Source organism: Amaricoccus sp. (genome assembly GCF_017993425.1).
Classification (GTDB): domain Bacteria; phylum Pseudomonadota; class Alphaproteobacteria; order Rhodobacterales; family Rhodobacteraceae; genus Amaricoccus.
In genome coordinates this window covers 1-47,343 of sequence record NZ_JAGOMQ010000032.1, presented here as the reverse complement: position 1 = coordinate 47,343, position 47,343 = coordinate 1, and the positions used below count along the sequence as shown (strand labels likewise).

Below are 47,343 nucleotides of genomic sequence, written 5' to 3'. Positions count from 1 at the left end.
CGCCTTGGTCGGGGTCCGGGTCGGGACGGGGGGGCCCGCGTCGTGGCCCGGGGCCGGGGGGCGCCCTTGTGAGCGGGGCGCGGGCGTTGTGGCTGGCGGGGCCGGGGCAGGCGGAGTTGCGGGAGGAGCCCGAGCCGGTCGGGGAGGCGGTGGTCGCGGCGCTGTTCGGGGGGATCAGCCGGGGCACGGAGGCGCTGGTGGCGCGGGGCGGCGTGCCGGAGGGGGTGCGCGAGCGGATGCGGGCGCCGTTCCAGGCGGGGGCGTTTCCCTTTCCGGTGAAGTATGGCTACGCGGTCGTCGGGCGGGTGGTGGCGGGGCCGGAGGGGCTGCGGGGGCGGACGGTCTTCGTGCTGCATCCGCATCAGGACCGCTTCGCCGTGCCGGCTGCGGCCTGCGTGCCGTTGCCCGGGGCGACGCCGGCGGGGCGGGCGGTGCTGGCGGCGAACCTGGAGACGGCGCTCAATGTGGTCTGGGATGCGGGCGTCGGGCCGTGCGACCGGGTGGTGGTGATCGGGGCCGGGGTGGTCGGCGCGCTCGCCGGATGGCTCTGCGCGCGGATGCCGGGGGTGGAGGCGACGCTCGTCGACGTGAACCCGGCGCGGGCGGGGCTGGCGGCGCGGCTCGGCTGCGGCTTCGCGCCGGCGGAGGCGGCGCCGGCGGAGTGCGACGTGGTGATCCACGCGAGCGGGACGGAGGCGGGGCTCGCGGTGGCGCTGGCCGCGGCGGGGGAGGAGGCGACGGTGGTCGAGGCGAGCTGGCACGGCGACCGCAGCCCGGCGGTTCCGCTCGGGGCGGCGTTCCACGCCCGGCGGCTGCGGCTGGTCTCGAGCCAGGTCGGGCGGGTCCCGCCGGGGCGGGCGCCGCGCTGGACGACGCGGCGGCGGCTGGAGGCGGCGCTGGCGCTGGCGGCGGACCCGGCGCTCGACGCGCTGATCTCGGGCGAGACGGCGTTCACGGACCTGCCAGCGGCCTATGCGGGCATCCTTGACGACCCGGCGACCCTCTGCCATCGCGTCCGCTACCTTTGAGAAGGGGAGGCGATGTACGCCGTCGAGGTCCGCGATCACGTGATGATCGCCCACAGCCTGCCCGATCCGGTTTTCGGGCCGGCCCAGGGGCTGCACGGCGCGACCTACGTCGTCGACGCCGCCTTCTTCGCCGAGGCGCTCGACGCGCACGGGATCGTCTGCGACATCGGGCTCGCGACGCAGGCGTTGGCCGAGGCGCTGGCGCCGCTGCGCTATCGCAACCTCGACGAGCTGCCGGTCTTCGCCGGGCGGCTGACCACGACCGAGGCGCTCTGCGGCCATGTCTGGGACGCGCTCGCGGCGGCTGCGCGGAGCGGCGGCCTCGGCGAGGGCGGGCGGCGGCTCGCGCGGTTGCGGGTGACGCTGCACGAGAGTCACGTGGCGCGCGCCTGGAGGGAGGACGCGCTTTGACGCTGATCTCGGAGGGGCGCGCCCGGGCCGCCGCGGCGGCGACGCGGCCGGTGGCGCATTTCGCCATCCCCGGCGACCTGGCGACGCCGACGGGGGGCTACGGCTACGACCGGCGGCTGATCGCCGGCCTCGGCGAGATCGGCTGGGACGTGCGGCATGTCGAGCTGCCGGGCGGGTTTCCGTTTCCCGGCGCGGCCGCCCGGGCGGAGGCGGAGCGACGCCTCGCGGAGGCGCCAGCCGGCGCGACGCTGCTGGTCGACGGGCTGGCGCTGGGGGCGCTGCCCGAGGCGGCCGCCGCGGCTGCGGCGCGGCTGCGGCTGGTGGCGCTGGTGCATCATCCGCTCGGCGACGAGGCCGGGCTGACAGCGGCGGAGCGCGCGGGGCTCGTCGCCTCGGAGCGGGCGGCGCTCGCCAGCGCGGAGACGGTCGTCTGCACCAGCCCGGCCACCGCGGCGCGGCTGGCGGCGGGCTTCGGGATCGGGCTCGAGCGCATCGTCGTGGCGCCGCCGGGCGTCGATCCGGCGCCGCGCAGCCGCGGCGACGGGGCGCCGCCGCTGATCCTGTCGGTCGGCTCGCTGATCCCGCGCAAGCGCCACGACGTGCTGATCGCGGCGCTCGCCCGCATCGCCGACCGGCCCTGGCGGGCGCGCATCGTCGGGTCGGCCGCGCTCGACCCTGCCTGCGCCGCGGCGCTGGCCGCGCAGGCGGCCGCGTCGGGGCTCGGCGAGCGGATCGAGCTCGTCGGCGCGGTCGCGGACACGCGGGCGATGATGGCCGAGGCCGACATCTTCGCGCTCGCCTCGGAATACGAGGGCTATGGCATGGCCTTTGCCGAGGCGATGAGCCAGGGCCTGCCGGTCGTGGCCTGCAACGCCGCCGCGATCGCCGCGCTGGTGCCGGCGACCGCAGGCGGGCTGGCGCCGCCGGGCGACGTGGAGGCCTTCTCCGGGGTGCTCGCGGGCCTTCTCGACGATCCGGCACGTCGCAGCGCGGCCGCGGAGGCGGCGTTCCGCGCCGGGCTCGGCCTGCCGCGCTGGGCCGACACCGCGGCGATCGTCTCGGGCGCGCTCGCCGCCGGGCCGCGCTGAGGCTTGGGCTTCGACGCCGCCTGGCTCGATCTGCGCGCGCCGGCCGACGCGGCGGCGCGCGACCCGGGCCTGCTGGCGGCGGCCGCGGCGTGGCTCGGGGACGGGCTGGCGCTCGACCTCGGCTGCGGGACCGGGGCGCTCGCCCGCGCCTTTCCGGCAGGGCGGCGCTGGCGGCTCGTCGACAACGACCCCGCGCTCCTGTCGCTCGCCGCGGCGCGCACGCCCGGGGCCGAGGCGGTCCGGGCCGATCTCGCCGGGCTTGCCGGGCTGCCGCTCGGGGGCGTTCGGCTGGCGACCGCCTCGGCGCTCCTCGACCTCGCCTCCGCCGCGTGGATCGACGGGCTGGCGGCGCGGCTGGCGGCAAGCGGGATCGGGCTCTACGCGGCGCTGACCTTCGACGGACGGCTCGATTTCGCGCCGCCGCTGGCCGGCGATGCCGAGGTGCGCGCGGCCTTTCTCGCACATCAGGGCCGGGACAAGGGACTCGGCGGGCCGGCGCTCGGGCCGGGGGCGGCGGACCGGCTGGCTGCCGCGTTCCGGGCGCGCGGCTATGTGGTGCGCGAGGCGGACAGCCCGTGGCGGCTCGGACCCGGGCCGCTGGCGGCGGCGCTGGTCGCGGGGGTGGCCGCGGCGGCGGGCGAGGCGGGCTGCGCCGGCGCGGCCGGGTGGGGTCGGGCGCGGGCGGCGAGCGGCGTGGGCTCGGCGCTGGTCGGCCACCGCGACATGCTGGCGCTGCCGGCGCCGAGCGCGCAGTCGAAGACGACGTCGGTCTCGAGCCCGTAGACGCGGGTCTCCGGGCGGAGCGCGTCGGAGAGCCGGGCGATCGGCGCGGTGCGCAGGCCGGAGGGGCCGGCCCCGATGATGAGCGGCGCGATGGCGACGTGGAGCCGGTCGAGGAGCCCGGCCTCGAGGAAGCCGGCGATGGTCACGCCGCCGCCCTCGACGAGGAAGCGGCCGAGCCCGCGCGCCGCCAGCGCCTCGCGGATCGCCGCGGGGGCGATCCAGCCGTCGCGGGCCGGCAGCGCGATCACCTCGACGCCGCGCCGCCGGCGGCGCGAGACCGCCTGGACGACCAGCACGCGCGCGCCGTCCTCGGCGAGCGCGGCGGCCTCGTCGGGCAGCCGGCCGCGGGGATCGACGACGACGCGCGCCGGGCTCGGCCCCTCGACGAGGCGGACGGTGAGCCGGGGGTCGTCGGCGAGGGCGGTGCGGACCCCGACCACCACCGCGTCGGCGAGAGCCCGGCAGCGGTGCAGGTGCCGCAGCCCCTGCGGGCCGGAGACCGCGCGGGCGTCGCCGGAGACCGTGGCGACGCGGCCGTCGAGCGACTGCCCGACCTGGGCGAAGCACCAGGGCGCGCCGCTGCGGGGCGTGGCGAGGGGGAGGTAGAGGTCCCAGGCCGCGCGCTCGGCCGGGCTCCAGCCGGGATCGGGGGCGGCCGCGCCGCCGGCGCGCAGGGCGAGGAGCGCGGTCCAGACCGCGTCGCTCGTCTCGGCTTGCTGGGCGAACGACCGCGGGTTCGCCGGCTCGGGCTCTGTCATCGGCCAGACACTAGCGCCGGGGGAGATTCGGTAAAGGCGCCGAGCAGGCGGTCGCGCAGGTCGGCCATCGCCATCGGCGGGGCGGCGGGGTCGGGGATCATCCCCGGGGCCCAGCCCCAGGCGGCGAGGCGCTCCACCAGGTCAGGCGGCCCGATGACGTGGACGGGCACGTCGCGGCCGGCGCCGGGGCCGGTGAGGAGGGGCGTCGGCTGGTGGTCGCCGAGGATGATGAGGACCGGCGCGGGCGGGGGGCGGCGCAGGGCGAAGCCGCCCACGGCGCCGAGGCTGTAGGCGATGGTTCGCCCGTATTGCGCGCGCAAGGTCGCCGGGTCGCGCCAGACCGCCTCGGGCGAGGGGCCCTCGCTTGCCTGCGCCGCGAAGATCGCGCCGTCGCCGAGGGCGTCCCAGGGGACGAGGCGGGGGACCGGCGTCCAGGGCGCGTGCGAGGAGACGAGCGCCACCTCGGCGAAGACCGGCGGCCGGCCCGGACGGTCGAGCTCGGCGCGCTCGAGCGCGGCGAGGGTGAACTGGTCGGGCATGGCCATCCAGCCGAAGGCGGCGCCGCCGTAGCCGAGGTCCGCCGAGGCGAGCACGCGGTCGTAGCCGAACCACGCGCCCTCGGGCCAGGCCAGCGTGATCGCCGGCATGACGCCGAGGGTGCGCCAGCCCGCGGCGGCGGCGAGGTGGAGGAGGGTTCGGCGCGGGCTCGCGGTCAGCGCGCGGTAGCGGGCCTCGCTGTCGACCGCGAGGCCGGAGAGCGCGGTGGCGTGGGCGAGCCAGCTCTGGCCGCCGACGATCGGGCTCGCGACGTAGCCGGAGCGGGCGGCGAGGCCGCGGGCGGGCAGGGCGGCCGCGATGTCGCGGAGGGTTGGGACCACGGTCGCGGCGATCTCGGGGGCGTCGAGGGCGATGCGGCCGTAGGATTCGACGAAGATCAGGAAGACGTCGTGGCCGGCGAGCGCCGCGAGCGTGGCGTCGGGGGGCGCGGCGGCGGCGGGATCCTGTGCCGCGGCGGCGCGGAACTCGGCGAGGTCGCGGCGGGCGCGGAGCGCGTCGGCGAGATGCTCGCGGGCGAGGCGGGTGGTGAAGGCGGCGCCGGGCGGGTCGAGCGGGATCGCCTTCGGCGCGGCGTCGGCGGCGACCAGCGCGAGCGCGGCGACGGCGGCGAGCGTCGCGGGCAGGCGGAGCCGGGGCGGCGGGCGGAGCGCCGCGAGCGGGCCGGTGGCGCGCCAGAGGAGGGCGGCGAGGAGCAGGATGCCCGCGACAAGGCCGGCGGCCAGCGTGATCGCCGCGGGCGCGCCGAGGCTTCCGTGGGCGAGCCGGAAGCCGGCGGCGAGCAGGGGGAGGTCGAAGGCCGGGTTGGAGGCGCGGCCGAAGGCGAGGTGGGCGGCGAGGTCGGCGAGCTTGACGACGACCATCGCCGTAAGGGCCGCTGCGGTCAGGGCGCGGAGCGCGGTCGCGGCGCGTCCGCTGGCCAGCGCGAGGGCCATGATGAGGAGGGGCAGCTCGAGCGGGAAGACCGCGAGCGCGCCCCAGGTGGCGGCGCCCGGATGGTTGGGCAGGGCGAGCGCGAGGTAGAGCGCGCCGGCCCCGGCGAGGAGCGCGGCGGGGCGGGGGCGGTCAGGCGCGGGCATAGACGTCGCCGGAGCGGCCGTCGCGGGCGGCGGCCATGAGCGCGGAGCGGAAGGCGGCTGCGTCGAGCCAGGCGGGGAGCGCGAACGCAAGGCGCTCGCCGACGACGAGGTTGTAGCGGCGCGGCGCCAGCGCCTCGAGGCGCTCGATGCAGGCGTAAGCGAGGTCGAGGGCGGCGGGCAGGTATTCGAAGGAGAGCCAGTCGACCGGTCGGGAGAGGCCGGCGAGGACCTCCGCCTCGTAGCCCTCGACGTCGATCTTGACGAGGCGGGGGAGCCCGTGCGTGGCGATCAGCGCGTCGAGGGTGACGACGGGGGCGGTCTCCTCGGCGTCCCAGGCGACGTGGGCGAAGCCGGCGGCGGCGCCCATGCGCTCGGCGAAGCCGGGGGCGATCGAGGCGAGGGTGGGGTGGAGGCGCGAGACGCGCAGCGTCGCCTCGCCGGGGGCGGGTCCGGCGGCGGCGCGCAGGAGCGTGACGGAAGGCGGCAGGTCGCGGGCGAGGAAGGCGTGGAACGCCGCCTGCGGCTCCAGCGCCACGACGCGGGCGCCGGCGCGGACCAGCGCGTGGCTGCGGTTGCCGGCATGGGCGCCGACGTCGAAGGCGAGGTCTCCGGGGCGGACCATCGTGGCGTAGAACCGCGCCAGCGCGCCGATGCGCCAGGGCCGGCCGCGATAGATCGCGAGCGACCGCGCCATGCCGGCGAACGCGCGCAGCCGGCTCATCGGGGCCGCCGCAGGAGGAAGCGGGCGTCGAGGGCGAGCGACCGGGCGGGGTCGCAGGGGACCGGGGCGGCACGGGGTCGCGCCAGCGCGTGCGACGGGGCCACGCCGGCGAGCCTGCGCAGCGGGCTCATCGGGGCGCGCCGCAGGAGAAAGCGGGCGTCGAGGGCGAGCGACCGGGCGGGGTCGCAGGGGACCGCGGCGGCACGGAGTCGCGCCAGCGCCTGCGATGGGGCCACGCCGGCGAACGCACGCAGCCGGCTCATCGGGCGCGCCGCAGGAGGAAGCGGACGTCGACGGCGAAGGACCAGGCGAGGGCGGCGAGGGCCAGCGCGGCGAGCGCCGCCGAGGCGGGAGGCGCGAGGGGCGGGGCGAGGAGGAGGGACAGGACTGCGATCTGGAGCACGCAGACCGCCTTGCGGCGGGCGGAGGGAGGAAGCGGCGCGGCGAGGCGGGGCAGCGCGAGGCCGGCGAGGACGAAGGCGTAGCGCATGGCGCCGAGGGCGAGAATCCACGGCCCCGCCTTGCCGAGGGCGAGCGCCAGCGTGGAGAGGACGAGGATGGTCAGCGCGTCGGTCTCCATGTCGAAGCGCGCCCCGAAGGCCGTGTCGAGGCCCTGCCGCCGCGCCGCCCAGCCGTCCACGCCGTCGAGCGCGAGGAGCGCCCCGGCCGCGGCGGCGGCAAGCCAGCCGGTCGGCCAGGCGAGCGCCCCGGGGGCCGTGACGAAGCCGGCGAGCACCGCGGCGCCGGCGAGGCGGACGAGCGTCACCGTGTTGCCGAGGCCGAACCGGGCGAGGGCGTGCCGGCCGACCGCGGCGACGACGATCGTCCCGGCGACGGCGTAGACGGCGAGCGCGACGGCGACGCCGGCCGGGGGCAGCAGCCTGCCCGCGACGACGGCGGTCGCCACCCCGAGCGCCGCCACCCCGGGCAGGGCCGAGGCGCGCGTCGCCGGGGCGAGGATCATCGTCACGCGCGGCTTTCCCTTCGGCGGGAAACCGCTACCCTTCTCCCCCGCATCGGGGGTCCGGGAACGAGGCCATGGGTTACGGCGTTGTCGCGCGCATCTTCCACTGGGGGACGGTCCTGATGGTGCTCGTGATGATCCCGGTCGGCCTGATCATGACGCAAGACGTGCCGCGATACATCCAGGACCCGCTGTTCATCCTTCACAAGGGACTCGGCGTGGCGGTGTTGACCGTGGTGCTGCTGCGGATCGCCTGGCGTGTGGCGAACCCGCCCCCGCCGCTACCCGTCTCGCTGCCGCGGGCGCAGCGTCTCGTCGCCGAGGCGACCCATGTCGCGCTCTACGCGCTCCTCCTCGCCATGGCGGTGAGCGGCTATGTCCGGGTCACTTCGGGGGGCTTCCCGCTGGAGGCGCTCGACGCCCTCGGCGTGCCGCCGCTCCTCGGCAAGGACAAGGCGCTGAGCGAGGCTGCGTCGCAGTTTCACCAGTTCGCCGCGTTTGCGCTGATAGCCTTGATCGCGCTCCATGTTGCGGCTGCGTCCTATCACGGGCTCGTGCGTCGCGACGGAATCGTCTCCCGAATGTGGCCTCCGTTTTCCGCCTGATATCAGCCGACTGCGTCGGCTGAATGTCGCTTATCCTGCTTTCGCACCTGCGAGATGATCTTTAATTCGCGCATGCGGCGCCCTACAATGTCAACGGGCTCGGCCTTCGGTGGGCGCGGGCTGACCCAGCTGGTTCAAAGATGAATCTCCGCACCCCGTCGTCCCTCCTCGCGTCTGCCCTCACGCCGGCGCTCGCGCCGCTTTCCATGCCGGTCCGGCCGATCGACACGGCCTCCGGAGAGAGCGCCCTGCCGCGCCCGCCAGGGGTCCTGGCGAAGCGCCTCTTCGTCGCCGCGATCGCGGTCGGGATCGTCGGGATCCTCGCCTGGGCGATGGCGAGCGGGCTCGCCCGGGACGGGATCCAGCCCGGCGACGCGCTGGTCTTCGGGCTCTACCTCCCCAACGTGGCGCTGAACGGCGCGGCGGCGGCCACCGCCTTCGCCGGCCTCTTCTGGGCGCGCCGCCGCCGGCGGGCCGACCCGCCGGCCGACTGGCGGCCCGAGAAGCGCACCGCCATCCTGATTCCCTCGCGCAACGAGGACGTCCCGGCGCTCGGCGCCCGCCTCCGCGCGCTGATGCGCGACCTCGCCGACCGCGGCCTCGGCGCGCATGTCGACCTGTTCCTGCTCTCCGATTCGGACGATCCCCGCGCCATCGCGGCCGAGGAGCGGATGGCGATCGAGCTCGCCTGCGGCGACCGGCCCCGGCTCTACTACCGCCGCCGCCTCGGCAACGAGGGGCGCAAGGTCGGCAACCTGTCGAACTGGCTGCGCCAGTGGGGCGGGCACTACGCCTACATGCTGACCCTCGACGCCGACAGCGTGATGTCGGCCCGGCGCATCGCCGCGATGATCCGGCGCATGGAGACGCGGCCGCGCCTCGGCCTGATCCAGAGCGGCATCCGTCTCTCGGGGGGCGAGTCGCGCTTCGCCCGCCTCCAGCAGCGCGCCGGCCGGCTCTACGGCGCGCCGTTCATCGCCGGGCTCGCCGGCTGGTCCGGGTCCGAGGGCAACTACTACGGGCACAACGCGCTGATTCGCGTCGCCGCCTTCTCCGGCGCGGCCGGCCTGCCCAAGCTGCCGGGTCAGGCTCCGTTCGGCGGCGACATCCTCAGCCACGACTTCGTCGAGGCGGCGTGGATGCGGCGCGCCGGCTGGGCGATCGAGATCAACCCCGATTCGGTCGGCAGCGCCGAGGGCGGCCCGGAGACGGTGATCGCCTACCACAAGCGCGACCGCCGCTGGTGCCAGGGCAACATGCAGCATCTCCAGCTGCTGCGCGCCCGTGGCCTGCACCCGGTCAGCCGCCTGCACCTGCTGCTCGGCATCGCCGGCTACCTCGCGGCGCCGCTCTGGCTCGCGCTGGTCGTCGTCGCCATCCTCGCCCATCAGGTCGACGGGATGCTGTGGCCGACCATCGGCGCGATGGCGCTGATCCTCGTGCAGAAGGCCGCCGGGGTCGTCGACCGTCTGCTGCGCCGGCCGGGCGCCTGGGCGCGCCGGATCGTCCTCGGCGCCGCGGTGCGCGAGCTCGCGCTCTCGACGCTGCTCGCGCCGCTGATCATGCTGCGGCAGACGGTGTCCGTCGCCTCGATCGTCTCCGGGCAGGATTGCGGCTGGAAGCCGCCGGCGGGCGCGAAGAAGGCGGGCGACATGCCCTGGCTCGAGCCGGCCGCCGGCGCGGCGCTGATCGCCGCGGTGATCCCGGGCCTCGCCACGCCGTGGCACGTGCTGCTGATCGCGCCGATCGCGCTGCCGCTCCTCGCGGCGCCGCTGATCACCGCCTGGCTCGACGCCCGCCCCGGCACGCGCTTCGCGCTGCCGCTGCCGGCGATCTCCCTGCCGGGCGGCTACGCGCTCCAGCGGTAGAGCCAGGTCTCCGAGGCCGGGCGACCGGCGCTCTCCAGGCGCAGGCGGAACTCCGTCTGCGCCGCGCCGTTCGGGGCGAAGCGAAAGCTGACGCGGGCGAGGTTGCCGCCCGGCAGCGGCCCGACGCTCAGCTCCGTCGCCACGCCGGCCGTCGCCTCCAGCTTCGGCGTGACCGTCGCGACGTCGATCTGACCGAGGTCGAAGTCCACGACGAAGACCCGGTCGAGGTGGGGCGCCATGATCGACCGCCCGGTGCGCGTCGCCGCGACCCGCGCCAGCGGCAGGGCGTCGTCGGGGAGGGGCGCCCAGACCAGCCTGTAGGCGTAGGCGCGCTCCTGCCCGGCGCGCAGCGGCTCCTGCGGCCGCCAGAACGCCACGATGTTGTCGTTCGTCTCGTCGGTGGTCGGGATCTCGATCAGCGTCACCAGTCCGGCGCCCCAGCCGCCAGCGGGCTCGATCCACGCCGAGGGGCGCTCCTCGTAGCGGGTCTCGGCGTCCTGGTAGTGCTCGAAGTCGCGGAAGCGCTGGACGAGGCCGAAGGCCTGCGGGTCGACATCGGCGAAGGCGGAGATCTCGAGCTTCTGCGGATTGCGCAGCGGGCGCCACAGCCGCTCGCCGGCGCCGGTGATCATCCAGAGCCCGCAGCTGTCGTGGAGGGCGTCGCGGAAGTCGTCGATGCCGCGCCGGCTCTCAGGGCCGAAGAAGTACATCGAGGTCAGCGGTGCGATCCCGGCGGCGTTGATGTCGACGCGGGGGAACAGGCGTGCGTCGATCTCCATGACGGTCTCGGCGCCCGGGGTGATCGCGAAGGCGTAGGCGCCGGCGACCGAGGGGCCGTCGAGCAGGGCGTAGAGCTTCAGCGTGGTCGCGCCGGGGGCCGGCTCCTCGATCCAGAAGCTGCGGAAGAGCGGGAACTCCTCGGGGACCGGTCCGGCGGTGCCGATGGCGAGGCCGCGGGCGGAGAGGCCGTAGAGCGTGTCGCGCGCCACGGCGCGGAAGTAGCTCGCGCCCTGGAAGACCGCGAACTCGTCCCAGACGTCGGGGCGGTTGATCGGGTGGCGCAGGCGGAAGCCGGAGAAGCCGAGGTCCTGCGCGAGGCCGGCGGGGGCGCGGCCGTCGGGCCAGGGGAAGTAGGCGGGGTCGAAGGAGAAGAGGTCGGCCGAGAAGGCGAGGGGCCGGGCGGCGCCGGCGGAGACCACGCTGATCTCGACGCGGTCGTCGTAGTGGAAGCCGGGCGGCAGCAGGTCCATCTGGAAGCCGCCGCCGGCGAAGACGCGGGCCTCGTCGCGGAAGCGGATGCCGCGGTAGGCGTCGTAGGGGAGGTCGGCGAAGGGCGCCGTCAGGGCCATGCCCGGCTCCGCGAAGGGCGCGGCGGCGGCGGCGCGGGCGCGCGCGATCACCGTGTCGAAGGAGAAGGGCGTCTCCTGGGCGAGGGCCGGCGTGACGAGGCGGGGCAGGGCGCCGCCGAAGAGGCCGGCGAGCAGCGAACCGAGGAGGCTGCGGCGGTGCATGGGGTCTCCGCTCGGGATGCCGGGCGAGCCGGGCGGCTCGCGGTCGCGCCTCAGCTATTGCCTTCGCCGGTCGGGCTCAAGGGTCGGGGCGCTCCTCGACGAACACGACGCTGCGCGCCGGCGCGGATGCCGGCGGCCAGGCGTAGCCTGGGCGCGGCGGCAGGCGGAGGTCGACGTCGGCGTCGCCGCGGTTGAGGATGGCGGCGATCCGCCCGGCTTCGGGGCGGGCGAGCGCCATGGCGAGGACGGGGGCGTCGGGGTGCTCCCAGTGGGCGGTGGTCTTTTCCTCGCCCTCGGGCGTCAGCCAGACGACGTCGGGGACGCCGTCGGGCCCGGGCGCGCCGGTGAGGAGGCGCGGGTCGGAGAGGGCCGGCGTGGCGCGGCGCAGGGCGGCGAGGGCGGCGACGTGGGCCTCGAGCGCGCGGTCGCGGTCGTTCCAGTCGAGCCAGGTCATCGGGTTGTCCTGGGCGTAGGCGTTGTTGTTGCCGCGCTGGCTGCGGCCGAACTCGTCGCCGGCGGTGATCTGGATCGTGCCCCGCGAGGCGAAGAGCGTGCCGAGGAGGGCGCGGACGTCGCGGGCGCGGGCGGCGCAGATCGCGGGGTCTTCGGTTGGGCCCTCGTGGCCGTTGTTCCAGGAATGGTTGTCGTCGTGGCCGTCGCGGTTCTCCTCGCCGTTGGCGAGGTTGTGCTTGTGGCGCCAGGCGACGAGGTCGGCGAGCGTGAAGCCGTCATGGGCGGCGACGAAGTTGACGCTGCGGGTCGCGGGCGGGGCGAAGCTGTCGCTCGATCCGGCGACGGCGGTGGCGAGCTCGCCCAGCATGTGGCGGTCGCCGCGCCAGAACCGCCGCACACGGTCGCGGTAGCGGTCGTTCCATTCGAGGAAGCGTTCGGGGAAGCGCCCGAGCTGGTAGCCGCCCAGCCCGACGTCCCAGGGCTCGGCGATCAGCACGCGGTCGGCGAGGAGCGGGTCGGCCAGCATCTCCGTCAGCAGCGGCGCCTGCGGGTCGAACCCGGTCGCCGTGCGCCCGAGGACCGGGGCGAGGTCGAAGCGGAAGCCGTCCACGCCCGCCTGCCCGACGAAGTGCCGGAGCGCGTCGAGGACCAGCCGCCGCACCACCGGATGCTGGCAGGCGAGCGTGTTGCCGCAGCCGGTGTCGTTGACCAGCCGCCCGTCCGGCGCGTGCCAGTAATAGGCCCGCGCGTCGAGCCCCCGCATCGAGAGCGTCGGCCCCAGCACGTCGCTCTCGCCGGTGTGGTTGTAGACCACGTCGAGGATCGTCCCGATCCCGGCCGCGCGCAGCGCCGCCACCGTGTCGCGCAGCTCCGTGATCCCGCCCGGGCAGAGCCGCGGGTCGAGCGCCAGCATGGCGACCGGGTTGTAGCCCCAGCCGTTGCTCAGCCCCAGCGGCGGCAAATGACGCTCGTCGATCCACGCGGTGACGGGCATCAGCTCCACCGCATCGACGCCGAGCCGCGTCAGGTGGTCGAGGACGGCCGGATGCGCCAGCGCCGCCACCGTGCCGCGCAGCGCCGGGGGCACGTCGGGGTGCAGCATGGTGAACGGCCGCACCGGCAGCTCGTAGACGAACCCGCCGGGCCGGAACACCGGCGGCGGCGGCGCGACCGGCGGGGGCAGGGGGGTGACGACCGCCTTGGGCATCAGCGGCGCGGTGTCGGGCGCGTCGCGACGGCCACGCGCGAGGGCGGGGTGGTAGGCGAAGGCGCGGTCGAGCGCTGCCGCATAGGGATCGACGAGCAGCTTCGCCGGATCGAACCACAGCCCCGCCGCCGGGTCGTAGTCCCCGTCCGCCCGGAAGCCGTAGCGCGCGCCAGCGGCGAGCCCTGGGACGAAGGCGCGGAACGTCGCGTCCTCGCCGCGGTCCATCACGACCCGCGCCACCTCCGCGTCCGCCGCGTCGTAGAGGCAGAGCCAGACCCGCTCCGCCGCCCCGGACCAGACGGCGAAGGTGACGCCGTCCGGCCCGACCGACGCCCCGAGCGGTCCCTGCGGGCCGCTCAAGACGCGCGCCTCGCCGGGCGATCGCCTGCGGGGCGGCCGTCCGCCGCGGGCCGGAACGGGCTGCGGCTCACGGCAGGATCCGTGGTATCACGCGTGAAAGAGAGGTCAAGTCGTTGGAAGAAAACAGCAATTCGTATTCCGTCAACCCTTTGGCAAGGAAGGTTGACGCGCAAGCTGCGCGTCGTCAGGTGATGACGTCCGGCTCGGCCCGGCCGGTGCGCTCCCGGATTCCGGCCAGCGTCTCGGCCGCGGCGATCAGGTCGGCGAGCGCCTCGGCCGTCTCCATCCCGTGCTTCGCCGGATCGGGCTCGAACCGCTCTATGTAGACGCGGAGCGTCGCGCCCGAGGTGCCGGTGCCCGAGAGGCGGAACACCACCCGGCTGCCGCCCTCGAAGAGGATGCGGATGCCCTGGTGCTTGCTCTCCGACCCGTCCACGGGATCGAGGTAGGCGAAGTCGTCGGCCTCGGCGACGGTCAGCGGCCCGACCTTCGTTCCCGGCAGCGCCTTCAGCTTCTCCCGCAGCGCCGCCACCAGCCCGTTCGCCGCGTCGCTGTCGATGCCCTCGTAGTCGTGCCGGGCGTAGTAGTTGCGCCCGTACTCCGCCCAGTGCTTGGTCACGATGTCCTTCACCGGCTCCTTGCGCGCGGCGAGCACGTTCAGCCACAGGAGCACGGCCCAGACCCCGTCCTTCTCGCGGACATGGTTCGAGCCGGTCCCGGCGCTCTCCTCGCCGCAGATCGTCGCCATGCCGGCGTCGAGCAGGTTGCCGAAGAACTTCCACCCCGTCGGCGTCTCGTAGAGCCCGACGCCGAGCTTCTCCGCCACCCGGTCCGCCGCCCCGCTCGTCGGCATCGACCGCGCGATCCCGGCGAGCCCGCCCGAATACCCCGGCGCCAGATGCGCGTTCGCGGCGAGCAGCGCCAGCGAATCCGAGGGCGTGACGAAGATGCCCTTGCCGATGATCAGGTTGCGGTCGCCGTCCCCGTCCGAGGCCGCGCCGAAGTCGGGCGCGTCCGCCCCCATCATCGCGTCGTAGAGCTCCTTCGCGTGAACGAGGTTCGGGTCCGGGTGATGCCCGCCGAAGTCGGGGAGCGGCGTCGCGTTCCTCACCGTCCCGACCGGCGCCCCGAGCCGCGTCTCGATGATCGCCTGGGCGTAGGGCCCGGTCACCGCGCTCATCGCGTCGAAGGACATGCGGAATCCGTCCCGGAACATCGCCGCGATCGCGTCGAAGTCGAAGAGGCTCTCCATCAGCTCGGCATAGTCGGCGACCGGGTCGATCACCTCGACCTTCATCCCCTCCAGATCGAAGCTGCCGAGCTTGTCGAGATCGACATCCGGGGCGTCGACGATGCGATACTCGTCGATCTCCTTCGTCCGGGCGTAGATCGCCTCGGTGATGCGCTCCGGCGCGGGGCCGCCGTTGCCGATGTTGTACTTGATGCCGAAATCCTCGGTCGGCCCGCCCGGGTTGTGGCTGGCCGAGAGGATGATGCCGCCGAAGGCGCGGTTCTTGCGGATCACGTTCGAGGCGGCCGGCGTCGACAGGATGCCGCCCCGGCCGACCAGCACCCGGCCGAAGCCGGCGGCGGCCGCCATCTTCAGCGCGATCTGGATCACCTCGCGGTTGAAGTAGCGGCCGTCGCCGCCGATCACCAGCGTCTTGCCGGCGAAGCCCTCGAGGCTGTCGAAGATCGCCTGCACGAAGTTCTGCACGTAGTTCGGCTGCTGGAAATGCGGCACCTTCTTGCGCAAGCCGGAGGTTCCGGGCTTCTGGTCCGCATAGGGCGTCGTCGCGACGGTCTGGATCATCTCCCCCTCATTCGTTCGCGTCCGGCGTGACCCGCCGGTAGAGATCGGCATAGAGCGCGGCGCTGCGGTCCCAAGAGACGTCCGAGCGCATCCCGGCGCGCTGCATCGCCGCCCAGTGCGGCGTGCGGTAGAGCCCGATCGCCCGGCGCACCGCGGCGCGCAGCGTGTCGGCGTCCACCGGCGCGAACTGGATCCCGGTCGCCACCCCGGCGTTGAGCGCCGCCACGTTGGCGTCGATCACCGTGTCGGCGAGGCCGCCCACCCGGCTCACCACGGGAACGCAGCCGTAACGCAGGCCGTAGAGCTGGGTCAGCCCGCAGGGCTCGAAGCGCGACGGGATCAGGATCGCGTCCGCGCCGCCCTGCATCCGGTGCGCCAGCGGCTCGTCGTAGCCGATGACGACGCCGACGCGCCCGGGGAACTCGCCGGCGAGCCGGAAGAGCGCCCCCTCGAGCCCGGCGTCGCCGGAGCCGAGCACCGCGAGCTTGCCGCCGGCGGCGACGAGATCCCAGGTGGCGTCGACCATCAGGTCCATGCCCTTCTGCCCGGTCAGCCGGCTGACCACGCAGAAGATCGGCGCGTCGTCGCGGTGGAGGCCGAAGGTCGCCTCGATCGCCGCGCGGTTCTTCGCCCGGCCCTTCGGCGATCGCGCCGAGAAGGCGCCGGCGAGGGCCGGGTCGGTCTCGGGGTTCCAGACATCGACGTCGATGCCGTTGACGATGCCGACGAGATCCGCCGAGCGCGAGCGCAGCAGCCCGTCGAGCGCCATGCCCTCGGCGGGGGTGCGGATCTCGTCGGCGTAGGTCGGGCTGACCGTGGTGACCGCCGTCGCCGCGGCGATGCCGGCCTTGAGGTAGCCGACGCCGCCGAAATACTCGACCCCGTCGAGCGCGAAGGCCTGCGGCGGCAGCTCCAGTCCGCCGAAGATCGCCGCCGGGTAGTGGCCCTGGAAGGCGAGGTTGTGGATCGTCAGCACCGAGGGCACGTCGACGGCGTAGTAGCGCAGGTAGGCGGGCAGGAGGCCGGCCTGCCAGTCATGGGCGTGGACGAGATCGGGCCGCCAGCCGGGCAGGATCCCGGCGGCGATCTCCGCCGCCGCCTTGGAAAGCGCGGCGAAGCGGCGCCAGTTGTCGCCCCAGTCGCGGCCCTCGGGATCGAGGTAGATGTTGCCCGGGCGGTCGAAGAACTCCGGCGCGTCGAGCACGATCAGGTCGAGCCCGCCCGCCTTCGCGGCGAGGAGCCGCGCCGAGGCGCCGATCAGCGAGCGCCAGGCATGGACCTCCTGCGCGTCCTCGAGCCGCGCCGTCACCGCCGGATAGCCGGGCAGCAGGGTGCGCATCCCGATTCCCTGCCGCGCGAGCGCGGGGGGCAGCGCCCCCGCCACGTCGGCGAGCCCGCCGGTCTTGATCAGGGGATAGGCCTCGGAGGCGACGGAGAGGATCTGCAAGGCGATCAGAGCCCCAGACGGTCGATCATCGGCTGGGTGATCAGCACCACCCCGTTCTCCGTCCGCCGGAAGCGCTTGGCGTCGAGCACGGGATCCTCGCCGACCACCAGCCCCTCGGGGATGATGACGCCGCGGTCGACCACGACCTTGCGCAGCCGGACGTTCCGGCCGATCTCGCATTCCGGCAGGATCACCGCCTCCTCGAGATGGCTGTAGGAGTTCGCCCGCACCCCGGTGAACAGCAGCGACCGCTTCAGGCTCGCGCCCGAGACGATGCAGTTGCCGGCGACGAGGCTCGAGATCGCCATGCCGCGCCGGCCGTCCTCGTCGTGGACGAACTTGGCGGGCGGCGTCAGCTCGGCATAGGTCCAGATCGGCCAGGACGTGTCGTAGAGGTCGAGCTCGGGGATGACGTCGGTCAGGTCGACGTTCGCCTCCCAGTAGGCGTCCACGGTGCCGACGTCGCGCCAGTAGGCTTCCGCCTCGTTGCTGGTGCGCACGCAGGAGCGCGAGAAGCGGTGCGCGACCGCCTTGCCGTGCTCGACGATGTAGGGGATCAGGTCCTTGCCGAAGTCGCGCGTCGAGTCCGGGTTGGCGGCGTCGCGGCGCAGCAGGTCCATCAGGAACGCCGTCTGGAAGACGTAGATGCCCATCGAGGCCAGCGCCAGGTCCGGGCTGCCGGGGATGCCCGGCGGGTCGGCCGGCTTCTCGACGAAGGCGGTGATGGTGTCGACCGGGTCGACATGCATCACCCCGAAGCCGGTCGCCTCCATCCGCGGCACCTCGAGGCAGCCGACGGTGACGTCGGCCCCGCTCTCGACGTGCTGGCGCAGCATCAGCTCGTAGTCCATCTTGTAGATGTGGTCGCCCGCGAGGATGACCATGAACTCCGGCCCGTAACTCTCGATGATGTCTATGTTCTGATAGACCGCATCCGCCGTGCCCTCGTACCATTGCGTCTCGGAGACGCGCTGCGAGGCGGGCAGGATGTCGAAGCTCTCGTTCCGCTCCGGCCGCAGGAAGTTCCAGCCCCGCTGCAGGTGGCGGATCAGGCTGTGCGCCTTGTACTGCGTGGCGACGCCCATGCGCCGGATGCCCGAGTTCAGCGCGTTCGACAGCGCGAAGTCGATGATCCGGGTCTTGCCGCCGAAATAGACGGCCGGCTTCGCCCGCTTGTCGGTCAGCTCCTTCAGCCGGCTGCCGCGTCCGCCGGCCAGGACATAGGCCATGGCGTCACGCGCCAGCGGCTGGGTCCGGTGGTCCATCTCTCGCTTCCCCCTTCTTGTCGGCCGGGTTTCAGTCCGGCTCGAATTCCAGCCAGATCGTCGCCAGCGGCGGCAGCGTCGTCAACGCCGCCACCCCGCCCTCGTCGCGCGCCTCGACATAGCCCGCGTTCCCGACGCCGCTGCCGCCATAGACGCCCGCGTCGGTGTTGAGGATCTCCCGCCAGCGCCCCGCCGCCGGCAGCGGCACGCGCCAGTTCTCGCGCGGCACCGGCGTGAAGTTCGACACCACCGCCACCGGCGCCGCCCCTGGCGCCTTGCGCAGCCAGGCATAGACCGAGGCCTCCGCGTCGTCGGCGAGCAGCCACTCGAACCCCTCGCCTTCGCAGTCCCGCGCGTGCAGCGCCGGCTTCGCGCGGTAGAGGTGGTTCAGGTCCCGCACCAGCGCCTGCACGCCGCGATGCTCCGCCACGTCGAGCTGGTGCCAGTCGAGGCTCCGCGCCTCCGACCACTCGGCCCCTTGCGCGAATTCCTGGCCCATGAACAGCAGCTTCTTCCCCGGATAGCCCCACATGAACGCGTAATACGCCCGCAGGTTCGCGAACTTCTGCCAGCCGTCGCCCGGCATCTTGGCGATCAGCGAGCCCTTGCCATGCACCACCTCGTCATGGCTGAGCGGCAGCACGAAGTTCTCGCTGAACGCGTAGAGCAGCCCGAACGTCAGGTCGTTGTGGTGATGCTTCCGATGCACCGGCTCGCGCGCCATGTAGGCGAGCGTGTCGTGCATCCAGCCCATGTTCCACTTGAACCCGAAGCCGAGGCCGCCCTCGTGGACCGGCGCGCTCACCTTCGGGAACGAGGTCGATTCCTCGGCGATCGTCACCGTCCCCGGATGGCTCCCGTAGACCGCCTTGTTCGTCGCCTGGAGGAAGGCGATCGCCTCGAGGTTCTCGCGCCCGCCATGGACGTTCGGGATCCACTCGCCTTCCTTGCGCGAGTAGTCGAGGTAGAGCATCGACGCCACCGCATCGACCCGCAGCCCGTCGATGTGAAACTTCTCGGACCAGTAGAGGGCGTTGTTCACCAGGAACGAGAACACCTCCTGCCGTCCGAAATTGTAGATCGCGGTGTTCCAGTCCGGATGGAACCCCTGCCGCGGATCGGCGTGCTCGTAGAGCGCCGTCCCGTCGAAATGCGCGAGCCCGTGCTCGTCCGTCGGGAAATGCGCCGGCACCCAGTCGAGGATCACCCCCACGCCCGCCCGATGCGCCCCGTCCACGAACCGCGCGAACCCCTCCGGCGGCCCGAACCGGGCGCTCGGCGCATAGAGCCCGGTGGTCTGATACCCCCAGCTCGGATCGTAGGGATGCTCGCTGATCGGCAGGAACTCGATATGCGTGAACCCCATCTCCACGACATAGGGGATCAGCTGGTCCGCCATCTCGTCCCAGGTCAGGAACTCCGTCCCGTCCCGCCGCCGCCACGACCCGGCATGGACCTCGTAGATCGAGATCGGCGTCCGCCGCGCGTCCGCCCGGCTCCAGAAGTCGCGATGCGCCGCGTCCCCCCAGTCGTGGTCCATCCAGTTCGCCACGACCGACGCGGTCTTGGGCCGAAGCTCGCTCGCCCGCGCGAACGGGTCCGCCTTCAGCGGCAGCCGGTCGCCCGAGGGCCCGATCAGCTCGAACTTGTAGGCCGTGCCCGCGCCGATGTCGGGCACGAAGATCTCCCAGATCCCGGTGTCGCGGCGCAGCCGCATGACGTGGCGCCGCCCGTCCCAGCCGTTGAAGTCGCCGATGACGCTCACCCGCCGCGCATTCGGCGCCCAGACGGCGAAATGCACGCCGTCCGCGCCCTCGTGGCGAACCGGGTGCGCCCCCATCCGGTCGAAGAGCCTGAGATGGCTCCCCTCGCGGATGTAATAGTCGTCCATCGGCCCGAGCACCGGCCCGAAGGAATAGGCGTCGCCGACCAGCCACTCGCCGCCGGCGTTCCGCGCGCGGTAGCGCAGCGGCTGTCGCTTGCGGATCTTCAGCTTCCCCTCGAAGAACCCGCCGTCATGCCGCTTCTCGAGCATGCCCGCCGGCTTGCCGTCGAGCGTCAGCGCCTCGACCTCGTCCGCGCCCTCGATCAGGCAGCGCGCCACCAGCTTGCCGTCGACCTCCTGCACGCCCAGCACCGCGAACGGATCGCCGTGCGATCCCGCGACGATGGCGTCCACCGTCGGGGAGTCGAGGACAGGGGCGGCCTTGCGCCGCGTCGGCTTCGTCGTCACGCGATCTTCCCCCCGGATTATTCTTCTGGTCGATCAGGACGTCCGTCGGTCGGTCAGGCTACAGGCGGGCAAGCTACAGGCCGGTGAAGCTACAGGCGGATTCCCCAGATGTCTCGCGCATACTCGCCGATCGTGCGGTCCGACGAGAACCACCCCATCCGCGCCGTGTTCAGGATCGCCTTGCGCCACCAGAGCTTCGGATCGGCCCAGAGCGCGTCGACCTGCCGCTGCGCCGCCGCATAGGCGTCGAAGTCGGCCGCGACCATGAACCAGTCGTGCTCGTACAGCCCGCCGACCAGCCCGCGATACCGCCCCGGGTCGTCCGGCGAGAACACGCCCGACGCGATCGCCTTCAGCGCCTGGCTGAGCTCCGGCGAGCGCTCGATCACCGCGCGCGGGTCGTGCCCGTCCTTGCGCGCCTCCGCCACCTCGTCGGCGGTCATGCCGAAGATCACGATGTTCTCCGCGCCGACGTTGTCGCGGATCTCGACGTTGGCGCCGTCGAGCGTCCCGATGGTCAGCGCCCCGTTCAGCGCGAACTTCATGTTGCCGGTGCCCGACGCCTCCATCCCCGCCGTGGAGATCTGCTCCGAGAGATCCGCCGCCGGCACCAGCACCTCGGCGAGGCTGACGTTGTAGTTCGGCACGAACACCACCCGCAGCACGTCGCGCACCAGAGGGTTCGAGTTGATCACCCGGCCGACGTCGTTGGCGAGCTTTATGATCAGCTTGGCGTTGTGGTAGCTCGGCGCCGCCTTGCCGGCGAAGAACTTCACCCGCGGCGTCCAGTTCTTCTCCGGATGCGAGCGGATCTGGTCGTAGAGCGCCACCGCCTCGATGATGTTGAGGAGCTGGCGCTTGTATTCGTGGATGCGCTTGATCTGGATGTCGAAGAGCGCGTTCGGGTCGACCTTCACCCCCATCCGCGCGCGCACCACCGCCGCCAGACGATCCTTGTTGCGTCGCTTCACCTTGGCGAAGGCGTCCTGCACCTCCGGGTCGTCGGCGTATTTCTCGAAAGCCGCGAGCGCGTCGATGTCGTCGAGGAAGCCCGGCCCGATCGTGTCGGCGATCAGCCCGGTCAGCTCCGGGTTGCACTGCATCAGCCAGCGCCGCGGCGTGATGCCGTTGGTCTTGTTGTTGATCCGGAGCGGATACATCCGGTGGAGATCGGCGAACACCGTCTCCTTCATCAGCTCGGTGTGCAGCGCCGAGACGCCGTTGATCGAATGCGCCCCGACGAAGGCGAGGTTGCCCATGCGCACCCGCCGCTCGCCGGTCTCGTCGATCAGGCTGATCGAGCGGATCTCGGCGTCGTCGAAGCCGTGGTCGCGGCGCGCCTCGCGCAGGAGCCGCGCGTTGATGTCGTAGACGATCTGCATGTGCCGCGGCAGCAGCGCCTCGAAGAGCGGCACCGGCCAGCTCTCCAGCGCCTCGGGCAGCAGCGTGTGGTTGGTGTAGCCGATCGTCTTGCGCGTCAGGTCCCAGGCCGCCGCGAAGTCGAGGCCGTGGACGTCGACGAGGAGCCGCATCAGCTCGGCGACGCAGACGGCCGGATGGGTGTCGTTGAGCTGGATCGCCACCTTGTCGGAGAGGTTCGCCAGCGTCCCGTATTGCTGCAGGTGCCGGCGCAGGATGTCCTGCAAGGCCGCCGACGAGAAGAAATATTCCTGCCGGAGCCGCAGCTCCTGCCCCGAGGGCGAGGCGTCGGCGGGGTAGAGCACCCGCGTCAGCGCGTCGGCCCGGTTGCTCTCGCGAAGCGATCCGATGTGGTCGCCGGCGTTGAATGCGTCGAGATGGATCGGGTCGATCGGGTCGGCCGACCACAACCTGAGCGTGTTCACCCGCTTGCCGCGCCAGCCGACGATCGGCGTGTCGTAGGCGGTGGCGATAACCCGCTCCGCCGGCTTCCAGACGTAGCGCGCCTCCGAGCCGTTGGCCTCCAGGTACTCGACGAACCCGCCGAAGCCGACCTCGTAGGCGCTCTCGCGCCGGTCGAACTCCCAGGGGTTGCCGTGCTCGAGCCAGGTCTCCGGCAGCTCGGCCTGGTTGCCGTCGACGATCTCCTGCCGGAACAGGCCATGGCGATAGCGGATGCCGTAGCCGTAGGCCGGCACGCCGATCGAGGCCATGCTCTCCATGAAGCAGGCGGCGAGCCGCCCGAGGCCGCCGTTGCCGAGGGCGGCGTCCGATTCGAGTTCGGCGATCTGGTCGAAGTCGACGTCGAGCGTCTTCAGCGCCGCGCGCAGCGGCTCGGTCATCCCGAGATTCGAGACGGCGTCGCGCATCAGCCGCCCGATCAGGAACTCGAGGCTGAGATAGTAGACCCGCTTGTCCTTGGCGAGGTAGGTCGCCCGGGTCGAGGGCATCCAGTGGTCGATGGCGCGGTCGCGCACGATCAGGATGGTCGCCTGCAACCAGTCATGGGGCCGCGCCACCTTCGGATCCTTGCCGATCCGGTAGATGAGCCGGTTGACGATCTCGCCCGCCAGCATCTCCGGATCGAGCGCCTCGCGTGGGTTCGGTTCGTACATCCCGGGAGACGCCTCGTTCATCGGAAAGCCCTCTGCGTTGACCATCTACTCAAACCGGTTTGGGGAGTATGCGCATGTTGACGCCGCCTGCAAGGGGGAATGGTGCGCGGCCGGGCAAGGAAGCGGCGATAGTCCGCCGCGCGGGCAGCCGGCGCCGAAGAAGGCGGCGCTCGGCCCCCGCCGCCGCCCCACGGCCCGAAGTCGGCCCGCGTCCGGCGCCGGCTGCGCGCTTCGCCGCAGCGGCGTCAGTTCCGTGACCTCCCACGTCGTCCCGGTTTTCGCGACGTCGACCTGCATCCGGGCCGAGGCCCGCGACATCGCGTAAGTTACCCGGTTTCCGAAGAAGTCGTCCCCCACCGTCGTGTTGTTCGAGATGAACCCGTAGGCCAGCACGCAGCGCGCCAGGTCGGGCCGCCCGAAGTTGCCCCCGCGCGGGCTCGGGCGGCGCAAGCCCGTATCCGGCGGGCGGCGTCAATAGCCGGTTAAAAAGTGGCAAGCCGGATTCCAGCCGGATTCCAGCCGCGTTCCAGCCACGCTTTTCGTCGCCGTTCCAAGGGTTCACCGTATCCGGGCCGATATGGCGCCCGGGCGGCTCAACGCGGCAGGTCGAACGCCAGCCCGGCCCCCCGCAACTCGTCCAGCGTCTTGTCCGCGCAACTCCCCGACTGCTCCCCGCCGGCGCGTTGCGGCGTCCCGTCGATGGTGATCACCCCCGCCTGACGGTCGAGCGTAAGATAAACCGCCTGACCGTCGGCGAGCTGAGAGAAGTAATAGGCCCGCGTCGTGCCCTTGTATTCGCAATATACGACCACGGGAAAGTCCGAGAACCCGGGCTCGTCTGCCCTCACACCGCTCCCGACTGCCGCCGCCCCGGCAAGCACCGCCGCCAGAGCCGCCAGCCGCGCCGCATCCGTCGCGCTCCCGAGCCGCATTCTCGCTCTCCCCTCCGCCGCCACAGGCAAATTCTCCAATTGCGTCAACACCTCACGCCCCTCCGTTCGCCGACGACCACTCCCGCGGCGCATCGAGGAACGCCTCCACCGCCGCCAGCGTCCCCGCATCGAACCGCCCCTGCGCCCGCGCCTCCGCCAGCACGTCCCGCCACGTCGCCAGCCAGTGCAGCGTCAGCCCGTCCGCCTCCAGCTTCGGCAGCGCGTCGGCGAAGATGTCGTAGAAGAACACCACCGAGCAATGCGCCATCACCCCGCCGGCCGCTCTAACCGCCTGGGAGAAAACGAGTTTCGACCCGCCCTCCGAGGCGAGGTCCTCCACCAGCAGCACCCTTGCCCCCTCGGGCATGAACCCCTCGATCTGCGCGTTCCGCCCGAACCCCTTCGGCTTCTTGCGCACATAGAGCATCGGCAGCCCCATCCGCTCCGCGATGAACGCCGCGAACGGAATCCCCGCCGTCTCGCCCCCCGCCACCGCGTCGAAGGCCTCGAAGCCGACGTCGCGCATCAGCTTGGCGACGGAAAAATCCATCAATGTCGAGCGGATGCGCGGAAACGAGATCAGCTTGCGGCAGTCGATGTAGACCGGCGAGGCGAGGCCGGAGGTGAAGCGGAACGGCTCGCCGGCGCGGAAATGCACCGCCTCGACCTCCCACAGCATCCGCGCGGTAAGGCGGGCGATCTCCGCGTCGGAAGGAGCTGAAAAGGCCGGCATTCTTCTCTCCGCTGTCAGGCAGGCCCGCGCGGGGCCAGAAGGATGATGAGCGCCCCCGAGACCGACAGCGCAGCGCCGGCGAGGTCCCAACGGTCCGGCCGCAGCCCCTCGACCCGCCAGAGCCACAGGAGCGCGCAGGCGATGTAGATCCCGCCATAGGCCGCATAGGCCCGCCCCGCCGCATCGACCGGCGATAGCGTCAGCAGCCAGGCGAAAACCGCCAGCGCCGCCATCCCGGGCACGAGGATCCACGCCGAACGGTCGAGCCGCAGCCAGGCCCAGAACGCGAAGCACCCGGCGATTTCCGCAATCGCCGCCGCCACATAGACCAGTACGCTCACGCCCGCACCCGCCAGCGCGGCGGCGACCCCGGGTCGAACACCCGCACCGCCCCGGCGCCGGTCTCGACCACCTCCGGGACAGGAGCCTCGACCCGCTCGAGCGTCACCGTTCCCTCGTTCGCCGCCAGCCCGTAGAACGCCGGCCCGTGCAGGCTGGCGAACCCCTCCAGCCGCCCGAGCGCGCCTTCCTCCTCGAAGACCTGCGCCAGCCACCCGAGCGCCACCGGCGCCGAGAACACCCCCGCCGCGCAGCACTCCGCCTCCTTGGCGTGCCGCGGATGCGGCGCGCTGTCGGTCCCGAGGAAGAACCGCGGGTCGCCGGAGACCGCCGCCGCCCGCAGCGCCAGCCGGTGAACCTCGCGCTTCAGGATCGGCAGGCAGTAGAAATGCGGCCGCATCCCGCCGACAAGCATCTGATTCCGGTTGAGAATCAGGTGATGCACCGTCAGCGTCGCGGCAAGCCCTCGCCCCGCGCCGGCCACATAGTCGACGCCGTCCCGGGTGGTGACATGCTCCATCACCACCCGCAGCTCCGGCAGCCGCCGCCGCAGCGGATCGAGCACCCGCTCGACGAACACCGCCTCGCGGTCGAAGATATCGACGGCCGGATCGGTGACCTCGCCATGCACGCAGAGCGGCAGCCCGACCTCCGCCATGCGCTCCAGCACCGGCATCACCCGGTCGAGGTCGCGCACCCCGCTCGCGGAATTCGTCGTCGCGCCAGCGGGATAGAGCTTCACCGCCGTCACCAGCCCGTCCCGCGCCGCCGCCGCCACGTCCTCCGGGTCGGTCCCCTCGGTCAGGTAGAGGGTCATCAGCGGCGTGAAGTCCTGCCCCTCCGGCAGCGCCGCGAGGATCCGCGCCCGATAGGCGGCGGCGTCCCGCGCCGTCATCACCGGTGGCACGAGGTTTGGCATGATGATGGCGCGCGCGAAGTCGCGGCTCGCGGGCAGCACGCCCGCGAGCATCGCCCCGTCGCGCAGGTGCAGGTGCCAGTCGTCGGGCCGGCGCAGGGTCAGCGTCTCGGTCAGGTCCGCCTCCGTCTCGATTCCCGCCCCTTACCACGCCCCGCCCGCCCGCGCGACCGCGGGCCATCGCGCCCTCCCGACGAACGCGCCACGTGCATCTGAAGGGGCTGCTCGATCTGCACTGGGATGAGATAACGCCCCGCACGTGTCGGGAGCTCCCCGAAAGCCTGACAAGGACGTCGGGCCGCTACAGCGCCAATGGCTGCCTTCGGGTGCTGAAGGCCATCCTCAACGATGCTGGCCGCACCCTGGACATCCCCCGTAACCCGGTCTCGCGGGGCGTTCGGATGCCCGGAAAGACGTGAACAGGGGACTAACGGGATTGAGCTTCCCGCATCCCGACAATTGTGTGAACGTCTCTCCTGATTGGTCAGCCGTCAGCACAAGGACTGATGCGGATGACGGGGTGCGGGAAAATTGTTTGCGCAATGGCAGGCATGGCGCTGTCCTCGATCGCCGCCAGCGCCGAGATCATCGCCGGCAGCGTTGATGATCCCGCGCTCGGGCGGAGCTTTGTGGCGCAGCTATCCGGCGAAATCACCGCTCGCGACGTCGAGGCACTTGCGGGAGCGCGAGCCCTCGCAGAAGCCACCAACGTCCGAATGCTCATGCTTGACTCACCCGGTGGCGACGTCGAGAGCGCGCTGAGCATCGGGCGGATGGTTCGTGCTCTCGGCATCACGGTCATTGTCCCACCAGGCGCGGAGTGTCTAAGCGCCTGCGTCTTTATCCTGGCGGCCGGTGCAGACCGCATTCCCAAGGGGCGCGTCGGTATCCATCGACCATATTTCTTGGTGCCTCCCGGACGGGACATCGGCGAGGCGCTGCGCCACATCGAGCAGGAATCTCGGGACTACCTTGCAGAGATGAACGTCCCGGCGCGCCTGGCTGAGGACATGTTCAGCATCGACCCGAGGGAGATGGAGATCCTCGATGACGAGCAGTTGCGGGCCTACCGCCTGACCGGGCGAGACATGGTGGATCGCGAGGAGAGCGCCCTTCGTCTCGCCGAGGAACTCGGGATGTCACGCCAAGACTATGAGGCATTCGCCGGGGACCTCAACTATCGCTGCGCGATCTTCTCCGGCCAGCGGTCGGCGCTTTTCGATTGCATCCGAACTGTCGCGGCCGCGCACGGCGTCCCAGACGCCTCGCGGTTGCTTGGGGACGGACAATGAAGCGATGCGTCTTGATCGCGGCGGCGCTGATCTCTGGCGCGGGACTGGCCTGCGCGGAGGAGTGGGTCGACCTCGGCGGAATGGGATTCGAATTGGATACGTCTTCCGTAGACGTGGGCCGTGGCAACTCCTCCGCGTGGATCAGGAAGATCGCAGCCACGGAACAAGGTCAGCTTGCGACGCACATGCTCGTCATCGCGCACTGTGGGCAGGATCTGCTGGAGATCGAGCGCGGCGTCCTGGAATCGGACTGGTCGTCCAAGATCGTCGAGATGCCGGAGCTGCCACCTGAAGACAGGTTCATGGCGATCCCGGTTAAGAACCCAGCGTTCAACAATCTCTATGCCTACCTCTGCAGGTAAGCTTTTCCCTGGTAGGGGGAGCGTTTTGCCGTGTTGACCCCTCGGCTTCTAGGGCATAATGAGCGCTCGCTGACCTCGGGAGGGGTGGCAGAGCGGTCAAATGCAACGGACTGTAAATCCGTCGGGGCAACCCTACGCTGGTTCGAATCCAGCCCCCTCCACCACCTAACCCCCGCATTCCGAGACCATCTCCGGAGGTTGTCGCGATGAGCGATAAGATCGATCCCAACCAGCTGCCGCAGTCGGCGGAGGCGCTGAGGATGTCCATCCTCCAGAAGGAGATGGAGCGGATGGACCAGGACCGGAAGGTCCACGAGGCGGAGGAGAAGAAGCGCGCGGACTTCGCCCACGACTTCCTGTCGAAGCACGTCAGCGAGGACGAGATCGCCATGGTCCGCCGCCTCATCGGCATCGCGGTCCGCGACGGCAAGTTCGAGGCGATGGTCTATTCCTTCCCGTCCGTGCTCTGCACCGACGGCGGGCGGGCGATCAACAGCAACGACCCCCGCTGGCCGACGACGCTCCAGGGCAAGGCGCTGGAATTCTTCGAGCGCTACGAGCAGCTCGCGAAGCCGCAGGGATATCGGCTGAAGGCCATGGTGATCAACTTCCCCGGCGGCATCCCGGGCGACATCGGCCTCTTCCTGAACTGGGCGCCCGCCGAAGCCTGACGGGCTGCGGGCGGCCGGGTCCTGAACAGGGCCTCGCAACGCGGCCGGGGCGTGCTAGGTACGGGGTCCGATCACCAGAAGGGAGCCGCGCCATGAAGCGCCTCGTCACCGCCGTCCTCGTCTGGGCCGCCGTCGCCGCTCCGGCGCTTGCCGAAGACATCCGGGTCGGCATGTCGGGCGGCTACTTCCCCTTCACCTTCGTCAAGCAGGACAAGCTGCAGGGCTTCGAGGTCGACTTCATGAACGCGGTCGCCGCGGAGACCGGCGACACCGTCAGCTTCGGCACGATGGCGTTCTCCGGCCTGATCGGCGCGCTGGAGGCCGGGCGCATCGACACGGTGGCGAACCAGATCACCGTCACCCCCGAGCGCGAGGCGAGGTTCGTCTTCACCCAGCCTTACGTCTACGACGGCGCGCAGGTGGTGGTGCGCAAGGGCAACGACGCGATCAAGGGGGTCGAGGACCTGCGCGGCAAGATTGTCGCCGTCAACCTCGGCTCCAACTTCGAGCAGCTGCTGCGCGAGCTGCCCTTCGCCTCCGAGATCACCATCAAGACCTACGAGAGCAACATCGAGCAGGACACCGCGCTCGGCCGCGTCGACGCCTTCGTCATGGACCGCGTCTCCTCGGCGCAGGTGATCGCCGAGTCGCCGCTGCCGCTCCAGCTCGCCGGCCCGCCGTTCTCCGAGATCCGCAACGCGCTCCCCTTCCGCAACGACGAGGCCGGCCGCGCCATGCGCGACCGCGTCGACGCCGCCATCACCACGCTGAAGGAGAAGGGCAAGCTCCGCGAGATCTCGGAGAAGTGGCTTGGCGCCGACGTGACCGTCCCCGCCTCCTGACGCGATGCCCACCTGACGCCATGATCGTCGATCTCGAATACATGGCCGGCCTCGTGCCGGTCATACTTCGCTACGTGCCGCTCACGCTCGGGATGGCTGTCGTCTCCATGGCGATCGCGCTCGTCCTCGCCGCGGCTCTGGCGGTGATCCGGGTGCTGAAGGTGCCCGTGGCGGACCGGCTCGTCGCGGTCTTCATCAGCTTCTTCCGCGGCACGCCGCTCCTCGTCCAGCTCTTCCTCTTCTACTACGGCCTGCCGCAGGTGGTGGCCGCCTTCCGCGCCATCGACGGGGTCACCGCCGCCGTGACCGGGCTTACGCTGCACTTCGCCGCCTACATGGCGGAGAGCATCCGCGGCGCGATCCTCGGCATCGACCGCAGCCAGTGGGAGGCGGGCGCCTCGGTCGGGATGACCCAGATCCAGCTGATGCGCCGGATCATCCTGCCGCAAGCCGCCCGCGTCGCGGCGCCGACGCTGCTCAACTACTTCATCGACATGATCAAGAGCACGTCGCTCGCCTTCACCCTCGGCGTCACCGAGATGATGGGCGCGGCGCAGAAGGAGGCGGCCGGCAGCTTCCGCTACCTGGAGGCGTTCCTCGTCGTGGCGCTGATCTACTGGGCGATCGTCGAGGCGCTCTCCGTCGTGCAGCGCCGGATGGAGCGCCGCCTCGGCCGGGCCTTCGCGCGATGATCCGCGTCGAGGGGCTGACCAAGCGTTTCGGCGACCGCACGGTGCTCGACGGGATCGACCTCGAGATCGCGCCGGGCGAGCGCATCGTGGTCATCGGCCCCTCCGGCACCGGCAAGTCCACGCTCTTGCGCTGCCTGAACTTCCTCGACCGCCCGGACGCCGGCCGCATCACGCTCGGCGACCTGACGATCGACGCCGCCCGCGCCAGCCGCCGCGACATCCTCGCGCTGCGCCGACGCACCGCCTTCGTCTTCCAGAACTATGCGCTCTTCGCCAACCGCACGGCGCGGCAGAACATCACCGAGGCGCTGACCGTGATGAAAGGCATGGCGCAGGCCGAGGCGGATGCGCGCGCCGACGCGATCCTCGCCGAGATCGGCCTCGCCGACCGCGGCGACGCCTGGCCGGCGGCGCTCTCCGGCGGCCAGCAGCAGCGCATCGGCATCGGCCGGGCGATGGCGCTCCACGCCGACCTGATGCTCGTCGACGAGCCGACCTCGGCCCTCGACCCGGAATGGGTGGGCGAGGTCCTCGCGCTCCTCCTGCGCGTCGCCGGGCGCCGGCAGACCATGCTGATCGTCACCCACGAGATGCAGTTCGCCCGCGAGATCGCCGACCGCGTCCTCTTCATGGACGGCGGCCGCATCGTCGAGCAGGGCCCGCCGGCCGCCATCTTCGAGACGCCGCGCGATCCGCGCCTTCAGGCGTTCCTGCGCCGCGTCGCCTGACGCGCGCTGGTCCGCCACAGGTACGATTGCGCGGGACCGGGTCCTGCGCGACACTGGCCCGTCAGAAGAAACGTCCCGGAGGAACCGATGTGCCGCATCTACGCCGGGCAGGATCCCGGCCGCTACCAGCCCGAGACCCGCAGCCTGCGCCTGAACGGCCAGAGCACCAGCGTCCGGCTCGAGGCCGCGTTCTGGGAGATCCTCGACCAGATCGCCGCCGGCGAGGGCGTCTCCACCCCGGCCTTCATCTCGCGGCTTCACGACGAGGTGCTGCTCCTGCACGGCGAGGCCCGCAACTTCACCTCGGTGCTGCGCTGCTCCTGCCTCGTCTGGCTGACGCAGCAGGGGCCCGTGGCGCTCGCCGCCGAGTGACGTAGTAGGGGAATACCACCCGGGCCCGTCCGGGCGACCGCTATCCTCTCCCGCAGGCGGCCCCGCCGAGGCCGCGGAAAAAAGGGAGGGCGGCATGGCGAAGGCCGTGCATTCTATGATCCGCGTGCTCGACGAGGCGCGGTCGACCGACTTCTACGCGCAGGCCTTCGGGCTCGCGGTCGCCGACCGGATCGACTTCGAGACCTTCACCCTCGTCTACATGTCGAATCCCGAGGCCGACTTCGAGGTCGAGCTGACGGTGAACAAGGGCCGCACCGAGCCCTATGCGCTCGGCGACGGCTACGGCCATCTCGCGGTCGTCGTCGACGACGTCGACGCCGAGCACGCCCGGATGACCGCGGCCGGCCTCGCGCCCCGCAAGATCGTCGACTTCCAGAACGACGGCAGGCGGGTGGCGCGGTTCTTCTTCATCGCCGACCCGGACGGCTACCAGATCGAGGTGATCGAGAAGGGCGGCCGCTTCCGCTGACCCCCGACCCAGCAAGCCAAAAGCAAGCAAGATCAGGAGGAAATGCAGCTATGACAATCCCCCTCAGGAAGGCCGGGCTGTCGCGCCGGGCGCTCCTGTCGCGGAGCCTGGCCACGGTCGCCGCGACCGCCGTGGGCGCGAACTTCATCTGCGCCGCCGACGCTGCTTGGGCGCTGGAGGTGATGGCGCTGAAGCCCGAGACGATGGCGACCCTCGTCGTCCTCGCCCGCGACATCTACCCGCACGACCGGCTGGGCGACCAGTACTACGTCGTCGCCATGAAGGGCTACGACACCGCCGAGGAGGCCGAGGCGATCGAGGCCGGCGTCGCCGCGCTCGACGCCGCCGCGCAGGGCGCGGGCTATGCCTCCTATGCCGCCGCGCCCTGGGAGGCGGACCGGGTGGCGATCCTGCGCGGCATGGCCTCCTCGCCGTTCTTCCAGAAGATCCGCGGCGGCATGGTGACCGGCCTCTACAACCAGAAGGAGGTCTGGCCGCTCTTCGGCTACGAGGGCGAGAGCTTCTCCAAGGGCGGCTACATCCACCGCGGCTTCGACGACATCAGCTGGCTCTGAGGGAGAAAGACACATGCCCGCACCTTTCGACCTCGACGACGACAGCGTCGTCGTCATCATCGGCACCGGCGCCGGGGGCGGCGTCCTCGGCCACGAGCTGGCGCAGAAGGGCGTTCCCGTCGTCGCGCTCGAGGCCGGCGGCGACCATCAGCCCGAGGACTTCATCAACGACGAGTGGGAGAGCTTCGCCCAGCTCGCCTGGCTCGACCTGCGCACGACGAGCGGCACGTGGCGGGTCGCGCGGGACTTCCCGAACCTGCCCGCGTGGATCGTGAAGTCGGTCGGCGGCACCACCACCCATTTCGCCGGCGCCTCGCTGCGCTTCCAGCCGCACGAGTGGAAGGCGAGGACCACCTATGGCCCGGTCCAGGGGGCGAACCTCCTCGACTGGCCGATCGACGCCGACGAGATGGCGCCCTGGTACGACAAGGCCGAGGCCAAGATGGGCGTCACCCGCACCGGCGATCGGCCGGGCCTGCCGGGGAACAACAATTACAAGGTGTTCGAGGCGGGCGCCCACAAGATCGGCTACAAGGACGTCGACACCGGCCACATGGCGATCAACGCCGTCGACTACGACGACCGCATCGCCTGCCAGCAGACCGGCTTCTGCTTCCAGGGCTGCAAGTGGGGCGCGAAGTGGTCGACCGCCTACACCGACGTGCCCCGGGCGATGGAGAGCGGCAACTACGAGCTGCGCACCGGCGCGATGGCGCTGCAGATCGAGCATGACGACAAGGGCCGGGTGACCGGCGTCGTCTACCTCGACAAGGACGGCAAGCAGCAGCGCCAGAAGGCGAGGATCGTCGCCGTCGCCGGCAACACCATCGAGAGCCCGCGGCTCCTGCTCAACTCCGCCTCCTCGATGTTCCCGGACGGCCTGGCCAACTCGTCGGGCCAGGTCGGGCGCAACTACATGCGCCACACCACCGGGTCGGTCTATGCGATCTTCGAGCAGCCGGTGCGGATGTGGCGCGGCACGACCATGGCCGGGGTGATCCGCGACGAGGCGCGCCACGATCCGAGCCGGGGCTTCGTCGGCGGCTACGAGCTCGAGACCCTGTCGCTCGGGCTGCCCTTCATGGCGGCCTTCCTCGACCCGGGCGCCTGGGGGCGGGAGTTCACCTCGGCGATCGACGGCTACGACAAGATGGCCGGCATGTGGATCGTCGGCGAGGACATGCCGCAGGAGACGAACCGGGTCACGCTGAACCACGACGTCAAGGACAAGAACGGCCAGCCGGTGCCCAACGTCCACTACGACGACCACCCGAACGACGTCGCCATGCGCAGCCACGCCTACGCGCAGGGCGAGGCGATCTACAAGGCGGTGGGGGCGGTGCGGACGCTGCCGACGCCCCCCTATCCCTCGACCCACAATCTCGGCACGAACCGGATGAGCGAGAACCCGCGCGACGGGGTGGTGAACCGCTGGGGCCAGACCCACGACATCCCCAACCTGTTCGTCTCGGACGGGAGCCAGTTCACGACGGGGGCGGCGGAGAACCCGACGCTCACCATCGTCGCGCTCGCCATGCGCCAGGCGGACCACATCGGCTCGGAGCTCTCGAAGGGCAACTTCTGAGCCGGCGCCCGGGCGCGGCCCTGGGCCGCGCCCGCGTGCAGGGATCCGGGTGGGCGCCGTGCGTGTTCACGCGTGAAAACTCGCTAAGCCATTGATTCTTGGTCGGGGGAGCTTTGGATGGCCTGAGCGGTTGCACACTGCACGACAGTGGAGAGGAAGCCCGGCCCGAGGCTGGCCGCGACGCCGACGCCAGACGGATTTGACCCGTGGCAAATCCGTCCGCGATCGCCCCTGCGGGGGGCGAGCGCGTTGCCGCGCTCGCCGGGGCGATCACGGACGGATGGCGCGCTCCCGGAGAAATCGGCGCCCCTCACGGCTTCCGCGCCAACGCGCTCCAGCCGTCGGCGCGGCGAAAGCCGTGCTTTCGCCTGTCGCGCCGGGCCTCGCGGGCAAGCCCGCTTCGGTCGCTCGGTCGGCGCGCGCCCCGTGGATCCAGCAGGGCAGACAGGTGTCGTGCAGTGTGGAGCGGTTGCACGCCACGCGAGGGAGGGGAGCAAGGGTCAACGAGCGGCGACGTCTTGTCTTGCGACGGCTCCCGCAGGTCGACAGGCGCATGTCACCCGGCTCGACGCGGAGCGGTTCGGACAGGCGGCCCGGCCTGGACATGATCCGTAGCGCGCGGCCCCGGGACGGTGTCGCCGCTCGGCGCAGGAAGATTTGTCGCCGGACGCATTCGCCGGCCCCGTCGTTGCGCGCGCGGCCGCCGGCCGGTAGGATCGTGGCGGTTCAGCGGGGAGCGAGCTTGCTGGAGGCGGGATCGGCCGGGCAGGGGCAGGCGCCGCGAGGCCGCCTAGGCCCGCGCGGCGGGGCGCTGACCCGCCGCCCCAGCCGCGCAATCCGGGAGACCCCATGGCTCAGCCCTCCGACATCGAGATCGCCCGCGCCGCCAGCGGCCGGCCGATCCAGGAGATCGGCGCCCGTCTCGGCATCGGCGCGGAGGACCTGATCCCCTACGGCCATGACAAGGCCAAGGTCTCGGCGCGCTTCCTCGCCGGGTTGCGCGACCGGCCGCGCGGCCGGCTGGCGCTCGTCACCGCCATCAACCCGACCCCCGCCGGCGAGGGCAAGACCACGACGACGGTCGGGCTCGGCGACGGGCTGAACGCGATCGGCCGCAGCGCCGCGATCTGCCTGCGCGAGCCGAGCCTCGGGCCCTGCTTCGGCATGAAGGGCGGCGCGGCGGGCGGCGGCTACGCGCAGGTGATCCCGATGGAGGACATCAACCTCCACTTCACCGGCGACTTCCACGCCATCACCTCGGCGCACAACCTCCTCGCGGCGATGATCGACAACCACATCTACTGGGGCAATGCCCTCGACATCGACCCGCGGCGGGTGGCCTGGCGGCGCGCGCTCGACATGAACGACCGGGCGCTGCGCGACGTCGTGGTCGGGCTCGGCGGCGTCTCGAACGGCTTCCCGCGGCAGGCCGGCTTCGACATCACCGTCGCCTCCGAGGTGATGGCGATCCTCTGCCTCGCCGAGGACCTCGCCGACCTCGAGCGCCGCCTCGGCCAGGTGATCGTCGCCTACACGCGCGACCGGCGGCCGGTGACGGCGCGCGACATCGGCGCCGACGGGGCGATGACCGTGCTGCTCGCGCAGGCCTTCCAGCCGAACCTCGTGCAGACGCTGGAGGGCAACCCCGCCTTCGTCCATGGCGGCCCCTTCGCCAACATCGCCCACGGCTGCAACTCGGTGGCGGCGACCAAGGCCGCGCTCGGCCTCGCCGAGTTCGTGGTGACCGAGGCGGGCTTCGGCGCCGATCTCGGCGCGGAGAAGTTCTTCGACATCAAGTGCCGCAAGGCCGGCCTCGCGCCCTCGGCGGCGGTGATCGTCGCGACCGTGCGGGCGCTCAAGTTCAACGGCGGGGTGAGGAAGGCCGACCTCGACACGCCGAACGTCGCCGCGGTGGAGAAGGGCTGCGCCAATCTCGGCCGCCACCTCGCCAACGTGCGCGCCTTCGGCGTGCCGGCCGTGGTGGCGATCAACCATTTCGGGACCGACACCGACGCGGAGACCGAGGCGGTGCGGCGCTTCGTGGCTGGGCACGGGACCGAGGCCTTCGTCTGCCGGCACTGGGCCGAGGGCTCGCGCGGGACCATCGGGCTCGCCGAGCGGGTGGCGGCGCTCGCCGACAGCGGGGCGGCGCAGTTCGACGTGCTCTATCCCGACGAGATGCCGCTCTTCCAGAAGATCGAGACGATCGCCCGGCGCATCTACGGCGCCGACGGCGCGCTCGCCGACACCCGCGTCCGCCAGCAGCTCCGCGACTGGGAGGCGGCCGGCTTCGGCCATCTGCCCGTCTGCATGGCCAAGACCCAGTATTCCTTCTCGACCGATCCCGACCTGCGCGGCGCGCCCACCGGCTTCGGCGTCCCGGTGCGCGAGGTTCGCCTCGCCGCCGGGGCCGGCTTCGTCGTGGCGATCTGCGGCGAGATCATGACGATGCCCGGCCTGCCCTCGCAGCCGGCCGCCGCCGCGATCCGCCTCGACGCCGAGGGCCGGGTCGAGGGATTGTTCTAGAGCGGAGTCCGTCCCGGTTGAGCCGGGACGTCCGCTCTGGAATCTTGAATTTGCGCAATGTCTTAATCACCGGACGATTCCGTCCGGTTGGACATTGCTCTAGCCGGCGCGTCCCGATAAGCGGGGGCCGACGGCGCGGCGGCGAGGCGGGGCACAGATGCAGGCGATGGCGGCAATCCGGGGGGAGATCGACCGTCTCGACCGCGATCTGGTCGCGCTCCTGGTCCGCCGCGCCGCCTGCATCGACCGGGCGGTGGCGGTCAAGCGGGCCGAGGGCCTGCCCGCGCGGATCGACGCGCGGGTGGACGAGGTGATGGCCAACGTCCGCGCCATCGCCGCCGCCGAGGGGCTCGACCCCGACCTGGTCGGCGAGATCTGGGCGCGCCTCGTCGAATGGTCGATCGCCCGCGAGGAGCGGGCGCTGGGGGAGGACCGGCCGTGAACGCCGCGATCATCGACGGCAAGGCCTTCGCTTCCGGGCTGCGGGCGCGGGTCGCCGCCGAGGCGGCGGGGCTGAAGGCCGCGCACGGCGTCACCCCGGGGCTCGCCGTGGTGCTGGTGGGCGACGATCCGGCGAGCGAGGTCTACGTCCGCAACAAGGGCCGCGCCACGGTCGAGGCGGGAATGCGCTCCGTCGAGCGCCGGCTGCCGGCCGAGACCGCCGAGGCCGAGCTCCTCGCGGTGGTGGCGGCGCTGAACGCCGATCCGGCGATCGACGGCATCCTCGTGCAGCTGCCGCTCCCCGGCGGCATCGACGCCGGCCGGGTGATCGACGCGATCGACCCCGCCAAGGACGTCGACGGCTTCCACGTCGCGAACGCCGGCGCGCTGGCGGTCGGGCGGCCGGGGCTCGTGCCCTGCACGCCCCTCGGCTGCCTGATGCTGCTGCGCGACCGCCTCGGCTCGCTCGCCGGGCGCGAGGCGGTGGTGCTCGGCCGGTCGAACATCGTCGGCAAGCCGATGGCGCAGCTCCTGCTGCGCGACGACGCCACCGTCACCGTGGCGCATTCGCGGAGCCGCGACCTGCCGGCCTTGTGCCGCCGGGCCGAGATCCTCGTCGCCGCCGTCGGCCGGCCGGAGATGGTGCGCGGCGACTGGATCCGCCCCGGCGCGACGGTGCTCGACGTCGGGATCAACCGCGTCGCCAGCGAGGGCGGCGGGGCGCGGCTCGTCGGCGACGTCGCCTTCGCGGAGGCCGCCGAGGTGGCGGGCGCGATCACCCCGGTGCCCGGCGGCGTCGGGCCGATGACCATCGCCTGCCTGCTCGCCAACACCCTCGCCGCCGCCTGCCGCCGCCGCGGCCTCCCCGCGCCGCAGGGCCTCGCCGCCTGAGGCGGGGCCGCCGACGGGATCACGGGCGCCGTTAACCCCGCCGCGCCGGCGCCCGCGCGCGGCGTCGCGGATTTGTGTAGACTTGTTTCGTTCTCATTCGGGGCGCGCGGGGGCGGCGATGGGGTGGCAGGCGGCTTTGGCCGGGGCGGCGGCGTTGTGGGCGGGCGCGGCCGCCGCGGATCCCTTCGACAGCACGCCGCTCTTCGCGGTGGGAAGCTGGTCGGTCGAGCATACCTACGACGCCGGGGCCGGCGGGTCGTGGTGCGCGGCCGACACGGTGAACGCCGAGGGGCAGTGGCTCTCGGTCGTCGGCTACGACAGCGGCGAGGCGGCGATCCTCGTCGGCGATCCCGGCTGGCGGATGGCCGAGGGCGCGGTGCGCTTCCGCATCGACGTCGACGGGGTCGGCTGGGATGTGGACGGCTCCGGCGGCGACGGCTCGGTCGCCGTGCTGCTCGACGACGCGGCCGCGGCGGCGACGTTCCTCTCCGGCCTCGCCGAGGGGGCAGAGGCGGACGTCTACAGCGAGGCCGGGCGCCGGCTGGCGGCCTTCCCGCTCGACGGGGCGCGGCGGGCGCTGGAGGAGCTGGTCCGGTGCTGGTCGCGGATCGAGCCCGCCGATCCCTTCGCGACCGCGACGGCCGGGCGCCGGGGCGCCGCGCTCTAGCCGGCGACAGGGTCGGAACGCTCGGGAGCAGGGCGGCGCCTTCTCCACGGGATTGTGAGGGGCGTCCGGCGGCGAGCGGGGCTAGCGTCGGGGGGCGATGGCGGAACGATCCCGCATGATCTGGGCCGGCATGATCCGGGCGGCGGCAGGCGCTGCGGTCCTTGCGGCGGCTGGCGGCGACGCCCGGGCCGAGGGGCCGGTCGCGGTCGACGCGGCGATCGTGCTGGCGATCGACGTCTCCGGGTCGATGGACCTCGAGGAGCTCGCCGTGCAGCGGGCCGGCTACCTCGACGCGCTGCGCCACCCCGACCTCGCCCGCATCGTCGCGGCGGGGCGCACCGGGCGCATCGCGCTCAGCCATTTCGAATGGGCGGGGCAGGTGCGCGCGGACTCGACCGTGCCCTGGCGGGTGATCGACGGGGCGGCGGGGCTCGAGGCCTTCGCCCGCGAGATCGAGGCGCTGCCGGTCCATACCAGCTTCGGCACCTCGATCGCCCGGGCGATCGACTATGGCGTCGCGCTGATCGAGGCCGCCGACTTCGCGGCCGACCGCTGGGCGATCGACGTCTCGGGGGACGGGCCGAACAATGTCGGCCCGCCGGTGACCGAGGCGCGCGACCGCGCGCTGGCGGCCGGCGTCACCATCAACGGCCTGCCGATCGTGATCCGGCCGTCGCGGGGCCTCGCCGACCTGCCCGGCTATTTCGAGGATTGCGTCATCGGCGGGCCGGGGGCGTTCGTGATGCCCGCGGTCGAGGCCGAGGAGCTGGCTCCGGCGATCCGGCGCAAGCTCTTCCGCGAGCTGATCGGGGCGGCGCCGGAGGCGGAGGTCCGCCTCGCGGCGGGCGAGGCGGCGCCCGACTGCCTGATCGGCGAGCGGCTGCGGCGCGAGCGCGGGCAGTTCTGAGGCGCGCGCCTGATGCGCCGGCGCCGCGGTCCGGGTCGAATCAGGGGCCGAATCGCCACGGGGTGGACGACGCCGCCGACTGGCGCGATATTGTCGACCGGATTCCGTGCACGCCAAGGGGGTCAGCGATGTTCCCGCTCTCGAAGATGCTAGCGGCGTTCGTGAGGGTCGGCAGCCTCACCGTCATCGACGCCGACGGGGCTCCCCACGTCTTCGCCGGCAAGCCGGGGCCTGCCTGCAAGATCCGTATCTCGGACAGGTCGCTCTACTGGAAGCTGTTCCTGAACCCCGAGCTCCACGCCGGGGAGGCCTACATGGACGGCGGGCTGACGTTCGAGGACGGCTACGGGGTGCGCGACCTGCTCGCGGTGTTCTCGGTGAACCGCAAGGCGCTGTTCGAGCAGCCGCAGCAGCGGGCGCTCGACGGGCTCAGCAAGGTGTTCAAGCGGGCGCTCGAGTCGAACCCGATCGGCAAGGCGCAGAGCAACGTCTCGCGGCACTACGACCTCGGCAACGACTTCTACCGGCTCTTCCTCGACGCGGAGATGTTCTACTCCTGCGCCTATTTCCGGCGGGGGGACGAGACGCTGGAGGAGGCGCAGGTCGCGAAGTGCCGGCTGATCGCGGCGAAGCTGCGGCTGGAGCCGGGGATGAAGGTGCTCGACATCGGCTCGGGCTGGGGCGGGCTGGCGCGCTATCTCGCGCGGGTGGCCGACGTCGAGGTGCTGGGGGTGACGCTCTCGAAGGAGCAGCTGGCGCTCGCCGTGGAGCGGACCGCGGCGGAGGGGCTGCTGGACCGGGTGCGCTTCGAGCTCCGGGATTACCGGACGCTCGACACCCGCTTCGACCGGATCGTCTCGGTCGGCATGTTCGAGCACGTGGGCGTGCATCACTACCCGGAGTTCTTCGGGAAGTGCCACCAGCTGCTGGCGCCGGGCGGGGTGATGCTGCTGCACTCGATCGGGCACATGAGCCCGCCGAGCGTGGCGAGCCCGTTCTTCCGCAAGTACATCTTCCCCGGGGCCTATGCGCCGGCGATGTCGGAGGTTTTCCCGATCGTCGAGAGGAGCCGGCTGTGGGTGACCGACGTCGAGTTCCTGCGGCTGCACTACGCGAAGACCCTCTGGCACTGGCACGAGCGGTTCCAGGCGAACCGGGCGGTGGTCGCGGAGATGTACGACGAGCGGTTCTGCCGGATGTGGGAGTTCTACCTGCTCGGGGCCGAGGAGATGTTCACCGGGGGCGCTTCCGAGGTGTTCCAGATGCAGCTCACCCGGCAGATCGACGCCGTGCCGCTGTCGCGCGACTACACCGTGGTGGAGCAGGACCGGCTGGAGCGGGTCGAGCGGACCCAGCTTGCGGCGGAATAGGGGCCGGCTTCGCACGCGTGCGGTGAAAATCATCGCACAGTCATCAGCGCCGCATTTCGCGGCGCCCTTCGACTCACTTGAAGCCTGCGCCCTCCCTGTCCGGACCGCTCCGCGTCGAGCAGGTTGCGACGGCGAGGAACAGGCGGAGGGGGCGGAAGCTCGCGCTCATCCGAGGCGGTCGAGGATGCGGTCGGCGCGGCCGACCAGACCGTCCTCGCCGCCGGCGAGGCCGAGCGCGCCGATCTGCGCCTGCCACTCGGCCGTGGCGAGGGCCAGCCGGTCGGGCAGGCCGAGCTCGCGCAGCGTCGCCGCCACCTCGCGCATCTCGGCGGCGCGGCGCGTTCCGTGGACCATCATCCGCTCGAGGTTGTAGGCGGCGCGCGCGGTCCAGTCGAAGCCGGGGTCGGAGGCCTGGAGCGAGGCGAGCACCGGGCCCTCCACCCCCGCCCGCCGCGCCGCCAGCACGCATTCCGCGGCGAGCGCCTCGAAGCCCTTCACCATCACCGAGCGCAGCATCTTGATGGTGGAGGCGTCGCCGACGCGGTCGCCGGCGAGGCCCGGGACCATGCCGAGCGCGGCGAGCCGCCCGGCCGCCGCCGCGGCGGCCGGGCCGGCGAGGAGCACCGGGGTGAGGTGGCGTCTCGGGTGGACGGGGGCCATGATCGCCATGTCGACGTAGCGTCCGCCGGCGTCCTCGACGGCCGCCGCCGCCGCGCGCTTGGCGCCCGGCGAGCAGGAGTTGCCGTCGAGCCAGAGGGCGCCCGGGGCGATGTGCCGGGCGAGGGCCTCGGCCGCGGCGAGCGCCTGGTCGGCGGTCACCAGCGACAGGACGAGATCCGCGCCGGCGAGCGCCTGCGCCGGATCGGGGCAGGGGACGACGCCGGCCGCGCGGCAACGGGCGGCGAAGGCTTCGGTCGTGGCCGGGTCGAGGAGCTTCAGGTCGTAGGCGCACACCCCGCCGCCGGCGAGCCCCCAGCCGTCGAGGAAGGCGTGGGCGGCCTCGCCGAAGCCGACCAGTGCTATCCGCGCGTCGTCCGTCATCTGCCGCCTCCCGGGTCCGGTCGCCCCCCGGGACAGGTCCGGGGCCGCCGCGCAGCCAGTCGATCATAGCCGGAGTTTACGGAGGTGACGCAGTTCGAAATTGGCTTTGAGGCCGATCGGCGCGACATGTGGGCGACGACGCCCCGCAAGGCCATGGAGGAACGCCCGATGCCCGCCGAGACTTCCGGCAAGACCGCCCTCGTCATCAGCGCCCATGCCGCCGACTTCGTCTGGCGCTGCGGCGGCGCGATCGCGCTCCATGCGGAGAAGGGCTACGCGGTGACCGTGGCGTGCCTGTCCTTCGGCGAGCGCGGCGAGAGCGCGAAGCTGTGGAAGGAGCCGGGGATGACGCTGGAGCGCGTCAAGGCGGCGCGGCGGGCCGAGGCGGAGCGGGCGGCGGAGGCGCTCGGGGTGCAGGAGCTGATCGCGTTCGATCTCGGGGACTATCCGCTGCACCTGGAGCAGGCGGACAAGTTCCGGCTGGTCGAGGTGATCCGCCGGGTGCAGCCGGCGTTCATGCTGAGCCATTCGGCATACGATCCCTACAACACCGACCACATGTACGCGACGCAGGTGGCGCTGGAGGCCCGGATGATCGCGCAGGCCTGGGGGCACGAGCCGGGGCGGAAGGTGCTGGGGGCGCCGCAGCTCTATCTCTTCGAGCCGCACCAGACCGAGCAGATGGGATGGAAGCCCGACGTCTTCCTCGACATCACCCCCGTCTGGGCGCGGAAGCGGGCGGCGATCGAGTGCATGGCGGGGCAGGAGCACCTGTGGGAGTACTATACCCGGGTGGCGGAGAACCGGGCGAACCACTTCATGCGCAACTCCGGCGGGCAGTCGGGGGGGCGGAAGGCGCGGTATGCGGAGGGGTTCCAGTCGGTGTTCCCGCGCACCGTGGACGAGCTCTGAGCGACGGAAGCGGCGGGCGCGCGCGTTGAAGGACGGTCACGAGCCAAGGAGGATGTCGCCATGACCGGAGCCGTTCCGCAGGAGTACAGCCGGACCCAGAAATCCCTGCACTGGGCGATCGCCGCCCTCGTTCTCGCGCAGTATCTCGCCTTCGACGGGATCGCGCGGGCCTTCGGGGCGGGGATGCGCGAGGGCGGCTTCGAGTATTCCGGGGTCGTCGTCGGGCATATCGTCGCCGGCGTGCTGATCCTCGGGCTCACCCTGTGGCGGCTCGCGCTGCGGCTGACGCGCGGCGTGCCGCCGGCGCCCGCCGCCGAGCCGGGGCTGGCGCGCGTGGCGGCGGGGGCGGCGCACTGGGGGTTCTACGGGCTGCTGATCGCCATGGCGGCCTCCGGCGCCGTCGCCTGGTTCGGCCATGTCGGCCCGGCCGCCGCCGCGCACATGCTCGGCAAGACCCTGCTGCTCGCGCTGATCGGCCTGCACGTGGCCGCCGTGCTGGCGCACCAGCTCTGGTGGCGGACGGGGCTGATCGGCCGGATGACCTGACCGCACGAGAGAAGGAACGGAGACGCCATGCCCGAGCCCTGCCACGACATCGCCCATCTCGGCCATGTCGAGATGCTGACCGACCGGTTCGAGGAGAGCCTCGACTTCTTCACCCGGGTCTACGGGCTGAAGCTCTCGGGGCGGGACGGGGACTCGGCCTACCTGCGGGCCTGGGACGACTACGAGCACGCCTCGCTGAAGCTGACGCGGGCGGCGACGACGGGGGTCGGGCATGTCGCCTATCGGGCCGCGAGCCCGGAGGCGCTGGCGCGGCGGGTCGCGGCCATCGAGGCCTCGGGCTACCGGGTGCATGGCTGGGTCGAGGGCGACCAGAGCCATGGGCGAGCGTTCCGCTTCGAGGATCCGTTCGGGCATGTGTTCGAGATCTACTGGGACACCGTCTGGTACGCGCCGCGGGAGGACGCGGAGCGGGCGGCGCTGAAGAACACCGCCTCGGCCTTCACCGGCGCGGCGCCGCGGCGGCTCGACCACCTGAACCTGCTTGCGGAGGACGTGACGGAGTTCCGCCGCTTCATGGAGACCTGCCTCGGGGCGCGGGTCACCGAGCTGATCCGGCTCGACAACGGCCGGATCGGCGGCTGCTGGTTCACCGTCAACAACAAGACCTACGACCTCGCCTGCACCGAGGAGCATGGCGGCGGCGACGGGCGGCTGCACCATGTCACCTACGCCACCGACCAGCGCGAGGACATCCTGCGGGCGGCGGACATCTTCCTGCAGAACGGCGTCCATATCGAGACCGGCCCGCACAAGCACGCGATCCAGGGCACCTTCTTCCTCTACGTCTGGGAGCCGGCGGGGAACCGGGTCGAGCTCGCCAACGCCGGCGCGCGGCTGATCCTCGCGCCGGACTGGGAGCCGGTGGTCTGGACGCAGAAGGATCGGATGAAGGGGCAGGCCTGGGGGCTGAAGACCATCGAGAGCTTCCATACCCACGGCACGCCCCCGGTGCGCAAGGAGTCCGCGTGATGGCCAACGTCGTCGTGCAGAATGTGCCCCGCGCCGACCCCGCCGTCATCGACGGGCTCGCGCGGCACGGGGTCGCCACCGTCCACGAGGCGCAGGGCCGCCGCGGCTGCCTCGCCTCGTACCTGCGGCCGATCTGGGCGGGCGCGCGCGTCGCCGGCTCGGCGGTGACGATCTCGGCCCCGCCGGGGGACAACTGGATGATCCATGTGGCGATAGAGCAGCTGCGCGCCGGTGATATCCTCGTGCTCGCCCCGACCTCGCCTTGCGACGCCGGCTATTTCGGCGACCTCCTCGCCACCTCGGCGATGGCGCGCGGCTGCCGCGGTCTGGTGATCGACGCGGGCGTCCGCGATGTGCGGGACCTGACGGAGATGGGCTTTCCGGTCTGGTCGAAGGCGGTCTCGGCGCAGGGCACCGTCAAGGAGACGCTGGGGTCGGTCAACGTGCCCGTGGTCTGCGGCGGGGCGGCGATCGAGGCGGGCGACGTCATCGTCGCCGACGACGACGGGGTCGTCGTCGTGAGACGGGCCGAGGCGGCGGAGGTGCTGGCCGCCGCGGAGAAGCGCACCGCGCTCGAGGAGGTCAAGCGCGCCCGCCTCGCGGCGGGGGAGCTCGGCCTCGACATCTACGACATGCGCCCGCGGCTGGAGGCGAAGGGGCTGAGGTATGTCTGAGGGCGTGCCTTGCCTGTGGATGCGGGGCGGCACGTCCAAGGGGGCCTATTTCCTCGCCTCCGACCTGCCCGCCGACCCGGCCGGGCGGGACGCGCTGCTGCTGCGGATCATGGGCTCGCCCGACCCGCGGCAGATCGACGGCATCGGCGGCGCCGACCCGCTGACCTCGAAGGTGGCGGTGCTGTCGCCGTCGTCGCGCGAGGGCGCCGACGTGGACTATCTGTTCCTCCAGGTCTTCGTCGACCGGCCGGTGGTCACCGACGCGCAGCCCTGCGGCAACATCCTCGCCGGGGTCGGTCCCGCCGCCATCGAGCGCGGGCTCGTGCCGGCGGCGGGCGAGGTCACGCCGGTGCGCATCCACATGCTGAACACCGGCGAGGTGGCGACCGCCCGGGTCGAGACGCCGGGCGGCCGGGTGAGCTATGCGGGCGCCGCTTCTATCGACGGCGTTCCTGGAACCGCCGCCGCGGTCCCGCTGATGTTCGAGAGCATCGCCGGCTCGATGACCGGCGCGCTGCTGCCGACCGGCCGGGCGGTCGACGTGATCGACGGGGTCGCCTGCACGCTGATCGACAACGGCATGCCCTGCGTGATCCTTGCCGCGGGGGATGTGGGGGCCGCCGGGACGGAGAGTCGCGAGGCGCTGGAGGGTGACGCGGCGCTGAAGGCGCGGCTGGAAGCGATCCGGCTGAAGGCGGGGCCGCGGATGAATCTCGGGGACGTGGCGGAGAAGTCCGTTCCCAAGATGACGCTGGTTTCCGCCCCGACCGCCGGCGGGGCGATCTCGACCCGCAGCTTCATCCCGCATCGCGTCCATGCCTCGATCGGCGTCCTCGCCGCCGTCACCGCGGCCACGGCCTGCCTCCAGCCGGGGAGCCCGGCGGCGGCGCTGGCGCGGGTCCCGGCGGACGGGCGTTTCCTGATCGAGCACCCGGGCGGCGCGGCGGAGGTGTTCCTCGACCTCGGGCCCGACGGCGCGCTGCGCGGGGCGGGAACCGTCCGCACCGCCCGCAAGCTCTTCGACGGCCGGGTGTTCCCCGGGCCGGTCCGCTGATCCCGGGAGGGGGGGCCCCGAACGGGGGCTTCCGGGCCGGGTCGTCCGTGCCGGGCGTGGAGGGGCGCTGGCGGAAGAGGAAGGAGTCGAACCTACCGGGGACGCCTGGCGCCCCCCGACGGATTTGAAGTCCGCGCGCCCCACCGGGGACGTTGCTCTTCCGGGAACCGGCGTAGCGTGGCGGCCCCGGTGGTGTCAATCGAGCCGGAATCTGGAAATGTCCCACGGTGGGACAGGGGTCAATCTATTGGATTCAAACAAGAATAGAAAGTTGGTGATTTCATTGCGCGCTGGCGGCGGGGGAGAAGGGGCCAGGGCGGATGCGGCTCGCGCCGGCGGTCAGGCGCGGATTTGATGCGTCGCAAATCCGGTCCGGGACAACCGGGGCATGGGCTGCCCCGGCGGGGCGCGCCGGGCTGCGTCGGGGGCTCGAGGATGGGGAGGCGCCGGTCGCGCCGCCCTCGGATGTGCGTCGAGCGACGGAGCGCCCGGGCGAGGTCGCCGGGCCGCAGGTCGGGATGGACGCCCCGGCGCCGGGATGGGAGGTTCGCAGGGCGCGGCGGTGCGGTATTGTCGCGCGAGGAAGGCAGGGCCCGAGCGGGCGCAGGGAGGAAGCAATGGTCGCAACCGAGACGCTGGTCAGGCCGGAGGAGCCGCGGCTGACCTCGCTCTCCCACGGCGGCGGCTGCGGCTGCAAGATCGCGCCGGGGGTGCTGTCGTCGATCCTGCGCGGGGCGGCGGCGATGCCGGCGCCGGAGGCGTTGCTCGTCGGGATCGAGACCGCCGACGACGCCGCGGTGTGGAAGCTCAACGACGAGCAGGCGCTGGTGGCGACGACGGATTTCTTCATGCCGATCGTCGACGACCCGCACGATTTCGGGCGGATCGCGGCGACGAACGCGCTCTCGGACGTCTATGCGATGGGGGGGACGCCGATCATGGCGCTGGCCATCGTGGGGATGCCGGTCAACGTGCTGTCGCCGGCGACGATCGGCGCGATCCTCGGGGGCGGCGCGGCCGCCTGTCGCGAGGCCGGGGTGCCGGTGGCGGGCGGGCACAGCATCGACTCGGTGGAGGCGATCTATGGGCTCGTCGCGCTCGGGCTCGTGCATCCCGACCGGGTGCGCCGGAACGCGGCCGCGCGGCCGGGCGACGTGCTCGTGCTCGGCAAGCCGCTCGGCGTGGGGGTGATGTCGGCGGCGCTGAAGAAGGGGGCGCTCGGCGAGGACGGCTATGCGGCGATGATCGCGGCGACGACGCGGCTGAACAGGCCGGGGCCGGCGCTTGCGGGGATCGAGGGGGTGCATGCGATGACCGACGTGACGGGCTTCGCGCTCGCCGGCCATGCGCTGGAGATGGCGCGGGGGGCGGGGTGCGACGTGCGGCTGGACTGGCGCTCCGTGCCGCTCCTGCCCGGGGTCCGGGCGCTGGCGCAGGCGGGCCATGTCACCGGCGCGAGCGGGCGGAACTGGGCGAGCTACGGCGAGGAGGTGGCGCTGCCGGCGGGCTTCGCGGCAGAGGAGCGGGCGCTGCTGACCGATCCGCAGACCAGCGGCGGGCTCTTGGTCGCCTGCGCGCCGGAGGCGGCGGAGGCGGTGCTCGCGACGTTCCGCGACGGCGGCTTCGGCGAGGCGGCGGTGATCGGGGAGGTCGTGGCGGCGCAAGGCGCGCCGCGGCTGGTGGTGGAGGGCTGAGGGAGGACGGGACGCGCGCGGGCGCTCGTGACGGGATCGACGGGCCCGGGCGTGGTGACGTTGATCGGGTGGGGAATGATGGATGAAACGAATAAGGGCGGGCTTGCCTGGAAATTGCGAGTTTGCGCGCAAATATATTTTGAAATATATTTGCAAATATTTTGAAGAGACCTCTGCGAAACGCTTGGTTTGGCCTCTTTTCGGGGTCTTTCGGGCATTCGTGGGTGCCCCGGGGGCCGAGGGACGGTGGCGGAGGTCTGCACCCGTGCGGGCCCGTTCGGGCCGCCCGCCCCCGCGTCAGGTCTCGCGGAGCCCGTAGAGCCGAAGGAAGGTCGCACCCTTCCAGACGTTCCAGGCGATGGCGACGAGCGCGAAGTGGGTCCGGTTGCGCGCAAGGCCGAGGAAGCGGGTGCGCGCG

Annotated in this window: 43 protein-coding genes, 2 tRNA genes and 1 pseudogene; 29 read left to right on the top strand and 17 right to left on the bottom strand. The window is 72.3% G+C overall.

Annotated features, from left to right (window positions below; translation table 11 throughout):
- The 4 genes from KBB57_RS14980 to KBB57_RS20145 all read left to right on the top strand — a co-directional run.
- On the top strand, window positions 1-1,028 hold a 1,028-nt coding region (locus KBB57_RS14980; protein WP_367272706.1), incomplete at its 5' end, for a zinc-binding alcohol dehydrogenase.
- A 12-nt stretch (window positions 1,029-1,040) separates the two neighbouring features.
- A complete protein-coding gene (locus tag KBB57_RS14975; RefSeq protein WP_290751738.1) occupies window positions 1,041-1,439 on the top strand; it encodes a 6-carboxytetrahydropterin synthase in 399 nt (132 codons plus the stop codon).
- A complete protein-coding gene (locus KBB57_RS14970) occupies window positions 1,436-2,527 on the top strand; it encodes a glycosyltransferase family 4 protein (RefSeq protein WP_290751736.1) in 1,092 nt (363 codons plus the stop codon). The genes KBB57_RS14975 and KBB57_RS14970 overlap by 4 nt, the downstream gene beginning before the upstream one ends.
- A gap of 3 nt (window positions 2,528-2,530) precedes the next feature.
- Complete coding sequence (locus KBB57_RS20145) at window positions 2,531-3,310, top strand: trans-aconitate 2-methyltransferase (protein WP_367272705.1); 780 nt, start codon at window positions 2,531-2,533, stop codon at window positions 3,308-3,310.
- Between the two features lie 71 nt (window positions 3,311-3,381).
- On the opposite strand, the pseudogene KBB57_RS14965 reads toward KBB57_RS20145, so the two are convergent.
- The 4 genes and pseudogenes from KBB57_RS14965 to KBB57_RS14950 all read right to left on the bottom strand — a co-directional run.
- A pseudogene (locus KBB57_RS14965) lies at window positions 3,382-4,068 on the bottom strand (RibD family protein); the annotation flags it as partial.
- Window positions 4,065-5,702, bottom strand: a complete 1,638-nt coding sequence (locus KBB57_RS14960; protein ID WP_290751732.1) for a sulfatase — start codon at window positions 5,700-5,702, stop codon at window positions 4,065-4,067. The pseudogene KBB57_RS14965 and the gene KBB57_RS14960, both read right to left, overlap by 4 nt.
- Complete coding sequence (locus tag KBB57_RS14955) at window positions 5,689-6,423, bottom strand: FkbM family methyltransferase (protein ID WP_290751730.1); 735 nt, start codon at window positions 6,421-6,423, stop codon at window positions 5,689-5,691. Before KBB57_RS14955 ends, KBB57_RS14960 begins: the two co-directional genes overlap by 14 nt.
- A gap of 259 nt (window positions 6,424-6,682) precedes the next feature.
- Entirely contained in the window at window positions 6,683-7,387 is a 705-nt protein-coding gene (locus KBB57_RS14950) for a CDP-alcohol phosphatidyltransferase family protein (protein ID WP_290751742.1), read from the bottom strand.
- A gap of 74 nt (window positions 7,388-7,461) precedes the next feature.
- On the opposite strand from KBB57_RS14950, the gene KBB57_RS14945 reads away from it, so the two are divergent.
- Together KBB57_RS14945 and mdoH are read left to right on the top strand one after the other, a co-directional pair.
- Complete coding sequence (locus KBB57_RS14945) at window positions 7,462-7,992, top strand: cytochrome b/b6 domain-containing protein (RefSeq protein WP_290751727.1); 531 nt, start codon at window positions 7,462-7,464, stop codon at window positions 7,990-7,992.
- 140 nt (window positions 7,993-8,132) lie between these two features.
- A complete protein-coding gene (gene mdoH, locus KBB57_RS14940; RefSeq protein ID WP_290751725.1) occupies window positions 8,133-9,860 on the top strand; it encodes a glucans biosynthesis glucosyltransferase MdoH in 1,728 nt (575 codons plus the stop codon).
- Here the strand turns inward: mdoH and KBB57_RS14935 are convergent.
- The 11 genes from KBB57_RS14935 to pyrC form a co-directional block, all read right to left on the bottom strand.
- Window positions 9,842-11,371, bottom strand: coding sequence for a glucan biosynthesis protein (locus KBB57_RS14935; protein WP_290751723.1), 1,530 nt, complete (start codon window positions 11,369-11,371; stop codon window positions 9,842-9,844). The two genes, mdoH and KBB57_RS14935, sit on opposite strands and share 19 nt — an antisense overlap.
- Before the next feature lie 76 nt (window positions 11,372-11,447).
- A complete protein-coding gene (gene glgX / locus KBB57_RS14930) occupies window positions 11,448-13,391 on the bottom strand; it encodes a glycogen debranching protein GlgX (protein ID WP_290751720.1) in 1,944 nt (647 codons plus the stop codon).
- Between the two features lie 184 nt (window positions 13,392-13,575).
- Entirely contained in the window at window positions 13,576-15,204 is a 1,629-nt protein-coding gene (locus tag KBB57_RS14925) for an alpha-D-glucose phosphate-specific phosphoglucomutase (RefSeq protein ID WP_290751717.1), read from the bottom strand.
- 7 nt (window positions 15,205-15,211) lie between these two features.
- Window positions 15,212-16,651 carry a glycogen synthase GlgA gene (glgA, locus tag KBB57_RS14920; protein WP_290751715.1) on the bottom strand — a complete coding sequence of 480 codons (1,440 nt, stop codon included), beginning with the start codon at window positions 16,649-16,651 and terminating at the stop codon, window positions 15,212-15,214.
- Between the two features lie 5 nt (window positions 16,652-16,656).
- Window positions 16,657-17,916 (bottom strand): glucose-1-phosphate adenylyltransferase, encoded by a 1,260-nt coding sequence (gene glgC / locus KBB57_RS14915; protein ID WP_290751713.1) that lies wholly within the window; start codon window positions 17,914-17,916, stop codon window positions 16,657-16,659.
- A 31-nt stretch (window positions 17,917-17,947) separates the two neighbouring features.
- On the bottom strand, window positions 17,948-20,149 hold the full coding sequence (gene glgB, locus KBB57_RS14910) for a 1,4-alpha-glucan branching protein GlgB (protein ID WP_290751710.1): 2,202 nt from the start codon (window positions 20,147-20,149) through the stop codon (window positions 17,948-17,950).
- A gap of 89 nt (window positions 20,150-20,238) precedes the next feature.
- On the bottom strand, window positions 20,239-22,683 hold the full coding sequence (locus KBB57_RS14905; RefSeq protein WP_290751708.1) for a glycogen/starch/alpha-glucan phosphorylase: 2,445 nt from the start codon (window positions 22,681-22,683) through the stop codon (window positions 20,239-20,241).
- A 593-nt stretch (window positions 22,684-23,276) separates the two neighbouring features.
- Window positions 23,277-23,615 carry a hypothetical protein gene (locus KBB57_RS14900; protein ID WP_290751706.1) on the bottom strand — a complete coding sequence of 113 codons (339 nt, stop codon included), beginning with the start codon at window positions 23,613-23,615 and terminating at the stop codon, window positions 23,277-23,279.
- 52 nt (window positions 23,616-23,667) lie between these two features.
- Window positions 23,668-24,348, bottom strand: a complete 681-nt coding sequence (locus KBB57_RS14895) for an orotate phosphoribosyltransferase (RefSeq protein WP_290751703.1) — start codon at window positions 24,346-24,348, stop codon at window positions 23,668-23,670.
- A gap of 14 nt (window positions 24,349-24,362) precedes the next feature.
- On the bottom strand, window positions 24,363-24,689 hold the full coding sequence (locus KBB57_RS14890) for a YnfA family protein (protein ID WP_290751700.1): 327 nt from the start codon (window positions 24,687-24,689) through the stop codon (window positions 24,363-24,365).
- The gene (pyrC, locus tag KBB57_RS14885) at window positions 24,686-25,720 is read right to left on the bottom strand and encodes a dihydroorotase (RefSeq protein ID WP_290751740.1); all 1,035 of its coding nucleotides are present in this window, start codon (window positions 25,718-25,720) and stop codon (window positions 24,686-24,688) included. The genes KBB57_RS14890 and pyrC overlap by 4 nt, the downstream gene beginning before the upstream one ends.
- Before the next feature lie 434 nt (window positions 25,721-26,154).
- On the opposite strand from pyrC, the gene KBB57_RS14880 reads away from it, so the two are divergent.
- The 17 genes from KBB57_RS14880 (at window position 26,155) to KBB57_RS14800 (ending at window position 40,014) form a co-directional block, all read left to right on the top strand.
- On the top strand, window positions 26,155-26,895 hold the full coding sequence (locus tag KBB57_RS14880; RefSeq protein WP_290751697.1) for an ATP-dependent Clp protease proteolytic subunit: 741 nt from the start codon (window positions 26,155-26,157) through the stop codon (window positions 26,893-26,895).
- Between the two features lie 11 nt (window positions 26,896-26,906).
- On the top strand, window positions 26,907-27,257 hold the full coding sequence (locus KBB57_RS14875) for a hypothetical protein (RefSeq protein WP_290751695.1): 351 nt from the start codon (window positions 26,907-26,909) through the stop codon (window positions 27,255-27,257).
- Window positions 27,258-27,335: 78 nt separating this feature from the next.
- Window positions 27,336-27,421, top strand: a tRNA-Tyr gene (locus KBB57_RS14870).
- Between the two features lie 42 nt (window positions 27,422-27,463).
- Complete coding sequence (locus KBB57_RS14865; protein WP_290751693.1) at window positions 27,464-27,928, top strand: hypothetical protein; 465 nt, start codon at window positions 27,464-27,466, stop codon at window positions 27,926-27,928.
- A 92-nt stretch (window positions 27,929-28,020) separates the two neighbouring features.
- The gene (locus KBB57_RS14860; RefSeq protein WP_290751690.1) at window positions 28,021-28,770 is read left to right on the top strand and encodes an amino acid ABC transporter substrate-binding protein; all 750 of its coding nucleotides are present in this window, start codon (window positions 28,021-28,023) and stop codon (window positions 28,768-28,770) included.
- A 20-nt stretch (window positions 28,771-28,790) separates the two neighbouring features.
- Complete coding sequence (locus tag KBB57_RS14855; protein WP_290751688.1) at window positions 28,791-29,462, top strand: amino acid ABC transporter permease; 672 nt, start codon at window positions 28,791-28,793, stop codon at window positions 29,460-29,462.
- On the top strand, window positions 29,459-30,190 hold the full coding sequence (locus KBB57_RS14850) for an amino acid ABC transporter ATP-binding protein (RefSeq protein ID WP_290751686.1): 732 nt from the start codon (window positions 29,459-29,461) through the stop codon (window positions 30,188-30,190). Before KBB57_RS14855 ends, KBB57_RS14850 begins: the two co-directional genes overlap by 4 nt.
- 87 nt (window positions 30,191-30,277) lie before the next feature.
- Window positions 30,278-30,562, top strand: a complete 285-nt coding sequence (locus KBB57_RS14845) for a ribbon-helix-helix domain-containing protein (RefSeq protein ID WP_290751684.1) — start codon at window positions 30,278-30,280, stop codon at window positions 30,560-30,562.
- A 94-nt stretch (window positions 30,563-30,656) separates the two neighbouring features.
- On the top strand, window positions 30,657-31,052 hold the full coding sequence (locus KBB57_RS14840; RefSeq protein ID WP_290751682.1) for a VOC family protein: 396 nt from the start codon (window positions 30,657-30,659) through the stop codon (window positions 31,050-31,052).
- A gap of 50 nt (window positions 31,053-31,102) precedes the next feature.
- Window positions 31,103-31,627: a Twin-arginine translocation pathway signal gene (locus tag KBB57_RS14835; RefSeq protein ID WP_290751680.1), complete on the top strand. Its 525-nt coding sequence runs from the start codon at window positions 31,103-31,105 to the stop codon at window positions 31,625-31,627.
- A gap of 13 nt (window positions 31,628-31,640) precedes the next feature.
- Window positions 31,641-33,212 (top strand): GMC family oxidoreductase, encoded by a 1,572-nt coding sequence (locus KBB57_RS14830; protein ID WP_290751678.1) that lies wholly within the window; start codon window positions 31,641-31,643, stop codon window positions 33,210-33,212.
- An 849-nt stretch (window positions 33,213-34,061) separates the two neighbouring features.
- A complete protein-coding gene (locus tag KBB57_RS14825; RefSeq protein WP_290751675.1) occupies window positions 34,062-35,738 on the top strand; it encodes a formate--tetrahydrofolate ligase in 1,677 nt (558 codons plus the stop codon).
- A 166-nt stretch (window positions 35,739-35,904) separates the two neighbouring features.
- The gene (locus KBB57_RS14820; RefSeq protein WP_290751673.1) at window positions 35,905-36,180 is read left to right on the top strand and encodes a chorismate mutase; all 276 of its coding nucleotides are present in this window, start codon (window positions 35,905-35,907) and stop codon (window positions 36,178-36,180) included.
- On the top strand, window positions 36,177-37,070 hold the full coding sequence (folD, locus tag KBB57_RS14815; RefSeq protein WP_290751671.1) for a bifunctional methylenetetrahydrofolate dehydrogenase/methenyltetrahydrofolate cyclohydrolase FolD: 894 nt from the start codon (window positions 36,177-36,179) through the stop codon (window positions 37,068-37,070). The genes KBB57_RS14820 and folD overlap by 4 nt, the downstream gene beginning before the upstream one ends.
- 118 nt (window positions 37,071-37,188) lie before the next feature.
- Window positions 37,189-37,737, top strand: a complete 549-nt coding sequence (locus KBB57_RS14810) for a hypothetical protein (RefSeq protein WP_290751669.1) — start codon at window positions 37,189-37,191, stop codon at window positions 37,735-37,737.
- 115 nt (window positions 37,738-37,852) lie between these two features.
- Window positions 37,853-38,644 carry a DUF1194 domain-containing protein gene (locus KBB57_RS14805; protein WP_290751667.1) on the top strand — a complete coding sequence of 264 codons (792 nt, stop codon included), beginning with the start codon at window positions 37,853-37,855 and terminating at the stop codon, window positions 38,642-38,644.
- Between the two features lie 128 nt (window positions 38,645-38,772).
- Window positions 38,773-40,014, top strand: a complete 1,242-nt coding sequence (locus KBB57_RS14800) for a cyclopropane-fatty-acyl-phospholipid synthase family protein (RefSeq protein ID WP_290751664.1) — start codon at window positions 38,773-38,775, stop codon at window positions 40,012-40,014.
- A 165-nt stretch (window positions 40,015-40,179) separates the two neighbouring features.
- On the opposite strand, the gene KBB57_RS14795 is transcribed toward KBB57_RS14800, so the two are convergent.
- A complete protein-coding gene (locus KBB57_RS14795; protein WP_290751662.1) occupies window positions 40,180-41,055 on the bottom strand; it encodes an NAD(P)-dependent oxidoreductase in 876 nt (291 codons plus the stop codon).
- Between the two features lie 168 nt (window positions 41,056-41,223).
- Between KBB57_RS14795 and KBB57_RS14790 the strand changes: the two genes are divergently transcribed.
- The 5 genes from KBB57_RS14790 to KBB57_RS14770 are packed head-to-tail and all read left to right on the top strand — an operon-like array spanning window position 41,224 to window position 45,231.
- Window positions 41,224-41,967 (top strand): PIG-L deacetylase family protein, encoded by a 744-nt coding sequence (locus KBB57_RS14790; protein ID WP_290751659.1) that lies wholly within the window; start codon window positions 41,224-41,226, stop codon window positions 41,965-41,967.
- A gap of 60 nt (window positions 41,968-42,027) precedes the next feature.
- Window positions 42,028-42,513: a cytochrome b/b6 domain-containing protein gene (locus tag KBB57_RS14785; RefSeq protein ID WP_290751657.1), complete on the top strand. Its 486-nt coding sequence runs from the start codon at window positions 42,028-42,030 to the stop codon at window positions 42,511-42,513.
- Between the two features lie 27 nt (window positions 42,514-42,540).
- A complete protein-coding gene (locus tag KBB57_RS14780) occupies window positions 42,541-43,503 on the top strand; it encodes a VOC family protein (protein WP_290751655.1) in 963 nt (320 codons plus the stop codon).
- The gene (locus KBB57_RS14775; protein WP_290751653.1) at window positions 43,503-44,177 is read left to right on the top strand and encodes a 4-carboxy-4-hydroxy-2-oxoadipate aldolase/oxaloacetate decarboxylase; all 675 of its coding nucleotides are present in this window, start codon (window positions 43,503-43,505) and stop codon (window positions 44,175-44,177) included. Before KBB57_RS14780 ends, KBB57_RS14775 begins: the two co-directional genes overlap by 1 nt.
- Window positions 44,170-45,231: a 4-oxalomesaconate tautomerase gene (locus tag KBB57_RS14770; protein ID WP_290751651.1), complete on the top strand. Its 1,062-nt coding sequence runs from the start codon at window positions 44,170-44,172 to the stop codon at window positions 45,229-45,231. Before KBB57_RS14775 ends, KBB57_RS14770 begins: the two co-directional genes overlap by 8 nt.
- Window positions 45,232-45,299: 68 nt before the next feature.
- Here KBB57_RS14770 and KBB57_RS14765 read toward each other — a convergent pair.
- Window positions 45,300-45,393, bottom strand: a tRNA-Sec gene (locus tag KBB57_RS14765).
- Window positions 45,394-45,848: 455 nt separating this feature from the next.
- Between KBB57_RS14765 and selD the strand changes: the two genes are divergently transcribed.
- Window positions 45,849-46,925: a selenide, water dikinase SelD gene (selD, locus tag KBB57_RS14760; protein ID WP_290751649.1), complete on the top strand. Its 1,077-nt coding sequence runs from the start codon at window positions 45,849-45,851 to the stop codon at window positions 46,923-46,925.
- The last annotated feature ends 418 nt before the right edge of the window (window positions 46,926-47,343 follow it).

Bases quoted from the DNA above. Each gene is read 5' to 3' on its own strand.
- KBB57_RS14840 (WP_290751682.1), top strand. From the start codon at position 30,657: ATGGCGAAGGCCGTGCATTCTATGATCCGCGTGCTCGACGAGGCGCGG.
- KBB57_RS14850 (WP_290751686.1), top strand. From the start codon at position 29,459: ATGATCCGCGTCGAGGGGCTGACCAAGCGTTTCGGCGACCGCACGGTG.
- KBB57_RS14975 (WP_290751738.1), top strand. From the start codon at position 1,041: ATGTACGCCGTCGAGGTCCGCGATCACGTGATGATCGCCCACAGCCTG.
- KBB57_RS14855 (WP_290751688.1), top strand. From the start codon at position 28,791: ATGATCGTCGATCTCGAATACATGGCCGGCCTCGTGCCGGTCATACTT.
- KBB57_RS14960 (WP_290751732.1), bottom strand. From the start codon at position 5,702: ATGCCCGCGCCTGACCGCCCCCGCCCCGCCGCGCTCCTCGCCGGGGCC.
- KBB57_RS14810 (WP_290751669.1), top strand. From the start codon at position 37,189: ATGGGGTGGCAGGCGGCTTTGGCCGGGGCGGCGGCGTTGTGGGCGGGC.
- KBB57_RS14950 (WP_290751742.1), bottom strand. From the start codon at position 7,387: ATGATCCTCGCCCCGGCGACGCGCGCCTCGGCCCTGCCCGGGGTGGCG.
- KBB57_RS14775 (WP_290751653.1), top strand. From the start codon at position 43,503: ATGGCCAACGTCGTCGTGCAGAATGTGCCCCGCGCCGACCCCGCCGTC.
- KBB57_RS14795 (WP_290751662.1), bottom strand. From the start codon at position 41,055: ATGACGGACGACGCGCGGATAGCACTGGTCGGCTTCGGCGAGGCCGCC.
- KBB57_RS14790 (WP_290751659.1), top strand. From the start codon at position 41,224: ATGCCCGCCGAGACTTCCGGCAAGACCGCCCTCGTCATCAGCGCCCAT.
- KBB57_RS14830 (WP_290751678.1), top strand. From the start codon at position 31,641: ATGCCCGCACCTTTCGACCTCGACGACGACAGCGTCGTCGTCATCATC.
- KBB57_RS14820 (WP_290751673.1), top strand. From the start codon at position 35,905: ATGGCGGCAATCCGGGGGGAGATCGACCGTCTCGACCGCGATCTGGTC.
- KBB57_RS14800 (WP_290751664.1), top strand. From the start codon at position 38,773: ATGTTCCCGCTCTCGAAGATGCTAGCGGCGTTCGTGAGGGTCGGCAGC.
- KBB57_RS14905 (WP_290751708.1), bottom strand. From the start codon at position 22,683: ATGTACGAACCGAACCCACGCGAGGCGCTCGATCCGGAGATGCTGGCG.
- KBB57_RS14770 (WP_290751651.1), top strand. From the start codon at position 44,170: ATGTCTGAGGGCGTGCCTTGCCTGTGGATGCGGGGCGGCACGTCCAAG.
- KBB57_RS14785 (WP_290751657.1), top strand. From the start codon at position 42,028: ATGACCGGAGCCGTTCCGCAGGAGTACAGCCGGACCCAGAAATCCCTG.
- KBB57_RS14880 (WP_290751697.1), top strand. From the start codon at position 26,155: ATGGCGCTGTCCTCGATCGCCGCCAGCGCCGAGATCATCGCCGGCAGC.
- KBB57_RS14925 (WP_290751717.1), bottom strand. From the start codon at position 15,204: ATGATCCAGACCGTCGCGACGACGCCCTATGCGGACCAGAAGCCCGGA.
- KBB57_RS14835 (WP_290751680.1), top strand. From the start codon at position 31,103: ATGACAATCCCCCTCAGGAAGGCCGGGCTGTCGCGCCGGGCGCTCCTG.
- KBB57_RS14935 (WP_290751723.1), bottom strand. From the start codon at position 11,371: ATGCACCGCCGCAGCCTCCTCGGTTCGCTGCTCGCCGGCCTCTTCGGC.
- KBB57_RS14805 (WP_290751667.1), top strand. From the start codon at position 37,853: ATGATCTGGGCCGGCATGATCCGGGCGGCGGCAGGCGCTGCGGTCCTT.
- KBB57_RS14825 (WP_290751675.1), top strand. From the start codon at position 34,062: ATGGCTCAGCCCTCCGACATCGAGATCGCCCGCGCCGCCAGCGGCCGG.
- KBB57_RS14860 (WP_290751690.1), top strand. From the start codon at position 28,021: ATGAAGCGCCTCGTCACCGCCGTCCTCGTCTGGGCCGCCGTCGCCGCT.
- KBB57_RS14900 (WP_290751706.1), bottom strand. From the start codon at position 23,615: ATGCGGCTCGGGAGCGCGACGGATGCGGCGCGGCTGGCGGCTCTGGCG.
- mdoH (WP_290751725.1), top strand. From the start codon at position 8,133: ATGAATCTCCGCACCCCGTCGTCCCTCCTCGCGTCTGCCCTCACGCCG.
- glgC (WP_290751713.1), bottom strand. From the start codon at position 17,916: ATGGACCACCGGACCCAGCCGCTGGCGCGTGACGCCATGGCCTATGTC.
- KBB57_RS14945 (WP_290751727.1), top strand. From the start codon at position 7,462: ATGGGTTACGGCGTTGTCGCGCGCATCTTCCACTGGGGGACGGTCCTG.
- KBB57_RS14955 (WP_290751730.1), bottom strand. From the start codon at position 6,423: ATGAGCCGGCTGCGCGCGTTCGCCGGCATGGCGCGGTCGCTCGCGATC.
- selD (WP_290751649.1), top strand. From the start codon at position 45,849: ATGGTCGCAACCGAGACGCTGGTCAGGCCGGAGGAGCCGCGGCTGACC.
- KBB57_RS14865 (WP_290751693.1), top strand. From the start codon at position 27,464: ATGAGCGATAAGATCGATCCCAACCAGCTGCCGCAGTCGGCGGAGGCG.
- KBB57_RS14895 (WP_290751703.1), bottom strand. From the start codon at position 24,348: ATGCCGGCCTTTTCAGCTCCTTCCGACGCGGAGATCGCCCGCCTTACC.
- KBB57_RS14845 (WP_290751684.1), top strand. From the start codon at position 30,278: ATGTGCCGCATCTACGCCGGGCAGGATCCCGGCCGCTACCAGCCCGAG.
- KBB57_RS14780 (WP_290751655.1), top strand. From the start codon at position 42,541: ATGCCCGAGCCCTGCCACGACATCGCCCATCTCGGCCATGTCGAGATG.